Genomic DNA, 57671 nt, shown 5'->3' with positions numbered 1-57671 from the left:
TTGTTGGCCGACTGCAAGGCGCATAAATTTCACCTCTTCGTCAGTTAATCCACTCTGACTAAACTCATTCAGCTCATTTATAAACTCTTGAATCGATGGAACCGTCGCATTAGCCCTCACCTGTGCGCTAAATACCACCGCGCCAGTTTCTCGAGTACTGGCGAAGTAACCGCTTGCACCATAAGTGTAGGCTTTGTCTTCACGTAGGTTCTGGTTGATACGGCTATTGAAGTTACCGGCTAAGTTAAAGTTAGCCAGCTGACTCAAATACAGCTCACCCGTCGCATCAAACGGTAGGCCTTTACGCACCAAGCGAACAATGCTTTGTGGCGCTCCCGGTTTATCGACTAAATACAGGTGCTGACCAGGAAGCTCTTTGACGATCTGTGGGCGCGTTAATGGTGCAGCATCGCCTTGCCATTCTTCAAAGAATTGTAGCTGTTTTCCAACCTCTTTCTTCGAGATGTCTCCCACAACAACAATATTGGCACCTTCAGGTGTATAATGTTGATCGTAGAATTTTTTCACATCGTCTAGCGTGAGTTTCGATAGGGATTCCTTAGTACCGTCGCTAGCTCGGGCAAAAACAGTGTCGCCAAATAACACTTCACGGGTTGCTTGAGAGGCCATCCAGCTTGGCTGTTGGTGCTGATACACAACACCTTCTAGCATCTGCTTCTTAACGCGCTCAAAGTCTTGCTCATCGAACTTAGGCTCAAATAGAACCTCTTGTACAATCGCTAAGGTTTGAGGCAGATTTTTCTCTAGCGTAGAAATTGAAATGTCAGTGGTGTAGCTACCCGCACTGATACTCACACTACTACCCAACTTATCTAGCGTAGCTTGTAGCTCTTCAACCGTTCGTTTTGTCGAGCCCTCTTCCATCATCGAAGCGGTTAGGTTCGCTAGGCCTTCTTGCCCTTTGCGAACATAACGCTCACCAGCTGGAAGTTGAATCTGTAGCTGTACTGTCGGCGTTTCACTGGTCACGGTACCAATCAAATCGGTGCCATTTGCAAAGTGCATGCGGTACAAATCAGGCATCGTTGCTTCAACACCAAAGTTAACTTCTGGCATCACGCTGCGATCAAAGGTGTTCGGTGCTTTTCTGAAATCCAGTTGGTCTTCCGTCACCTTGCTGTATTCAGGCAAAGTACGTGGAGGCGTAACAAAAGTCGCCTCACGAACCGCTAAATCGAGCTTCTTCTTAGGAACTACACTCAAGGTAACCTTGTGCTTACCTTCGATGAATTCTTGGTAGGCTTTACTTACGCTTTCGGGAGTCACCGCGCGGATTTGATCCAACTGTGATTCAATGCGGTCAGGCTGACCATAGAAGGTTTGGTTAGACGCAAGTTGTGACACCTTGCCTTTCACACTTTGCAGAGCAAAAACGGCATCCGCTTCAGCCATACCGGTGATCTGGTCTAAACGTTCTTGCTCAACGCCCTCTTTCGAGAATTGCTCTAAGGTATCCATCAGCTCTTTATTAAGAACCGTCAGATCGCCTTTTTCACCTGAGTTACCCATCGCATACACGTACATGGTACAAGCAAGCTCAGCACAATCGTGGAAAGACCCTGCGCTGACTGCCTTCTGCGTTTTTACGAGGTTTTGATACAGGTAGCTGTTGGTACCTGAACCCAATACATTAGAGAGTGCATTCAGCGAAGCTTGTGTCTCTTCACCGCGATAGGTTGTTGGCCAACCCACCAGCACCATAGGCTGACGAATATTGTCTTCTAAGGTGATGTACTTATCTTCTGTTAGCACAGCAGGTTGCTTCTCTGCTGCCTTGACTTCAGGGCCTTGAGGGATTGGGCCAAAGTACTTATTCACCCAGTCTAGCGTGTCATCCACGTCGATATCACCACCAATGGTTAGCACAGCATTGTTTGGGCCGTACCAACGCAGGAAGAACGCCTTAAGGTCGTTTACATCAACACGGTCTAAATCTTCCACGTAACCAATTGGTTGCCATGAATATGGGTGGCCTTCAGGGTAAAGAGCTTCACCCATGCGTTCCCACATCAAGCCATAAGGGCGATTTTCATAACTTTGAGCACGTTCGTTTTTAACTGTGCCTCTTTGAACTTCGAATTTCTTCTGAGAAACCGCATCCAACAAGAAGCCCATTCGGTCTGACTCTAACCACAACATTTTCTCAAGTTGGTTAGATGGAACGGTTTCAAAGTAGTTAGTACGATCACGGTTAGTGGTGCCGTTTAAGGAACCACCTGCTTCGGTAATGATCTTAAAGTGTTGTTGATCGCCAACGTTCTCTGAGCCTTGGAACATCATGTGTTCGAAGAAGTGAGCAAAACCCGACTTACCAATCTGCTCACGTGCTGAACCTACGTGGTAAGTCACATCTACATGCACAAGTGGATCAGAATCATCCGGAGAAAGAATAACAGTTAAACCATTATCTAATTGATACTTGGTGTAAGGAATCACCACTTTGTCTTTAGAAGGCTTGACTTCTTCAACTAGAGTGACGCCTTCTGGCAATGAGGAAAAGAAGGATGTAGAGCTAGGTACATTGTAAGAACAGCCTGCGATGGCGATAAGAGAAAATGTACCAAGTAAAACCTTTTTCATAGGTTCTCCTTAGAAAAAACCGAAGTAGATAGCAGCAAGTAAGCTGTAGCGAGCGGCTTTGCCAATCGCTATCAAAATAACGCTAGGGATAAATTTCATTCTTAGCCAGCCCGCCGCGAGACACAAAGGATCACCAATAATAGGTAACCAACTAAATAACAGTGTCCAGTAGCCATAACGGCTCAGCCAAGCCATAGCCTTATGACCATGCTTTTCTGATTGAGTTCGATTAGGCAACCACAAACCAATCCAATAGTTAGTCAGACCGCCTAAGGTATTACCAAGAGTCGCCAACAGAATAATCGATGATGTTGAAAACTGATCTAAGCTCAAAGCAGCAACAAGGCTAGCTTCTGAACCACCGGGTAGTAACGTGGCACTCAAGAAGCCACTGATGAAGAGCACCCACAGCGCCGAGTCCGAGAACCACAGCGCTATATTTTCAAAAAGGGAGTTAAAGAATTCTAGCACTGCATATCAACTTTCTTGCATTTTAAGTAGTACCTTGCCTCTGGTGTGCCCAGTCTCAACCTGTAGGTGTGCCGACTGTGCCTCGACTAACGGATAGATACCTTGAATTTCTGTTTTCAGCAATCCGACACTTACCATGTAAAGCATGGTGTCCATTTGCTCTGGGTTTGGTTCAACCAACATGCCAGATGCAGTAAAGCCTAATAGCGTTGCTTTTTCGCAAATAAGTTCTGCAGATAGCGTTGGTACTGTCACGACTCGCGCGCCATCTTTCAGACACTTCAACGCATCAAGAGCAGTATCACCACCGACCAAATCAATCAGCACATCAACATCAGAAACCCGTTCTGAAGCTGGGGCAAACTGATAGTTAATCGCATGAGCGCCTAGCGTTGCAAGGTAATCAAGGTTCGCTTCACTGCAGGTTGTATAAACCTCAGCTTTTGCAGCCACGGCAATTTGAACCGCAAGGTGACCAACGCCGCCCGCGCCCGCTAAAATAAGCACGCGATCGCCCTCTTTCACTTCGGCTTTATTGAGTGCTTGGGCTGCTGTTTGGCTAGCAAGGGGTAATGCGGCTGCCGCTTCTAGGGTGACAGAATCAGGAACCATGCTGAGCGCTGCTTCTGGAACACAAACATATTGGCTGTAACCGCCACCTTGCAGTGGAAAACCAATAAATCCTGCCACGTTATCACCAACAGTAAAACGTTCAGCCTGATCGCCTAGCGTGACAATTTGACCCGAAATATCGTATCCCGGCACCCAAGGAAGGTTATCTTTGTTCTGTGCTGCTGCCCAACCAAGGCCTGCACGGGTTTTGACATCAATCGGATTAATGCCCGAAAAGGAAACTTTAACCACCACTTCTCCAGCCTTAGGCTCAGGAATCACACTGGTTTGAATACTAAGGTTTTCGACGCCGCCGAATTGAGTAATCGCAATCTGTTTATTTTCCATTTCCACATTTCCTTGATTGATAAAAGCCCTAGTGAGCAAGCACCCTAATTAATAAAAAGAAAGGGATGCGAAAGCATCCCTTTGACTATAAACCATTTAATAAGGCTAAGTTAACCGCTCATTCGTAAATTGACGACCAATTAACGTAACGATACATGACCTAAGTAACCCATTAACCGACTAGTGCTAATAGAATACCCGCCGCAACCGCACTACCAAGTACACCGGCTACGTTCGGGCCCATCGCATGCATCAACAAGAAGTTCTGAGGGTTAGCCTCAAGACCAACCTTGTTCACAACACGAGCTGCCATTGGAACCGCTGATACGCCAGCTGCACCAATCAATGGGTTGATATCCTCTTTCGAGAAGCGGTTTAGAACTTTCGCCATCAATACACCACCCGCAGTACCAATACTGAACGCAACTGCACCTAAGCCAAGAATACCCAATGTCTCTAAGTTCAAGAAAGTATCTGCTTGAAGCTTAGAGCCGACACCGAGGCCAAGGAAGATAGTTACAACGTTAATCAGTTCGTTTTGCGCTGTTTTCGATAAGCGATCAACCACACCCGCTTCACGCATCAAGTTGCCCAAGCAGAACATACCTACTAGAGGTGTTGCTGAAGGTAGGAACAAAATCGTCATCAGTAGTACCGCAAGCGGGAAAAGAATCTTCTCGGCTTTGCTAACGTGGCGAAGTTGAGCCATCTTAATTTTGCGCTCTTCAGGAGAGGTTAACGCTTTCATAATTGGTGGCTGAATGATAGGAACCAAAGCCATGTAGCTATATGCCGCTACAGCAATCGCGCCTAAAAGATCCGGAGATAGCTTACTCGCCAAGAAGATCGCGGTTGGGCCATCAGCACCACCAATGATCGCAATGGAAGAAGCGTCGGCCATCGAGAATTCCATTCCTGGAACATAGTTCAGCAAGATCGCGCCAAATAGAGTCGCGAAGATACCAAACTGAGCCGCAGCCCCTAGCCACAACGTTTTAGGGTTTGCAATCAACGCACCGAAGTCCGTCATCGCACCAACACCCATAAAGATCAGCAGTGGGAAAATACCCGTTTCAATACCAATGTAGTAAACGTAGTAAAGCAAACCACCAGGATCAGTAAACCCAGCATTTGGAATGTTTGCTAATACCGCACCAAAACCAATCGGTAATAGAAGTAACGGTTCAAATCCTTTACGAATTGCCAAAAACAACAGTAAGCAACCAACCAGCATCATACAGATCTGGCCGAACTCAAAGTTCGCAATCCCTGTTTCAGACCATAAGGTCATCAATCCTTCCATGGTACTCCCTTACGCTAAACTTAGTAGTGGAGCGCCTACAGTAACTGCATCGCCTTCTTTCACATTCAATTCTTGAACGATACCACCACGAGCAGCACGAACTTCCGTTTCCATCTTCATCGCTTCTAGGATTAGCAGAACATCGCCTTCAGCAACTTCAGCACCCGCCTGAACGTTCACTTTGAAGATGTTACCCGCCAATGGAGCCGGAACCGCTTCCGCGTCAGAAGCTGCTACAGGTGCAGCCTGAGCCGCTTGAGCAGGTTTTGCTGATGGCGCAACAGATGTTAGTTCACCTTGTGGGCCAACCTCGACATCGTAAACTTGACCATCAACCTTCACACTGTAGCTTTCAATACCACCAGAAGCTTGTACAGGAGCTGCTGCAACTGGAGCCGCAGCTTCTAGCGTTGGTGCAGGCTCAAATGCTTCAGGATTACGGCGGTTCTTAAGGAACTTAAGGCCAACTTGTGGGAAGAGTGCGTAAGTTAATACATCATCAACCGTATCTTCAGCTAGAGAGATACCTTCCGCTTTCGCTTTCTCTAACAGATCCGTCGTTAACGTATCCATTTCAGATTTTAGCAGGTCAGCAGGACGACAAGTGATCGGCTCTGCACCATCCAGAACTTTCGCTTGCAGATCAGCATCCACTTCAGCAGGAGCTTGACCGTATTCACCTTTCAATAAACCAGCCGTCTCTTTAGTGATGCTCTTGTAACGCTCACCTGTTAAAACGTTAATAACCGCTTGAGTGCCGACAATTTGAGAAGTTGGTGTTACTAAAGGAATATAACCAAGCTCTTTGCGTACGCGTGGGATCTCTTCTAACACTTCATCCATGCGATCGGCCGCGCCTTGTTCTTTAAGCTGGCCCTCCATGTTGGTTAACATGCCGCCAGGAACTTGAGCAATCAAGATGCGAGAATCGACACCTTTTAGCTGACCTTCCCATTTCGCATACTTTTTACGTACATCACGGAAGTAAGAAGCAATTGGCTCAATCTGGTCAAGCTTAAGGTTCGTGTCGCGCTCTGTACCCTCTAACATCGCAACAACCGTTTCGGTTGGCGTGTGGCCGTAAGTACAGCTCATTGAAGAAATAGCGGTGTCTAGAATATCAATACCCGCTTCAACGGCTTTAACCGCTGTTGCAGTCGATAGACCGGTTGTTGCGTGGCTATGCAGCGCTAGAGGGACGTCACACGATGCTTTGATACGTGTAATCAGCTCTTCCGCTTCATACGGCTTTAATAAACCTGACATATCTTTGATACATAGTGAGTGACAACCTAGGTCTTCAAGACGCTTAGCTAAATCAACCCAAGTATCTGAGTTGTGAACCGGACTGGTTGTGTAAGACAACGTACCTTGAGCGTGACCACCAACATCAATTGTCGCTTTCACTGCTTTTTCAAAGTTACGTACGTCATTCATCGCATCAAAAATACGGAATACGTCCATGCCGTTTTTATGGGCACGTTCAACAAATTTTTCTACTACATCATCCGCGTAGTGGCGGTAGCCCAATAGGTTTTGACCACGCAGTAGCATCTGCATCGGTGTGTTTGGCATAGCTTTCTTAAGCTCACGCAAACGCTCCCAAGGATCCTCGCCAAGAAAACGGATACACGAATCAAACGTCGCGCCACCCCAAGTCTCAAGTGACCAGTAACCGACTTTATCCAGTTCTGCCGCAATTGGCAGCATATCTTCGATACGCATACGAGTAGCAAATAGTGACTGGTGCGCGTCACGAAGTACCACATCTGTGATAGCTAGTGGTTTAGACATGCTCATAAACTCCTTTTTAATCCTTTAAATGCTACTTAGCAGTAGACGCACGGTATTGATGAACCGCGGCCGAAATTGCTGCCACTACCTGTGGACTAACAGCTGAAGGGTTTGATTGTGATTTTTGAATTTTTTTAGGTGCTGCGATCGGCTCTGGTACTTCTTCTGGTACCAGTTTTGACATCAACCGAACGAGGTAAACTAGAATAGTTAGGAAAATAAAGACAACGGACATCCCCGTTATCATTAGAGTCGCCGCATCTCCTAGCAGGCTTCCAATATTTGTCATGTTGCTTCCTTTCTTCGTCATCCTGACATATGTACAGGATTTCAGCGAATAGTGATCCCGACCCTTGGATTATCTCGATTGGTAAAAGTTTGTCAATTTTGTTTAAGGTTCTGTTATGGATAACGCACATATAAGGTTAATTATTCGCCTATCAGATCACATAAATCTGTCAAATGCGTCATTTTTAGATATTTAAACTGTGACTTAAACAGGGCTTTTCTAGGATTTGATATGAGAAAGGTGGAATAACAAGTAAGCAATAAAGAACTACTTTAAATACAACAAGTTAAATAACCAATAAATTTAACATTGTCGCAACAATTTTATAGCAGACATAAAAAAAGCCTCGTATAAACGAGGCTTCTTCTAATAATGTGGCGCGCTCTGGAGGATTCGAACCTCCGACCGCCTGGTTCGTAGCCAGGTACTCTATCCAGCTGAGCTAAGAGCGCGCGGTTTTAATATCAATTCATTGTGACTAACAACATATCAATATAAGGATTTCATTCTCGTAAGAAAGAAGCCTATAAATAGTGGCGCGTCCTGGAGGATTCGAACCTCCGACCGCCTGGTTCGTAGCCAGGTACTCTATCCAGCTGAGCTAAGGACGCACGGTTTCGATATCAGTATTTCCAATATCAGGAGTTCACAAGGAAACCCTAAAGAGTGGCGCGTCCTGGAGGATTCGAACCTCCGACCGCCTGGTTCGTAGCCAGGTACTCTATCCAGCTGAGCTAAGGACGCGCAGTTTTCGATATCGGTATTCCCAATATCAGAGGCTCACAAAGGAAACCCTAAAGAGTGGCGCGCTCTGGAGGATTCGAACCTCCGACCGCCTGGTTCGTAGCCAGGTACTCTATCCAGCTGAGCTAAGAGCGCACGGTTTTCGATATCAGTATTCCCAATATCAGGAGTTCACAAGGAAACCCTAAAGAGTGGCGCGTCCTGGAGGATTCGAACCTCCGACCGCCTGGTTCGTAGCCAGGTACTCTATCCAGCTGAGCTAAGGACGCACGGTTTTGATATTAATTCTCGACGAACGATTTATCAATATCAGGATTCACATTCTTATCAGAACTAAACCCGAAATAGTGGCGCGCTCTGGAGGATTCGAACCTCCGACCGCCTGGTTCGTAGCCAGGTACTCTATCCAGCTGAGCTAAGAGCGCACGGTTTTAGTATCAACTTAAAGCCAATACAAGGATTGTTATTCTCGTAAGAAATAAACCCTTAAATAGTGGCGCGTCCTGGAGGATTCGAACCTCCGACCGCCTGGTTCGTAGCCAGGTACTCTATCCAGCTGAGCTAAGGACGCACGGTGTTCATTCATTAAGAATGAAGTTGTGAAATATATCACATTCTTCTTGCTACGAAGAAAAAAAAAGGCCATCGGCCTGTAATGAATGGCGGTGAGGGAGGGATTCGAACCCTCGATGCAGCTACAAACCACATACTCCCTTAGCAGGGGAGCGCCTTCGGCCACTCGGCCACCTCACCTAATTCATTATTCTCGCATCACTTACAAGTAAGAGAAGAGAGAATGGCGCGTCCTGGAGGATTCGAACCTCCGACCGCCTGGTTCGTAGCCAGGTACTCTATCCAGCTGAGCTAAGGACGCACATTTACATTGCCTAAATTGCTAATTTTAGACTCGCAAGAAATGGCGGTGAGGGAGGGATTCGAACCCTCGATGCAGCTACAAACCACATACTCCCTTAGCAGGGGAGCGCCTTCGGCCTCTCGGCCACCTCACCGTCTTGCGGAGGCACATATTACGTTTTACCGAAAATATGTCAAACACTTTATTGAAAAAAATTGGACAAAAACACTCAACCGTTTGCTATTTAATCAAAGCGCTTGCAAATTGAACTTATAACATTCAAATCGCGCTTTTTCCCTTAAAAATTAAGGTGAAAGATTGGCAATAATAAACAGCCGAAAACAATTATCTAATTTCTCCAGCAGCAAGTGCTACCGCTGATGGCACAATACTACGGGATACGTATTTGCGCCATAGGGGAAGCGAACAAATCTTAAGTTTTGCCAAACAAAATACATAGCAACAGTTCTGTTCAACCTTATCTGTACCTCACAACATCACGAAGCATTCACTTCACCACTTTGAGACCGTTCCACTATCCAGCAAGCCCATGTCCTAATGAGTACTTCTACCCCCCAAGATCAAAAAAGGCTAGCAACAATGCTAGCCTCTTCTCTACGCAAAAGTATTAGTAGTTGCCAGATGCAACGTTACCATTACCTTTTTCAGCTTGAATGCGCATGTAGATCTCTTCACGGTGAACAGATACTTCTTTAGGTGCGTTAACACCGATACGTACTTGGTTACCTTTAACGCCTAGTACAGTAACTGTTACTTCATCACCAATCATCAGTGTTTCGCCAACGCGGCGAGTCAAAATTAGCATTCTTTGCTCCTTGAGTAATCTCTAAATTTATCTAGCTACGAGAGCATTATCCAACAAAAGTTATATTTTCGTAAACTATCGATTGAGTTTATTTAACCAAAATGCACTTCTTTTTTAGGATAACCCTGTGTTTCACGCGCTACGATGTATGCATTGTGTAATATGTTAGCAGCCATATCGACTTGCGTTGGTGATATCACCAAAGTTAAAGACTGCTGCTGCAATAAGTGATGCTGTACATCAATTTCGCCTTCAGACAACAATCCATGTGAACTGACCACAATTTCTTGTGTTCGGCTTCCTACCACAGTTAACAAACTAACCTGTTCACTATTACGGATTTTCTCGGCAAAAACTAGTTTTAATTTGGCACTTATGTCTTGTTTAATAATGAGTGCTGCTCGTTCTGTTTCCTCGATCACACTACAGACTTCGATCCCTAACAATTGGCAATGTGAAATGAAAGACGGTAAATCCTCATTCAAACACTCAATACGCACCATATCTCTTTGGATGGCGATGCCAGCAATGTCATTCAAACATTGGTTACCTGCGATCAATGTGCCCTCGCCTTGCTCAAAGCTTGAAAGCACTCGTAATGGCACGTTGTGCTGCCACGCATACTGAACACACGGGAGATGCAGCACCTTAGCGCCTCGGCGAGCCATCTCTTCCATAGAAGGAAAATCTAAAGTATCTAATTTTTGAGATTGCTTCACGACTCTAGGATCACAAGAGTAAACACCATCTACATCAGTGTAGATCTGGCACTCTTTCGCCTGCAAGGCACCTGCAAGAGCCACCGCTGTGGTATCTGAACCACCACGACCTAATGTTGTGATATCGCCTTTCGCGTTGAACCCTTGAAAGCCAGCAACAATCACAATCTGGTTATCATCTAGCAGAGCTTGAATAGGGGCAGTATCAATACGCTCAATCGCTGCATTATTATGATTCGAATCAGTATGTATCTTGGCTTGATAGCCAGTCATCGATGTCGCTTCATAACCTAACTTGTGCAACGTCATTGCTAACAAGGCCATGGAAACTTGTTCGCCAGCCGTTAACAACACATCCAGTTCTCTAGCGTTTGGTACACTATCGATTTGTGTGGCTAAGTTAACTAACCGATTTGTTTCACCTGACATAGCAGAAACGACAACCACGATCTGGTTCCCTTCATTTTTCGCTTCAATGATTTTTTCTGCTACATGATGGATTCGTTCAATTGAACCCACCGACGTTCCACCAAATTTCTGCACGATAAGAGGCATTTTCACCCGTCCTCACCTTCCCAAGACCAATGTCTATATATGACAAAAAAACACATACTCCGCGTCAGGGCGAAGCAATAAAAAATTAACCAAGAAGTCTAACGCCACCATTAGACTTCTTGGTTAATCTCAATCAAACCTTATTTAAACACGCTTCCAACAGGCAAAATAAAAGATGCCCAATCAACTGATTGGGCATCTTTGTATCAATTACTTAAGCTTAAAGACGCTCTTCTAGCCAAGTACGTACAGATTTAAGCGCTTCTGGTAGTGCTTCAACGTCTGTACCACCCGCTTGAGCCATATCTGGACGACCGCCGCCTTTACCGCCAACTTGCTCAGCAACCATCTTAACAAGATCGCCCGCTTTTACTTTGCCGATTAGGTCTTTGGTTACACCAGCAATCAAGCCAACTTTACCGTCTGCTACGTTCGCAATCAGGATGATACCGCTACCCACTTGGTTTTTAGCATTATCAACCATAGTACGTAGGTTCTTGTTATCTGCACCTTCAATTGCAGCAACCAAAACTTTAGTACCAGAGATGTCTTCTACTTTGCCCATGATGTTTGCGCTTTCTGCTGCAGCCATCTTTTCTTTAAGCAGTTGGATTTCTTTCTCTAGCGATTTCGCTTTCTTAGCTGATTCAGCCAGTTTCTCTTCGTAAGCGTTCGCTTGAGCTTCTACAGCATCTAGCGCAGCTTCGCCTGTTACCGCTTCGATACGACGAATACCGGCAGCGATACCACCTTCAGAAGTGATCTTGAATAGACCGATATCACCCGTGTTGCTTGCGTGGATACCACCACAAAGTTCAGTAGAGAAATCGCCCATAGATAGAACGCGAACTTCATCATCGTACTTCTCGCCAAACAGTGCCATTGCACCTTTTTGTTTCGCTGACTCGATGTCCATGATGTTGGTTTCAATCACGTGATTCTGACGAACTTGTGCGTTAACCAAGCGCTCTACTTCTTTAAGCTGTTCCGGTGTTACCGCTTCAAGGTTAGAGAAGTCAAAACGTAGGTTGTCTGGCTTAACTAAAGAACCTTTCTGAGCAACGTGCTCACCTAGAACTTCGCGCAGTGCAGAGTGAAGTAAGTGTGTTGCAGAGTGGTTTAGTGAGATAGCAGCACGACGCTCAGCGTCAACCGTTGCTTCTACTTTATCGCCCTTAGCGAATACACCTTCAACTAACTCACCGTGGTGCGCAAATGCGTTACCTAGCTTCTGAGTATCTTGTACTTTGAATAGACCAGATGCTGTTTTTAGCGTACCCGCATCACCACATTGACCACCTGACTCAGCGTAGAATGGCGTCTCTTCAAGGATGATGATTGCTTTGTCGCCCGCCGACAGTGAAGATACTTCTTCGCCGTCAACAAATAGCGCAGAGATTTCACCAGCGCCTTCAGTACCTGTGTAACCACAGAACTCAGTGTTGGTATCTACTTTGATCGTCGCGTTGTAATCAGTGCCGAATTGGCCAGCTTCACGTGCACGCTTACGCTGTGCTTCCATCGCCTTCTCAAAGCCTTCTTCATCGATAGTAAAGTCGCGTTCACGAGCTACATCGTTAGTCAGGTCAGCTGGGAAGCCGTATGTGTCGTAAAGTTTGAAAACTGTTTCGCCGTCAAGCTCTTTGCCTTCAAGTGCATCTAGTGCGTCATTAAGAATAACCATGCCGCGCTCTAGAGTACGACCGAAGTTCTCTTCTTCAATGCGAAGTACTTTTTCAACAAGCTCTTGCTGTTTCTTAAGTTCATCTGCCGCAGAGCCCATCACTTCAGCCAGTACACCCACAAGTTTGTGGAAGAACACGCCTTGTGCGCCAAGCTTGTTACCGTGACGAACTGCACGACGAATAATACGACGTAGAACGTAGCCACGACCTTCGTTTGAAGGCATAACGCCGTCAGCGATTAGGAATGAACAAGAACGGATGTGGTCAGCAATAACGCGTAGCGATTGGTTAGATAGATCGTCATGACCCACAACTTCCGCTGTCGCTTTGATTAGCTTTTGGAATACATCAATTTCGTAGTTAGAGTGAACGCCCTGCATGATTGCAGAAATACGCTCAATACCCATACCAGTATCTACAGCAGGCTTAGGTAGCGGTTCCATTGTGCCGTCAGCGTGACGGTTGAACTGCATGAATACGTTGTTCCAGATCTCGATGAAACGGTCACCATCTTCTTCAGGTGTACCAGGACGGCCGCCCCAGATGTGCTCACCGTGATCGTAGAAGATTTCAGTACATGGACCACAAGGACCTGTGTCACCCATCGTCCAGAAGTTATCAGACTCGAACTGTTTACCGCCTTCTTTATCGCCAATGCGAACGATACGGTCAGCAGGAACACCTACTTTTTTGTTCCAGATATCGAATGCTTCATCATCTGTCTCGTATACTGTTACCAGCAGACGGTCTTTTGGCAGTTGCAGAGTCCCAGTCAGGAATTCCCAAGCAAAACCAATCGCTTCTTCTTTGAAGTAGTCGCCAAAGCTGAAGTTGCCTAGCATTTCGAAGAACGTGTGGTGACGAGCCGTGAAACCTACGTTTTCAAGGTCATTGTGTTTACCACCCGCACGTACACAACGCTGAGCCGTAGTTGCTCGAGTGTAGGCACGCTTTTCAGCGCCTAAGAAGCAATCTTTGAATTGGTTCATACCTGCGTTAGTAAATAGCAGGGTTGGATCGTTATGTGGAACTAACGATGAACTGTCTACGATTTGGTGTTCTTTGCTCTCAAAGAACTTAAGGAACGCGTTGCGAACCTCATCAGTGCTCATGTACATGCAGCTCTTCCTGAAAATAGTCGAGTTAGAATTTTGCCGTATTGTAGATCATGGTTAAGGCTTCGACTAGTTTTCTTGTAGAAAAGACACCCTTGGGCAGGATTTTAGTGGGAATTCGATAAAATGAAGAATATTCCACTATATCTAGCTGTGGAAAAGCAGAACTAAATTGACGACCTAGTACCGAAGAAACTCAGTCAACGAAAGAGAGTTGACCAAATACATGCTCAACGGAACTGCTCCAATAAAAAAGCCCCGCATAAAATATGCGAGGCTTTTAGTTCTTTCAAAGCGGATGCTTCTTTCAAACATCTACTCTATAAAACGTTAGCTTATAGCTCTTCGTTTTCTTCTTTCTCTACGTCTTTTTCTTCAAGAACAGCTGGAGTCAGTAATAACTCACGAAGTTTAGTGTCGATCTCAAGAGCAACTTCTGGGTTTTCACGTAGGTATTTACCAGCGTTAGCTTTACCTTGACCGATCTTGTCGCCCTTGTAGCTGTACCAAGCGCCCGCTTTTTCTACCAGCTTGTTCTTAACACCTAAATCGATAAGCTCACCTTCACGGTTGAAGCCTTTGCCGTATAGGATTTGAGTTTCAGCTTGTTTAAACGGTGCCGCAATCTTGTTCTTAACAACCTTGATACGCGTTTCGTTACCAACAACCTCATCACCATCTTTGATCGCACCAGTACGGCGGATATCAAGACGAACAGATGCGTAGAACTTAAGAGCGTTACCACCCGTTGTTGTTTCTGGATTACCAAACATCACACCAATCTTCATACGGATTTGGTTGATGAAGATAGCCATACAGTTAGACTGCTTTAGGTTACCAGTTAGCTTACGCATCGCTTGAGAAAGCATACGAGCCTGAAGACCCATGTGGCTATCGCCCATTTCGCCTTCGATTTCTGCTTTTGGTGTTAGTGCTGCTACTGAGTCAATAACAAGTACATCGATTGCACCTGAACGAGCCAGTGCATCACAGATTTCTAGCGCTTGCTCACCAGTATCTGGTTGAGAAACAAGAAGCGCATCGATATCAACACCAAGCTTTTGAGCGTAGATAGGGTCTAGTGCGTGTTCCGCATCAACGAAAGCACACGTCTTGCCCACTTTCTGTGCTGCAGCAATAAGCTCAAGCGTTAACGTTGTTTTACCTGATGATTCTGGACCGTAAACTTCTACGATACGTCCCATCGGTAGGCCACCAGCACCTAGTGCAATATCTAGAGATAGAGAACCTGTAGAAATAGTTTCTACGTCCATTGTGCGGTTATCACCAAGACGCATGATAGAACCTTTACCAAATTGCTTTTCAATCTGACCAAGGGCTGCGGCTAACGCTTTTTGTTTATTCTCGTCCATCTCTATCTCCACATAATCGGTTGTCTCAACAAGCGATCTAGAATCTATTTCTAACCCACATAGGGGTGACTAATTGGCTTTCATTATACTGTTGATTCATACAGTGTCTATACCTGTATGAAAATAATTTGTACAAATGTTACTTACCTTCCATTGATAGGTAATCATAAATAACTTGCAGGGCATGGTGCGTGGCTTGTTGGCGTACTTGTGATCTGTCGCCTGTAAATACATGCGTTTCTACTTTATCCCAGCCATTTAGCGCTTTCCACGCGAAGCATACTGTACCAACAGGCTTATCTTCGGTCGCGCCACCTGGCCCGGCAATGCCACTGATCGATACAGAGATGGTTCCATTTGAGTGTTGCAATGCCCCGCTCGCCATTTCTATGACGACAGGCTCACTCACAGCGCCAAACTCAATCAAGGTTTTAAGCTGCACACCTATCATCTCTTGTTTGGCTTCATTGCTATAAGTAACAAAAGCGCGATCAAACCACCCCGAACTGCCCGCAATATCGGTGACTGCACTCGCGACACCTCCGCCAGTGCAAGATTCAGCCGTCACTAACACTTGTTTGTGTTTAGCGAGTAAATGTCCAAGCTGTTCACTAAGGTCTTGAGTCATCTGCATCATCAGCTTCCCTTTATTTACTGTCATATCATTTGGATTTGCATCTTTTCGCATCAGCCGCTTTTCGCACGAAACGCTTTCACGTATCCTAAGCCGCAATAGAAATAAACGAAAGAAGTTAACTGTGAAAGCCGATCAAAAACATACTCCCATGATGCAGCAGTACCTAAAACTGAAAGCAGAAAACCCAGAAATTCTGCTGTTCTACCGCATGGGCGATTTCTACGAGCTTTTCTACGATGACGCTAAAAAAGCTTCTCAACTCCTCGACATTTCACTGACTAAGCGTGGTTCATCAAATGGTGAACCGATTCCAATGGCGGGTGTTCCATACCATGCCGTTGAAGGATACTTAGCAAAGTTAGTGCAACTTGGTGAATCCGTAGCAATTTGTGAACAGATTGGTAATCCAGCACTTTCAAAAGGCCCTGTTGAGCGTGCGGTCGTGCGTATCGTGACACCGGGTACCGTAACCGACGAAGCCCTGCTTTCTGAGCGAGTCGACAACTTAATCGCCGCGATTTACCACCACAACGGCAAGTTTGGTTACGCGACACTTGATATTACCTCCGGTCGATTCCAACTTTGCGAGCCAGAAACCGAAGAATCGATGACTGCTGAGCTTCAGAGAACCTCTCCGCGTGAACTGCTGTTCCCTGAAGATTTCGAGCCAGTAAATTTAATGGCAAGCCGTAATGGTAACCGCCGTCGTCCAGTCTGGGAATTTGAATTAGATACTGCTAAGCAGCAATTGAATAAACAGTTTGGCACTCGCGATCTGGTTGGCTTTGGTGTAGAAGGCGCGAAACTTGGCTTGTGTGCGGCTGGTTGTTTGATCCAATACGTAAAAGACACTCAACGTACTGCTCTTCCACATATCCGTTCTTTAACGATGGATAAACAAGATCACTCAGTGATCCTTGATGCAGCGACTCGCCGCAATCTAGAAATCACTCAAAACCTTGCCGGTGGCACAGACAACACTCTTGCTGAAGTGCTTGATCACACCGCAACCGCGATGGGTAGTCGTATGCTTAAGCGTTGGTTACATCAACCAATGCGCAATATCTCTGCACTTGATCTACGCCTAGATGCGATTGGTGAAATGAAAGATTTGGCTCTCTTTACAGAGCTACAGCCGACCTTGAAACAGATTGGTGATATCGAGCGTATTCTTGCTCGTCTTGCACTTCGTTCTGCTCGTCCTCGTGATATGGCGCGACTTCGCCAAGCAATGGAGTATTTACCAGAGCTTGCTGAAACGCTAACGCAACTTAAGCACCCGTACCTAACTCAGCTTGCTCAATATGCCTCTCCTGTCGATGAGGTTTCTGAACTGCTTGAACGTGCAATCAAAGAGAACCCACCGGTGGTTATCCGTGACGGTGGTGTGATTGCCGAAGGCTATAATGCCGAGTTAGACGAATGGCGCGACCTTGCAGCAGGCGCAACCGAATTCCTTGATAAGCTTGAGCAAGAAGAGCGCGAGCGTCATGGCATCGACACGCTTAAAGTTGGCTACAACAACGTACACGGTTTCTTCATCCAAGTGAGCCGAGGGCAGAGTCACCTTGTACCGCCACACTATGTTCGACGCCAAACGCTGAAGAACGCTGAGCGCTATATCATTCCTGAACTGAAAGAACATGAAGACAAAGTGCTTAACTCTAAGTCGAAAGCACTCGCTATCGAGAAACAGCTGTGGGAAGAGTTATTTGACTTACTACTGCCGTATCTAGAGCGCCTACAAAATATCGCCTCTTCAGTATCTCAGCTTGATGTTCTACAGAACTTGGCTGAACGTGCAGATACGCTTGATTACTGCCGTCCAACCATGACTGAATCAGCCGGTGTGCAGATCCAAGCAGGTCGTCACCCTGTTGTTGAACAAGTGATGGAGGAACCTTTCATTGCTAACCCTATCGACCTTAACGACCAGCGTAAAATGCTGATCATCACAGGTCCAAACATGGGTGGTAAATCGACCTACATGCGCCAGACAGCACTCATCGCATTGATGGCTCACATCGGTTGTTATGTTCCTGCAGAAAGCGCGACCATAGGCTCTATCGATCGTATCTTTACTCGTATTGGCGCATCGGATGATCTCGCTTCTGGTCGTTCAACCTTCATGGTTGAGATGACAGAAACCGCCAATATCCTGCACAACGCGACACCAAATAGCCTTGTGTTAATGGACGAAATTGGTCGTGGCACCAGTACTTACGATGGTCTGTCACTAGCTTGGGCAAGTGCAGAATGGCTAGCCAATCAAATCAACGCGATGACACTGTTTGCAACGCATTACTTTGAGCTAACCGAGTTACCAAACCAACTTCCAACTCTAGCAAACGTACACCTAGATGCGGTTGAGCACGGCGACAGCATTGCCTTTATGCACGCGGTTCAAGAAGGTGCAGCAAGTAAATCTTACGGCCTAGCGGTTGCAGGGTTGGCTGGTGTACCAAAAGCCGTGATCAAGAACGCTCGCGCGAAGCTAACACAGCTCGAAGCATTGAGTATTGAGTCTCCGACATCTAAGCCAAGTGGCGTTGATATCGCAAACCAACTGAGCCTGATCCCAGAGCCAAGTGAAGTGGAGCAAGCATTGGCGAATGTTGATCCTGATGATCTAACCCCTCGCCAAGCATTAGAAGAGCTTTACCGCTTGAAGAAGCTGCTTTAGTTTCTTACCAAGTAGCTTGTTATTGCCGTTTGTGATTTTGATTAGACGGCATGAAATACCATAGCCACAAACAAAAAAAACGCTGACTTTAAGTCAGCGTTTTTATTTGTCTTCGATTTAGAGAAGCATCATCCGTTCAATTAGTCGTTTTCAACGTTGAACAGGTTTTCCATGTTCAGACCTTGCTTAATCAGAATCTCACGTAAACGGCGAAGACCTTCTACTTGGATTTGACGAACTCGCTCACGAGTCAGGCTGATTTCACGGCCAACTTCTTCTAGCGTGGACGGTTCATAACCTAATAGTCCAAATCGACGTGCAAGCACCTCTTTCTGCTTTGGATTCAGTTCATCAAGCCAGAATATCAGTGAGTTCTTGATATCGCTATCCTGAGTTGAAACCTCAGGATCTGAATTGTTGATGTCTGGAATAATATCCAACAGAGCTTTCTCACCGTCACCACCAATTGGCGTATCTACAGAGCTCACTCGTTCGTTTAGACGAAGCATCTTGCTCACATCAGCAACCGGCTTATCTAGCTTAGAAGCAATTTCTTCTGCCGTTGGTTCGTGGTCAAGCTTTTGTGATAGTTCTCTTGCTGTGCGTAGGTAGATGTTCAGCTCTTTCACAACATGGATTGGCAAACGGATCGTGCGAGTCTGATTCATCAACGCACGTTCAATGGTTTGACGAATCCACCATGTTGCGTAAGTTGAAAAGCGGAAGCCACGCTCTGGGTCAAACTTCTCTACGGCGCGAATCAAACCTAGGTTGCCTTCTTCGATTAGATCGAGAAGTGCAAGGCCGCGGTTGCTATAACGACGAGAAATTTTTACCACTAAACGCAGGTTGCTTTCGATCATGCGTTTACGTGCTGCTTCATCACCGCGTAGAGCTCGACGTGCGTAAAGCACTTCTTCTTCAGCGGTTAGTAGTGGTGAGAAACCAATTTCGCCTAAGTAGAGTTGTGTGGCATCTAAACTTTTAGACGTAACTTCAACTTCTTCTTTCGCCTCGGTTTTCTTAGTGACTGTTCGTTTTGCTTTTCCAAGAGCTTCCGGTTCCGTGGTTGCTTGGTTAAGATCGAACTCTTCTTTGGTTACTGCATTGCTTATACTCATAACGCCTCCCCCTGGCGAAATTAGCATGACATTACAACTTCATATGTCGCTAAATGACTATGTCACTCCATACAATACGTAATTTTCGCATATTGTATTTAAGGTAAATATCGTTTTGGATTAACGGATTTACCTTGGTAACGAATCTCAAAGTGCAGCCTAACACTGCTGGCTCCAGAGCTTCCCATTGTTGCAATCTTCTGCCCTGATTTCACACTTTGCCCTTCAGATACTAATAGTCGGTCGTTATGCGCGTATGCACTTAAGTAATTATCATTGTGCTTCACAATCACTAGATTGCCGTAGCCTCGTAATGCATTACCCGAATAAACAACCGTTCCCCCTGCAGTAGATACTATTGGCTGACCTCGCTGTCCTGCTATGTCTATGCCTTTATTTCCTTGTTCGCCTACAGAGAAATTCTTGATTACTCTCCCTTTAGTTGGCCATAACCATTTGGATACTTTATCACTTGTTGGTTTGGTGGACGGTGTAACATTCTGTTTACCTTTAGAACCAACATACTCCTTTGATTTGGATTGTTCAACCTTCTTTGGTGGATCTTTTTTCACCACTTTGGTGGTAGTTTGAGCTGGCGCAGGTTTAGAGCTTTTGCTCTTTTGTGGGGTGGTTTTAGGTTTACTTGCCGCAGATGACGTTGTGGATGCCGCAACAGGCGCAGCAACTGCTGCAACCGCGACGGTTGATTTACCATACGCTGGCGCGTTGTAGCTCGGACGCCACAACTTAAGCTTCTGCCCCGGGTGGATAGTATAAGGAGCCGATAGTTTGTTGTAACTGATAAGGTCTTTAACATCTTTATTGGTTACATATGCGATGAAATAAAGCGTATCGCCTTTTTTCACTTCATAGTAACTGCCACGATAACTACCACGATCAATCGATGAGTAGTTCTTGTTTAGGCTTGAAACCGGCGCAGGCGAATTCGCTGCACACCCAATAAGGGCACAGCTAAGCAGTAAAGTACTTCCTTTAAACAACTTCGAACGCATCGACTCTCTATCCACCTACACCATTAGTCTTTTATTAAGCTAGCTCACCAGGAACAAGAGGTACAAATCTCACCATCTCGATAACACTCGATAAAAACTCATCACCGTGGCGAACAATTTTCAATAGTTGCTGTTCGTCATCTCCGACTGGAATCAGTAAACGACCACCATCTCTCAGTTGCTGCAGAAGTGCTTGAGGAATCGACTCAGCAGCTGCGGTGACAATAATCGCATCAAAAGGCGCTTTTGAAGACCAGCCTTGCCAGCCATCACCATGCTTGGTTGAAATATTGTAGAAATCGAGCTGCTTCAACCTACGCTTAGCATCCCATTGTAGCGACTTTATTCTTTCAACCGAGTAAACATGGTCAACAAGTTGAGCCAATACAGCGGTTTGGTAACCTGAACCCGTTCCGATCTCCAAAACACGACTACCTTGCTGTAATTCAAGTAGCTCCGTCATTTTAGCAACAATGTATGGCTGTGAGATGGTCTGCCCCTGCCCGATCGGTAACGCATTATTATCATAAGCTTGGTGATACATAGCCTGAGACAAAAAACTCTCTCTCGGCAGTTGGTAGATCGCATCAAGAACCTTTTGATCTTGGATACCATTTTCAATCAGAAAAGTAATTAAGCGTTCTGCTTGTGGGTTACTCACTTACTTCTCCTCTAACCATGTAGACATTGCACCCAACGACTCATGCGCCGTCAGATCAACTTGTAACGGTGTTACCGACACAAAGCCATGCTCGATAGCGTAAAAATCGGTACCTTCGCCCGCATCTTGCTCTTTGCCCGGAGGGCCTAGCCAATAGATATCATGACCACGCGGATCTTTTTGTTTAATCATATCTTCAGCGTGATGACGAGCACCAAGACGCGTCACCTGAGTACCAGACAGTTGTTCTAAGGCTAAATCAGGAACGTTCACGTTCAACAAGCGATTGGTCGGGATTGGGTTTGCTAAATGTTGTTCGACAATACGACGAGCAATCGCTGCCGCTGTCTTAAAATGTTTTTTCCCCACCAGAGAAAACGCTACCGATTGAACGCCTAGAAAATGCCCTTCCATTGCTGCAGCCACCGTGCCTGAATAAAGCACGTCATCGCCAAGGTTAGCACCGTGATTAATGCCCGTTAATACCAGATCAGGCATGTCATTTTTTAGCAGTTCGTTTAACGCAAAATGCACACAATCGGTCGGTGTTCCTTGTACCGAGTAGATATTTTCAGCAATCTCTTGAACACGTAGAGGCTGTTCTAAAGTTAATGAATTTGACGCACCCGAGCGATTACGATCAGGGGCAACCATGATAACTTCAGCAAGATCACGTAGCTCATTTGCAAGCTCATGAATACCTTGAGCGTGCACACCATCATCGTTGCTGAGTAAAATCTTCATCTTGTATCCTTTCTTTTGTTCCAATGCTAAGCCAAGCCACTTAAATTCCAATTCAAGTGACCCAGGCTCCAAGCTGAATCGTTACTGTTCGTAGGTTCTCTCTACGTGTACTTCTTCAACCAACTCACGAACGATAGCAGTTGCGAAACAACCTGCGTCTAGCGAGAACTTAAGAGTGACGTTATCTTCGTTCACTTCCCAAGATAAATCGGTTGGTTTTAACGATGCTTCACGACGGTCATGGCGCATGCGGTTACCGCGAATCAGGGCCATTAGGTCAGGTTCAGAATCAAGATGTTTTTGCTCTAACGCTTGAGACTCATCAGTCGTTGGTAAGGCGTTATCACCAGCCAACGCAACAGTCATTAATGCAGAGCCATTCACGATGTCTTGGCTTATCTCTTCGATATTGTCAGCCGTTACCGTTAGTTGAGCGCCGTCTTTCATGACAATATCGCCAACCAATGCCGATGCAAACGCATCTTGCTCAATACGGTCTGACAGGATCAAGTTATAAATCCATGAGCGAGCCGCAGAAAGGTACAAGCTGCGCTTATTTTGGTTACGAGTACGAACGTTATCACGGCCCCAACGACGAGCTTCAGATAAGTTATTACCTTCATTACCAAAACGCTGAGCACCGAAGTAATTCGGCACGCCGACTTGAGCGACTTTTTCCAAACGCTTTACGACATCATCACAGTCTGTTACTTCAGACAAAGTTAACTCGAATTGGTTGCCAACTAAATCACCCGGACGTAACTTTTTGTTGTGTCGTGCTGTCGCCAAGATCTCAATGCTTGGGTACTGTGCTAAGAAAGCTGAAAAGTCAGGCTCACCTTTAGGTAGGTGCACACTCAACCACTGCTGAGTAACGGCGTGACGGTCTTTTAAACCAGCCCAGCTCACGTCTTTCGACTTAACACCGCAAGCTTTAGCCAGCTCGTTTGCTACGAAACTCGTGTTTTCACCAGTTTTACGAATACGAACCATTAGGTGCTCGCCTTCACCAGTAAACTCAAAACCCAAGTCTTCATTAACGACAAAGTGTTCGGCTTTTGCTTTTAGTTTTGCTTTCGCAGTTGGTTTACCGTTTAGATAAGCCAATGAAGATAAAATATCTGACATGCTGTTCTTTTCGTGTTGGTGCTTACGCACTTTTAGTAATTAGGACCACCGCTTCACATGCGATGCCCTCTTTGCGACCTGTAAAGCCTAAACGCTCAGTGGTCGTCGCTTTTACATTCACATTGCTAATGCTGGTTTCTAGGTCTTGAGCAATAGCTTGGCACATAGAGTCTATATGTGGCGCCATTTTTGGAGATTGCGCCATGATAGTAATATCGGCATTGCCAATCACGTAACCTTGTTCTTTTACTCGACGATACACATCTTTCAGTAGCTCGCGGCTATCCGCGCCTTTCCATTCATCATCAGTGTCAGGGAAATGACGACCAATATCACCCGCAGCAATCGCACCTAATAGAGCGTCACACAACGCATGAAGGGCAACATCACCGTCTGAATGTGCAATAAGACCTTGCTCGTAAGGGATGCTAACCCCACCAATAATTACCGGGCCTTCACCACCAAACTTATGTACATCAAAGCCATGGCCAATACGAATCATCATTATTCCTTATTCTGACTTAAATAAAACTCAGCAAGCGCTAAATCTTCAGGCTGAGTAATCTTAAAATTATCTGAACGCCCTGCCACTAAAGCAGGTGATAAACCTTTCCATTCAAAGGCTGAGGCTTCATCAGTAATTGAAACGCCTTGTTGCAGCGCCTCACTTAATGCATTCCACAGAGGCTTTGCTCTGAACATTTGTGGCGTAAGTGCGTGCCATAAATCGGCTCGCTCAACGGTATGCTCGATCTGCCCTTGAGCACCTCGCTTCATCGTGTCACGAACTGGAGCCGCTAAAATAGCGCCTACATCATGGCTCATCGCGCCTGAAATTAGCTTGTCGATATCGCTCAGTTGAACACAAGGCCTTGCAGCATCATGGACCATCACCCAATCACCAAGTTGTTGTTCAGCAATGTAATCTAAAGCAGAGAGCACGGAGTCTGCTCTTTCGCTTCCACCAGAGACTCTGATCACTTGTGGGTTCTGGTTAAGGGCTAGCTCTGGGTAGTATGGGTCAGCATCACTGATAGCAACGACAATTTGAGCGACTTGCGGGTGAGACAGTAATTTCTCAACGGTGTGCTCTAAAATCGTTTTGCCATGAATCTTGAGGTATTGCTTAGGGCGATCTGCCTTCATTCGGCTACCAACGCCCGCTGCCGGTACAACGGCAATCACGCTTTGAAGTTGAGTCGACATTAATGGGATTCCTCACCAATGATGCGATAAAACGTTTCGCCTTCTTTGACCATTCCAAGTTCATGACGTGCACGCTCTTCTATCGCGTCTAAGCCTTGGCGTAGATCGTCGATTTCAGCAAACATCTCGGCGTTGCGAACATGCAGTTTTTCGTTTACTTGTTGTTGAACTTGGATTTCGTTGTTCACACCGTAGTAATCAGAGATACCATTTTTACCGAGCCACAGTGTGTGTTGTAGCCAGCCAAACACTATGAGCAGTACTAAAGCAAAAATTCGCATAACACCTTTCGCCGGTTGAAAAAGAAGGAACTAGAATAAGGCACATATATACCATAATGAGCTTATTGGTGCGAGATATGTGGTGTCATGGAATTAATTAGTCGGGGAATTATTGTCGTTAGGAACCTGTGATGAGATTCCCTACTCCCTCCTTCGTCAGTCTAGGGAATGACGAACTTTATATGTAACAGGAGGAGCTTTAGAACCTAGAGGTTCTTTACTCCACCTTTCTGCAGACAAAAAAATGCCCCGCATAAGCGAGGCATTCAAAAGCATTAGTGCATAATTCTAACTAGTTGGTGCTGTAGCAAGGCAACAAAGAAGATTCAGCTATGGAGCATAGTTTCCTATGTGACTTAGTGAATCTTCTGCAGTTAACGTAGCTACAGTGCCAAATAGGACGAATTATTGACCTTTAACTTCTTTAAGACCGTTGAAAGGAGCTTTAGAACCTAGAGCTTCTTCGATACGGATAAGTTGGTTGTACTTAGCAACACGGTCTGAACGGCTCATAGAACCAGTTTTGATTTGACCTGCAGCTGTACCTACCGCTAGATCAGCGATAGTTGCATCTTCAGTTTCGCCAGAACGGTGAGAGATTACAGCTGTGTAACCTGCGTCTTTAGCCATCTTGATTGCAGCTAGAGTCTCTGTTAGAGAGCCGATTTGGTTGAACTTGATAAGGATAGAGTTAGCTACGCCTTTCTCGATACCTTCAGCAAGAATCTTAGTGTTTGTAACGAATAGATCGTCACCAACGATTTGAAGTTTGTTGCCTAGAAGTTCAGTTTGGTGCTTGAAGCCATCCCAATCTGACTCGTCAAGACCGTCTTCAATAGAAACGATTGGGAAGTTGTTCGCTAGCTCAGCTAGGTAGTGGTTGAACTCTTCAGAAGTGAAAGTTTTACCTTCGCCCTTCATGTTGTAGATGCCAGCTTCTTTGTCAAAGAACTCAGATGCTGCACAGTCCATAGCAAGAGTAACGTCTTTACCTAGTTCGTAACCAGCAGCTGCAACAGCTTCTGCGATAACTTCTAGAGCTTCAGCGTTAGACTTAAGGTTAGGAGCGAAACCACCTTCATCACCAACTGCAGTGCTGTAGCCTTTAGACTTAAGAACTTTAGCTAGGTTGTGGAATACTTCAGCGCCGATACGTAGACCTTCTTTAAGAGTTTTAGCGCCAACTGGTTGGATCATGAACTCTTGGATGTCAACGTTGTTATCTGCGTGCTCACCACCGTTGATGATGTTCATCATTGGTAGAGGCATAGAGAACTGACCAGCAGTACCGTTTAGCTCAGCAATGTGCTCGTATAGAGGCATGCCTTTCGCAGCAGCAGCAGCTTTTGCGTTAGCTAGAGATACAGCTAGGATAGCGTTCGCGCCGAACTTAGACTTGTTATCAGTACCGTCTAGGTCAAGCATGATTTGGTCAACGTCAGCTTGTGCTTTAGCGTCAGTACCAACTAGAGCTTCAGCGATTGGGCCGTTTACAGCTTCAATAGCTTTAAGAACACCTTTACCTAGGAAACGTGATTTGTCGCCGTCACGTAGCTCAAGAGCTTCGCGAGAACCAGTAGATGCGCCAGATGGAGCAGCAGCCATACCTACGAAACCGCCTTCTAGGTGTACTTCAGCTTCTACAGTTGGGTTACCACGTGAATCGATGATTTCACGACCTAGAACTTTAACGATCTTAGACATTGAATGTTTCCTTCTCGTTGAATATATAAATGTCAAATTTAAAGGTAGCAGCACAACTTACGCAGCTACCTGTATTCCTTTTTACTTTTCTAACTCGCCGCGCTGGAACTCACCAGCCGCTTTAACGAAACCTGCAAACAATGGGTGACCATCGCGAGGTGTTGAAGTGAACTCTGGGTGGAATTGAGCAGCAACGAACCATGGGTGGTTCGGGTTCTCAATAACTTCAACCAGTTTCTTGTCCGCAGATAGACCCGATACTTTTAGGCCCGCTTTTTCGATTTGTGGACGAAGATTGTTGTTCACTTCGTAACGGTGACGGTGACGTTCATGGATCGTCGCGCTACCGTATAATTCGTATGCTTTCGTCCCTTTCGCTAGGTGACAAAGCTGTGAACCAAGACGCATTGTGCCGCCTAGGTCAGATGATTCTGTACGCTCTTCAACTTTACCTTCGCCATCAGTCCATTCAGTGATAAGACCAACAACTGGGTACTTAGTTTCAGTACAGAATTCAGAAGAGTGTGCCCCTTCCATTTTCGCAACGTTACGAGCGTACTCGATAAGTGCTACTTGCATACCTAGACAGATACCTAAGTACGGTACTTTGTTTTCACGAGCGTATTGAGCAGCAAGAATCTTACCTTCAACACCACGATCACCAAAGCCACCAGGAACTAGGATTGCATCTAGGCCTTCTAAAACTTCTACGCCACGAGACTCAACGTCTTGTGAATCTACGTATTTAATATTAACGCTTAGGCGATTTTTCAAGCCCGCGTGTTTTAGCGCTTCATTTACTGATTTGTATGCGTCTGGTAGTTCAATGTACTTACCAACCATACCAATCGTCACTTCACCCGTTGGGTTAGCTTCTTCGTAAATTACTTGTTCCCATTCAGACAGATCTGCCTCTGGAGCTGTGATGCCGAAACGCTTACATACAAGTTCATCAGTGCCTTGAGCTTTAATAAGCTGAGGGATCTTGTAGATAGAGTCAACATCGCGCATAGAAATAACTGCATTTTCTTGCACATTACAGAACAGAGCGATTTTCTTACGCTCGTTCGAAGGAATGTTGCGGTCTGAACGACAAACTAGAATGTCTGGCTGAATACCAATAGACAGTAGCTCTTTTACAGAGTGTTGCGTTGGCTTAGTTTTCACTTCGCCCGCAGCTGCTAGGTATGGCACTAGAGTAAGGTGCATGAACATTGCGCGTTCACGGCCCAGTTCTACTGCTAACTGACGAATCGCTTCCATGAATGGTAGAGATTCGATATCACCAACCGTACCACCAACTTCAACGATCGCGATATCATGGCCAGCTGCGCCAGAAATAACACGCTCTTTGATAGAGTTAGTGATGTGTGGGATAACCTGAATTGTTGCACCTAGGTAATCACCGCGACGCTCTTTAGCGAGTACGTCTGAGTAAACACGACCTGCAGTGAAGTTGTTACGCTTAGTCATCTTGGTGCGAATGAATCGCTCATAGTGACCAAGGTCAAGGTCAGTTTCAGCGCCATCTTCCGTAACGAACACTTCACCGTGCTGAGTCGGGCTCATAGTGCCTGGATCAACGTTGATGTAAGGGTCAAGCTTCATCATAGTCACTTTAAGACCACGAGCTTCTAAAATAGCCGCAAGAGATGCTGCAGCAATACCTTTACCTAGAGAGGATACAACCCCGCCAGTAACAAAAATGTAATTTGTCGTCATGTTTAACCTGAAATTGGTTGAATGAGGGAAATGGACTACTTCTGGACGGGATGAAAATATACCAGAAGCCCCTTATCGCCACAACGTGAAATCTATCACACTGCTATTTTTTATTTTTTGCTTCAAATCAATTCATGATAAAAGCTTTGGTTATCTTTTCTCCGCCACTTTGACTTCATCCCACATGGAATCAAGCTGTTGTAGTGAAAAGTCGGTCAAAATTTTATCTTGCTGACGAACTTTTTGTTCCACTCCTTTAAAGCGACGTGAGAATTTCAGATTGGCTTTATTGAGAGCCGACTCTGGATTTTTACCCAAATGTCGCACCAAATTAACCGTTGCAAACAGCAAATCACCCAACTCTTCTTCAACCAAATCTTCATTTGGCGTCACTTGAAGTGCTTCTTCCAGCACCTCATCGACTTCCTCTAAAACCTTATTCGCCACTGGGCCAATGGAGTCCCAATCAAAGCCATATTTTGCTACCTGCTTTTGAATCTTTGTAGCACGAGAAAGTGCAGGTAGAGAGTTTGGTATTGAGTCTAGAATACTTTCTTGAGTTTTGCCTGCTTGTGCTTTTTCTTTGGCTTTTTCAGCTTCCCAGTTGGCATTAATTTCTTCATCGCTCGCAAACTCGGTATCAGAGAACACATGCGGATGGCGACGCGTTAGCTTCTCGTTAATGCCTTCGACCACATCAGAAAACTCGAAAAGCCCCTTTTCTTTTGCCAATTGGCTGTAGAAAATCACCTGAAACAACAGATCGCCCAACTCTTCTTGTAGGTTTTGCCAATCTTTATTGTGAATTGCATCCACCACTTCGTACGTCTCTTCGATAGTATGCGGGACAATTGTTTCAAAATTTTGTTTTAAATCCCAAGGACAGCCACCTTCTGGATCGCGCAGCTTAGTCATAATCTGTTCAAGTTGTTCAATCGGGTGATTCATCGCTTTCTTCCTATTCACTGTCTTTGATTTTTTAAATTTATAACGTCTTCTAAAACTAAAAAAGGTGAGCAGCCAAAACCACTCACCTTTGTTGATACTGTCTAATTATCTAAATTACGCATCTTTCACTAAGCAGTTGTTACTTTAACAAGGCAACAAGCTTTCGCGATTCCTGAGCATAGCTCGCCTATGTGATGGAACAAGAAAGCGCAGTTAACGCAGTAAAAGTGACTAATGCAACATGAAAGTTAGCCTAGGCGTTTAACCGACATGACATCTTTGATTTGCTCTACTCGGCTTGTCACTCGACTCAGAATCTCAATATTGGTCACTTCCAAATCGAAATCCATTACTGATAGCTGACGTTTGTAGTCGATACGGCTCTTCATTGTGGTCACACTGATCTTCTCATTCGAGAACAGTGAGGTGATATCTTTTAACAAACCATTACGCTCTAGAGCCTCAACACGCAACGTTAGGATGTATGAACCGACAAAACCATTGCCCCAAACGGTATCAATGATACGTTCTGGCGCATGCACGCTTAACTCACCTAGTTGTTCACAGTCAGCACGGTGAACCGAGATACCGCGCCCTTGAGTGATGTAACCTTTAATCACATCACCAGGGATTGGCTGACAGCAACGTGCCAGGTGCGTCATTAGGTTATCAACACCTTCTACAACTACTGCGTCTTTCTTAGGTCGACTTTGTTGCGCAGGCTTATTTTCCGACTCAAGCAGTTTCTCTAGCGCTTTCTTGTCTTCCTCTTCCGCCGTAGGTTTGTTCACCAACGCATTGATGTGATTAACCACTTGGTTGATACGCAAGTCGCCACTACCGATACCCGCATAAAGCTCGTCCGGTGTGTTAACGTTAAAGCGTCTTAGCGCGTATTGGTCGGCATCTTTTAGGGTTGCACCTACTTTCGCTAATTCAACCTCAAGGATGTCACGCCCCGCTTCGAGGTTCTTCTCACGGCTTTGTGCTCGGAACCAAGCATTGATTTTTGCACGAGCACGACCAGAGTGAACGAATCCTGTGGTTGGGTTCAACCAATCACGTGATGGGTTCGGTTCTTTCTGAGTGATGATTTCAACCTGATCACCCATCGATAGCTTGTGAGTAAATGGTACGATACGCCCTGCTACTTTGGCACCAATACAGCGGTGTCCAACCATAGAGTGGATGTGGTATGCGAAGTCCAGTGGAGTTGCACCCATCGGTAAATCGACCACGTCACCGCGCGGTGTAAAGGCGTATACGCGATCATCGAATACTTGGCTACGCACTTCATCCAGCATCTCGCCAGAGTCTGACATCTCTTCTTGCCAATCGATAAGTTTACGCAACCAAGTGATTTTCTCGTCGTAGCCACTGCGTCCGCTTGAAGCACCTTCTTTGTACTTCCAGTGCGCCGCTACACCCAGCTCCGAATCTTCATGCATCTGCTTGGTACGAATTTGAATCTCAATGGTCTTGCCTTCAGGGCCGAGAACCACGGTGTGAATCGACTGGTAACCATTGGGCTTAGGATTTGCCACATAGTCATCAAATTCACTTGGTAGGTGTTTGTATTTAGTGTGAACCACACCTAGGGCTGCATAGCAGTCTTGAAGCTGGTCTGCGATGATACGCACTGCTCGTACGTCAAAAAGCTCATCGAAGTCCAAGCTTTTCTTCTGCATCTTACGCCAGATACTGTAGATGTGTTTTGGTCGACCGCTGACTTCAGCATTAATGCTTGAACGGTTCATTTCCGCCGTTAAGTCGTCAACGAAATCGGTGATGTATTGTTCGCGAACGATACGACGCTCAGATAGCTGTTTCGCAATTTGCTTGTAGGTATCTGGCTGTTGGTAGCGGAATGCGTAATCTTCAATTTCCCACTTAAGCTGACCAATACCTAAACGGTTAGCAAGCGGAGCGTAGATGTTAGAACACTCTTTTGCTGCCGCACGGCGCACAGCATCAGGCGCTTTTTTTACTTCAATAAGGTTACAGATTCGCTCAGCAAGCTTAATGACTACGCAACGGAAATCATCCACCATCGCCAATAGCATGCGACGAACGTTATCAACTTGACCCGAGGCAGCGCTGCCTTCAAGAGTCACGTTTAATTGGCCTAAGGCAGCCATCTCTTCAACGCCATCAATCAACTTTACGGTTTCTTTACCATAGCTTTCTTCAAACGCTTCGCGCTCAAAAACGCCGCTTGAGACGACGGGGAAAAGTTGTGCAGCAATTAAAGTGGCACGGTCCATAGACAACGTAACCAAGATTTCGATCATCTCGCGGCCACGCCAAAGCAAGAGCGACGCTTGCTCGTGATCTTTTAATAGCTCTTCACAGTGACGATAAACTTTGATCAGTTTATTCGAGGTTTTTGCGTCTTGATTTAGTGACGCAATCCAACTTTCTAGCTCAAACTGTTCGCTTGGGTTTAAATGTGCGCTTCGTACCGCAACCATCATGCCTTCCTAGTTATTATGTTTTATACCCAATTCAATATGACTAACTGATTCCAAGTTAGTTCGACCATATTGATATCAGCGCAGGTTTCCCCGCGCCTTTGTGATTCATTTTTAAGCCTTATTTAAGGGCCTCTAAGCCTTGATAAAGAGAGCCATCGATTCTAGATGACTGGTGTGTGGGAACATGTCCAACATACCCAGCTTGGCTAATTGATAGCCTTGTTTTTCTAAGCTCTCAGAATCTCTAGCTAGAGTAGCAGGATTACACGAAACATAAACCACACGCTTCGCTCCTAACGCTGAAATTTGATCAACGATCCCACTCGCTCCCGCACGTGCAGGGTCAAGCAATACTTTATCGAATTTCTCTTTTGCCCATGGCTGTGAAGACAAATCTTCTTCAAGGTTAGCTTGGTAAAATTCCGTATTGCTTAACTGATTTAACGCCGCATTAGATGTGGCTTGCTGAACCATTTCATCAACGCCTTCCACACCGACCACAAACGCTGACTGTTGTGCGATAGGCAAACTGAAATTACCTAGACCACAAAACAGGTCTAGCACTCGCTCATTTGCTTGAGGCTCTAGCCACTCAATCGCTTGAGCCACCATCTGCTGGTTCACTTTCTGGTTTACTTGGATAAAGTGGTTTGGCTCGAACGGTAAAGTCACGCCAGTTTCGCTATAGGTTGGCGCATCACCAACCAAACGAACCAATTTATCGGTTTCAGGCATCGAGTACAGCGTGGCGTCTTCTTCTTTCGCTAACGCAATCAGCGCTTGCTCATCTTTTTCAACCAAAGGCTTGAGGTGACGCAACACCATAACCGGACCAGTATCGCCCAACACCAATTCAACGTGTCCTAAAGACGTAAGGTTGCTGAAAGTGTTGAGTAAATTTTTCAGTTTTGGCAGTAATACATTAAGGCGAGGATCAAGCACGGCACAGTCGGTGATGTTTTCAATCTGCTTACTCTGCTTCTTACGGAAACCGAACTGAAGCTTCTGTGTTTTCTTATCAACAAATAGGCTAATGCGCGCGCGACGACGATAACCGGTTTCATCACCAACAATTGGTTGTGCAACTTCAGTATTAGTCGTTTGGTATTGGCTCATCAGGTGCGTCAGAGATTGCGATTTATGCTCAACCTGAGATGAGTAACCAAGGTGTTGAAGGTGACAGCCACCACACTGATTAAAGTGCTTACAAAACGGCTTTAATCGCTGCTCGCTCGGCTTCAATAACTTGATGAGCTTAGCTCTCGAAAACTTACTTTTGCTCTCAGTAAGTTGAATAACCACTTGCTCACCGGGCAATACTCCATCAATGAAAACCGGTTTATTCTTTTGATAAGCGATGCCAGCGCCATTGTGATCCATTCGTTCAACCAAAACCGATTGATGCTTGGTCTCGAGTTGAGTTTTCTTTTTTGGTTGGAAAAAACGTGCCATTGCTTGTGCCTAATGTATCTTTTAATAAGTAATTGGTATCCAGGACTCACTATTATGTCTTGGAATCATTGTCGAACGTCACGGCTTTGATTAAGCTTACCGTTCACTTAACCGCCATTGTGTGCGTTATTTTCCCATATCCAGACCTCGATGTAATTAAAGAACATGACCAGATATGGCTTAAGAGCCCGTGTAATTACCTTAACTCTAGCTCCAACCCTAATTATTGGGTTGCTATTGAGTGCATTTTTCTCATTTAACCGCTATCAAGACCTTGAAGGCCAAGTGGTTAACACTGGCACTAGCATCATTGAGCCACTTGCGATTGCGAGTGAGTCAGGCATGAAGCTCGAAAGTCGAGAGTCTGTTCGTCAGCTAATTAGCTATGCACATCGAAAGAATTCTAAGCTGGTGCGCAGTATCGCGGTGTTTGATGAACGCCATGAGTTGTTTGTAACCTCAAACTTCCATCCCGATTTTGAAAGCCTCACCTATCCCAAAGATAAACCGATTCCTCATTTAAGCTCATCGAATCTGCTCGATAACACGCTGATCCTGCGGACGCCTATTATCGCTGAAGGCCAATACATCAACTCAGCCAACGGTCAGTCTCAAGCCAACCAAGCGATTGGCTATATTGCTATTGAGTTAGACCTATCTTCACTTCGATTGCAGCAATATCAAGAAGTGTTCTCTGCCTTCTTAGTATTGATTCTCGGGCTTGGTTTATCGGGCGTGTTTGCGTTCCGCTTAATGCACGATGTAACCCAACCGATCACACACATGAAAAATATGGTCGACCGAATTCGTCGTGGTCACTTAGATGTGCGTATCGAAGGTAAAATGCATGGTGAGCTAGATTCACTGAAAAACGGTATCAATGCGATGGCGGTATCGTTGTCAGAATATCACGTCGAGATGCAGCACAGTATTGACCAAGCCACATCAGACTTGCGAGAAACGTTAGAGCAGTTAGAGATTCAAAACGTCGAGTTAGACATCGCGAAGAAACGAGCCCAAGAAGCGGCTCGTGTTAAATCTGAATTCTTAGCGAATATGTCTCACGAGCTGAGAACCCCGCTCAACGGTGTGATTGGCTTTACTCGTCAAATGCTCAAGACTCATCTATCGAACAGTCAAACCGATTACCTGCAAACCATTGAACGCTCGGCAAACAACCTGCTTAGCATCATCAACGATATCCTGGATTTCTCGAAACTCGAAGCGGGTAAACTGGCTCTAGAAAACATTCCATTTGAGTTCCAAGCTAGCCTTGAAGAGGTGGTAAACCTTCAAGCAACCAACGCTCATGAGAAAGGCCTAGAGCTAACGCTTAAGATCGATCCAAAAGTGCCGCCGGGCGTGGTAGGCGATCCACTTCGTATTCAACAGATTTTGACTAACCTAGTCGGCAACTCAATCAAGTTTACCGAGCGCGGCAACATTGATATCAGCGTAGAGCTTCGTTCACAAAGCGAAGACAACATCGAGCTGCAATTCATGGTTCGAGATACCGGCATTGGTATTTCTGAGCGCCAGCAAGCTCAGCTGTTCCAAGCCTTCAGCCAAGCCGATGCAAGTATCTCTCGTCGTTATGGTGGTACAGGCTTAGGTCTGGTTATCACCCAAAAACTGGTCAGCCAAATGGGCGGAGAGATCAGCCTAACCAGTCGTCTTCACCAAGGCTCAACCTTCTGGTTCACCTTGCGACTATCAACGACTGATATGCCAATGACCGAGCTGATTGAGACGCAGTGTCTGCAAGACAAACAGCTACTGCTCATCGAGCCAAACATGCAAGCAGCTTCGATTACTCAGCAAATCCTAACCCAAGAAGGCTTAGTGGTAACGTATCGCTCGGTGATGCCAGACGAGACGACCTCGTATGACTACGTACTGTTGAACCTTGCCGCCAACCAAGAGTATCAATTTGATACCGTGAGTGGTTGGGCGATCGGTGCGAAAAAGATTGCTCAAAACGTGATTATTGGTACACCAAGTACCGAACTCGCATTGGGTGAGCAACTAATGAAAGAGGTCGATGTTCAGTGCATCACTAAGCCTCTTTCTCGTAAGAAACTGCTGCAAACTCTGGTATCGAATCAAGCACCAACCTTGATTGCACCAGCGATTGAAACGCACTCAGAAGAGAAACTTCCGCTTACGGTATTGGCAGTCGACGACAACCCAGCAAACCTTAAGCTAATCACCGCACTGCTCAAAGAGCGTGTAGAAACCGTCATCAGTTGTACTAGTGGTCAGCAGGCAATCGACAAAGCAACAGAGACACCATTTGATATCATCTTCATGGATATTCAAATGCCACAAATGGACGGTGTGACCGCTTGCCAGAACATCAAAAAACTGGCGAACAATGCGAACACACCTGTGATTGCTGTGACCGCGCACGCAATGATTGGCGAACGTGACCGACTGCTTGAAGCGGGTATGGATGACTACCTGACTAAGCCTATTGAGGAGCATGTTTTACAACAGGTTCTGATTCATTGGAGTCCAACCTCTGAGGTTGAGCACATCGAAAAAATAGATCCAGACCACCCAGCTGTCTCTGCTGAAGTCGATAACAGTCCAGTATCAGAAACTGAAGCCAGCGTGCATAAAAACATCATCATTGATTGGCAAGCTGCGCTGAAGCAAGCCGCCAATAAAGAAGACCTCGCACGTGATATGCTGCAAATGCTTGTAGACTTTATCCCAGAGGTTTATGAGGCCGCCGACAAAGCGATAGAAGACAGTGATTACCCCGTTGAAGAGCTGATACACATCATCCACAAGATGCATGGCAGCAGCTCGTACAGCGGCGTACCAAGGCTAAAATCAGTCTGTGCGACGATAGAGAAAGAGCTGCGTTCAGGTACATCTGTTGAAGACATTGAACCGGAGCTTTTCGAGCTTCAGGATGAATTAGATAAAGTTCAAGCAACCGCGATTCATTATTTAAAATCGGCTAAGACATAACGAGCACTCGTTACTCACCAATACTCGTTAGACGGTTTACCCACCAATAAAAAAGCAGAGCTCATGAGCTCTGCTTTTTCTGTCTAGAACCAAGAGCACTAGATATAATACCAATCACAGTAAGTAAGTGTTCAGAAATAGCGCAGGAAAAAAGCTTGAGAACAAGGCGTAATTTTTTGATAAGTAGTTATTCTACAATAAAAAATTATAACGCAGTTATCGAGCGTTTTAACAAGCTAGGGTGACCAGTTATTTACTACGATTGGTATAAAGTAGCGATAATCTGTTTAGGATTCGAGTAACACCGTTGCCACTGCGTAGTGACGCTCATCCGAGATGGTCAGATGAATCGATGTTGTGCCATTTGCCTCTGCGATTTCACGCGCTTTGTTATGCAGGCTCAGAACAGGCTTGCCATGCTCGTCGTTTGAAATCTCAAAGTCGTGGAAGGTGACACCCAGCGCGATACCTGTGCCTAACGCCTTAGATGCCGCTTCTTTTGCCGCAAAACGTTTAGCAAGGTAACGCCCTTTTTGCTTCAGTTGCTGGAATACTTCAAATTCAGAATCAGTCAAAATACGCTGAGCAAAAGCGTCACCACTTCGTGACAATGCCTTTTCCACACGTTCAATTTCTGCGATGTCTGTACCTAATCCAACAACAGCCATGTCTACCCTACTACCAAACTTCTATCTATTAATTATACTGATTAGTCGCTTACGACTTAACGCTTACTGTTTAGAAAATTAAGCGTTGTTGCGTGCTGTTTCCATCACGGCTTTCATGTCAGCCACGGCTTTGTTCAAACCATCAAACACTGCACGTCCCATGATCGAGTGACCAATGTTCAGCTCGTAGATCTCTGGAAGTGCCGCGATCGGTGCTACGTTGTGGTAAGTCAAACCATGACCAGCATTGACTGTGATGCCAAGATCATCTGCGTAGCTTGCGCCTGCAGCAATCTTTTTCAGCTCGTCTTGTTGGTCTTCTTCTGTTTTAGCATCAGCATAGTGACCAGTGTGCAGTTCAATGAACGGTGCGCCACACGCTTTTGCTGCGTCGATTTGCTCACGGTCAGCATCGATAAACAGAGATACCTTAATGCCAGCAGCAGACAGTTTTTGCGTCGCTGCTTTGATCTTTTCAAGTTGACCAACCACGTCCAAACCACCTTCAGTGGTTAGCTCTTCACGCTTCTCTGGAACCAGACAAACAAACTCAGGCTTAGTATCTAGGGCAATTTGAACCATCTCGTCCGTTACTGCCATCTCTAAATTCATACGAGTTTGGATAGTTTCAGCCAGAATACGCACATCGCGGTCAACGATATGACGACGGTCTTCACGTAGGTGAATAGTGATGCCATCAGCACCGGCACGCTCAGCAATTTCAGCAGCGTGTACTGGATCTGGGTATTTAGTACCACGTGCATTACGCAGTGTTGCAATATGGTCGATATTAACGCCTAAAAGGATTGAGCTCATTTTCCAATACTCCGTGCTCTAGAGAGGGCTATTGTTGGCATAAATAGCTCTCTACTTTTTAATGGTTTGCCGCCAAGATACGGCTTTAAGGCTATGCGTGTAAAGCGTTTTGCCGCTTTTAACTGCTCTTTAGTGATAAACCTACGTTCACTGATTGCGATAAGTTCATCGCCCATAAAAGTTAGGTTGTCTCGACGTACCGATGCGATGAAACCTTTCTGCTCTCGATAGCGATAAGTCATGCTCGGATCGATCGCTTCGCCAGTTCCCGCGCAGTGTAAAAAGTCAACGCCATAACCCATAGCGGATAATAGAGCCAACTCAAAACGACGAAGTGCTGGCTCAGGATTTTCATTATGCGCCAGCTCTGTTAAAGCATGAAGATAGTCGTGAAAAAGTGCAGGCATCGGTACTTCCGCCATCAATACACGGCCTATTAGCTCGTTCACATACATGGCTGAATACAGATTGATACCGGCGAGAGGAAGCCCCAAGCTAATAGGTTCAGCTTGGCGTAAGGTTTTCATCGAACCATTACCAGACCACTTAAGCAGTAGCGGCGTAAAAGGTTGTAATGCACCTTTCAAATTGGAACGCTTGCTGCGAGCGCCTTTAGACATCAACGTCACCCGACCGAACTCTTCACTGAAGACATCCAAGATCAGGCTCGACTCACTGTATGGTCGACGGTGCAACACAAAGCATCGCTGTAACCCTTCGCTCAATCACTTACCCTTATTACAGATACAAAAAGAGAGAGTTCGCACTCTCTCTTGGATTTATCTTCAGTTCAACTTTCTTAATCTCAGAAAGTGACGTTCAATATATTATAGATCGTCGATGTAGCCTAACGAGCGAAGTGCACGCTCATCATCAGCCCAACCAGATTTAACCTTGACCCAAGTCTCTAGGTAAACCTTACGGCCGAACAGCTCTTCCATATCTATACGCGCTTCACGACCAATTGTTTTGATCTTCTCGCCCGCTTTACCAATCACCATTTTCTTCTGACCTGTACGCTCAACAAGAATCAGTGCATTGATGTGGAAGCCATCATTATCTGGGTTGTAATCGAAACGTTCAATTTCAACCGTTACCGAGTAAGGTAGCTCATCACCCGTAAAGCGCATCAGCTTTTCACGGATAATTTCAGAGGCCATAAAACGTTGCGAGCGATCTGTCACGTATTCTTCCGGGAAGTGGTGTGTCGCTTTAGGTAAATGTTCACGTACGTGCTTACGCAGTACATCAATGTTTTTACCTTGCTTCGCTGAGATTGGCACAACGTCAATGAAGTCCATCTTCTTAGAGACTTCCATCATGTGCTGCATCACGTTAGTACGGTCTTGAACGTTATCTACTTTGTTGATGCAAAGTACAACTGGGAAGTCAGTCTTCTTCAGTTTGTTCAGAACCATCTCATCGTCGTCAGTCCAGTGAGTACCATCAACAAGGAAGAATACTAGATTCACATCACTCAGTGAGCTGTTCGCCGCACGGTTCATCAAGCGGTTAATTGCACGCTTTTCTTCAATATGAAGTCCAGGAGTATCAACAAAGATCGCTTGGTAATCACCCTCAGTTTCAACGCCCATAATACGGTGACGTGTCGTCTGTGGTTTACGTGATGTAATAGAAATCTTCTGACCCAGTATATGGTTCAGAAGCGTCGACTTACCTACGTTTGGGCGACCGACAATAGCGATGAAGCCACAGTGTTGGTTTTCCGGTAGGCCTGTTTTTTTGCTATCAGATGAAAAGAATGCATCGATATCGAAATCTTGGTTGTTATCAGACATTGCTTAGTTGCTCTAATGCTGTTTCAGCAGCCGCTTGTTCTGCCTTGCGGCGGCTAGTGCCTTTACCGATAACAGGTTTATCCACACCTGCCACTTCACACTCAACCGTAAACTCTTGGTTGTGTGCTTCACCTTTAATATTAGTCACTGTGTAGACAGGTAGAGGATTTCTTCGACCTTGTAAAAACTCTTGAAGGCGAGTTTTCGGATCTTTTTGAGATACTCCAGGCTGAATAGCATCTAGGCGAGATTGGTACCAGCTTAAAATAATGCCGCGAACCGTCTCGGTATCACTATCTAAATAGACAGCGCCAATGATCGCTTCAACCGCATCCGCTAGAATAGAATCACGACGGAAACCGCCACTCTTCAACTCACCTGGACCTAATTTTAAGTAATCTCCTAGTTCGAATTCACGACCTAGTTCTGCCAATGTATGACCACGTACTAATGTTGCGCGCATGCGGCTCATATCACCTTCGTTTACCTTAGGGAAACGGTGGTATAGATCATCAGCGATAACAAAACTTAAAATTGAATCGCCCAGAAACTCAAGACGTTCGTTATGTTTACCTGCGGCGCTACGGTGAGTTAGCGCCAAGTGGATAAGATCGGCATCATTGAACTGATAGCCAATCTTTCTCTCTAGTTTATCAATTGGAGAATTCATGCTCTCTCGATGTGTTAATTGATCGATTAATGAATCCCACCGATGCGATTAAAACGCACACCAGTAGGAATCCACGTTGGAAGTACACTGTCTGAACCACGTTCGAATTCGAAACTGATCCAAATAGCAACGGCCTTACCAACAAGGTTTGCTTCAGGGACAAAGCCCCAGTAACGGCTATCGGCACTGTTATCACGGTTATCACCCATCACAAAGTACTGGCCTTCTGGAACGACCCATTCGTTAATACCATTGCGAGGCTGATATGCTTGCACACGATCACGGCGTAATGGGTTAACTAAAATCTGGTGCTCTACGTCTCCAAGCTGTTCGTTCAGCTGAATCAGAGGCACACCATCTTGAATAAATTGGCTTTCTTCAACATTACTTAGTTTCACTGGTTCACAGCTACTTGTACCCTTCGCCTGAATACAGATCTCTTTACGACTGCTGTAGCGAATCGTGTCACCAGGCATACCAACAACACGCTTAATGTAGTCGATGTTTGGCTGAGGTGGGTACTTAAATACGATTGAATCGCCACGTTCTGGCTTGCCTGTTTCTACCAACTGAGTGCGCCATACTGGGTCTTTTAGACCATACGCGTACTTCTCTACTAAGATGAAATCACCAACCAAAAGGGTTGGCATCATCGAACCAGAAGGGATTTGAAACGGTTCATAGATGAATGAACGCAAGATCAAAACAAATGCAATTACCGGGAAAATGGACACACTGTTCTCAACCCACCAAGGCTGAGCCGTAACTTTTGCGCTGGTTTCAGCGTCTAGGCCATTCGATTGTGCTTCAACGTCAGCAAGCTTTTGCTGGCGCTTCTTCGCCCACACAAACTTTTCCAACGCCCATACAATGCCGGTCACTAGAGTTACGATCACTAAGATAAGCGAAAATGTATTAGCCATTGATATCCCTTAAATTTCATTTCTTTAAAAATAACGAAAGTGAAAGAATAGCGAGCTACTCTTCCACTTTCAATTATTCGTTTACCGCTGGATAAAGTTAATCTTTTCCAACGTGAAGGATTGCAAGGAAAGCTTCTTGAGGCAGCTCAACGTTACCGATCTGCTTCATACGCTTCTTACCTTCTTTTTGTTTCTTAAGAAGTTTCTTCTTACGACTGATATCACCACCGTAACATTTTGCGATTACGTTCTTACGCAGTTGTTTCACTGTAGAACGAGCAATGATGTGGTTACCAATCGCTGCTTGAATCGCGATATCGAACATCTGACGAGGGATGAATTCTTTCATCTTCTCTACCAATAGACGACCACGAGACTGCGAAATATCTTTATGCGTAATGATTGCAAGTGCATCAACGGTTTCGCCATTCAGCAATACGTCTACACGTACCATGTTTGATGGTTCGTAGCGTTGGAAGTTGTAATCCAATGATGCATAACCGCGAGACGTTGACTTCAGACGGTCAAAGAAGTCTAGAACCACTTCAGCCATAGGAAGGTCATATGTCACTGCAACTTGTTTGCCGTGGTAAACCATGTCTACTTGTACGCCACGCTTCTCAACACACAGTGTGATTACGTTACCTAGGTAATCCGAAGGTACCAGAATATTACAGCGTGCAATTGGTTCACGAATTTCGTCTAGGTCATTAACCGCTGGCAGTTTAGCCGGGCTATCAACGTAAAGAACCGTTTTATCAGTTTTTACAACTTCATACACTACTGTTGGAGCAGTTGTGATTAGATCTAGGTCGTATTCACGCTCTAGACGCTCTTGGATGATCTCCATGTGAAGCATTCCTAAGAAGCCACAACGGAAACCAAAACCAAGTGCTGCTGAACTTTCTGGTTCAAAGAACAGTGATGCATCGTTCAGGCTTAGTTTGCCTAACGCGTCACGGAAGTTTTCATAGTCATCAGATGATACTGGGAATAGACCTGCGTATACCTGAGGCTTCACTTTTTGGAAACCAGGTAGACGTTCAGTGCTGCCGCCTTTCGCAAGCGTCAACGTATCACCAACTGGTGCACCTAGGATGTCTTTAATACCACAAACAACCCAGCCTACTTCGCCAGTATTTAGTTCAGTAGTGTCGATTTGCTTCGGTGTGAAGATACCTAGACGGTCAACACCCCAAACTTGGTCTGTCGACATTACTTTAATCTTGTCGTTCTTCTTCAGTGTACCGTTCTTGATACGAACCAAAGAAACTACGCCAAGGTAGTTATCAAACCAAGAGTCAATGATCAGAGCTTGAAGAGGCGCTTCAGGATCACCTTCCGGTGGCGGAATAGCCGTCACGATATTTTCTAGTACATCATCAACGCCCAAACCTGTTTTCGCAGAACAGCGAGTCGCTTCCATCGCATCGATACCAACGATTTCCTCGATCTCTTCAGCAACACGTTCTGGTTCAGCTGCAGGTAAGTCAATCTTGTTCAAGATTGGCACTACTTCCAGTTCCATTTCGATTGCTGTGTAACAGTTTGCTAGAGTTTGTGCTTCAACACCTTGGCCAGCATCCACTACAAGTAGCGCTCCTTCACAAGCCGCTAGAGAACGAGATACTTCGTAAGAGAAGTCTACGTGTCCAGGAGTGTCGATAAAGTTAAGTTGGTAAGTTTCACCATCTTTAGCTTTGTAATCTAAAGTCACACTCTGCGCTTTAATTGTAATACCACGCTCGCGTTCTATATCCATAGAATCGAGGACTTGAGCTGCCATCTCACGTTCACTTAATCCTCCACAAACTTGGATTAAGCGGTCAGAAAGGGTCGACTTACCGTGGTCGATGTGGGCGATAATCGAAAAATTACGAATGTGCTTCATAGGCTTGGTGTGACTAAACTCTTTGAATAGGGATAATAAGAAAGCCGCAACGCGTCCAATCTACAGTCAGCATTGGTGGCGGCATTTCAATCAAGTTGGCAGATTCTACCCAATTTAAGGGCAATAAGCATCATAAATTAGACGAGAGACTCACCTAGGATTCGAATCAAGACGACTTCTTGCTTGGATTTGTCTTCCATAGGTTTGGCTAACCGCTTAGCTAAAGCAATACCACCAGCAGTAAACAGCGCAGCACTTAAGATAACAATACCCTCGCCCCCATGGAGTAAGGGTTGTAGCAAGAGTTGTCCAAAACCCGCGCCAATCATCAACATGAAAAGTGGGATGAGATAAACGATGGCTGCCGACTGAAGAAGGCTTTTTTCTGGAAAGCCAATTTCTACGATTTGTCCTGCTTTAACTAAGCTTTTGGTTTTAAGCTGCCAAAACAAAGATTTATTGCCAACAGCCTTGGTCACAATACCCGTTCCACAGCTTTTTTGAGAAGAACAGCTACTACAACTGGTTTGTTGTTCGCAGCTCAATTGAACAAAATATTGCTTACCTTTTTGTTCAACCGAGCTAACGGTTGCCAGCGCGGTCATCATTGCGCTGGTACCGATTTATTAAACGTAACTGATTGAGCAATACGTTTAGCGGTTGCTGGCGGAATGTCACCAACGACAGAGATTTCTTTATCGCCAATCACTAGGCTGTGCAAGGTTCTACGTCCTTGACGTACTAGCTGTCCTTTCAATGAGTGTTCGTCTTTCTCGGCGATATAAACCGAAAAGCTAAACAACCCATCACTGAAAAGCTGGCTTTCAACCATTTTATCGGTCGCTGCCATTTGATAGCGGCTAAGCTCTTTTGACTTAAACCCTTCAGGAATCCAAGACGCTTGCCAGTTAGTTTCACTCACTAAGCCTTCCGGTAATGATAAGACTTTCGGCAATTGAGCTTGGTTTAAGCCCCCCATTGCTTCGGCAATCTTATCGTTCACCACGTAAGAGATCGTACGGTACTGTTCAAGCACTTCACCATCACGATCCAAAAGGTCGGCACGCAAAGGAAGGCTCGTTTTTTCGTCTACCCAAACCACGTAAGAATAACGAAGGCCATCTTTCGGTACGACGCGCAGAACTTGAGTGGTGCTACCCGCTTCACGAGAGCGTCCAACTTTCACAAAGTCGTAGTACTGATTCAGGGATTCGATATCTCGATTAATCATCGGGATAACAGGGGCAACCATACTGCCAGACTGAATCGTAAATGGTTCAGTACCTGGTTCGATGTAGCTCACTTCATTGCCACGTCGAATGACTTCACGAACTGGGCCGCTTAGGTAAACAAGGTGTGCAAGTTGTTGGTCGTCGTTAACTGCATGGCGATAAACAAGAGGTTCAATACTGCTCTTCTTTATCAAAATGTAGGAAAGTTCGTAATTTAGCTGCTGACTGGCCTCGTTCATTTGATGTAACAAGGCCTTTGCAGTGGTTTCCTCTGCAAAGGCTGTTGGAGACATCAAGCTGAACAGTGTCAGTGCACTGACCAGGATTTTCTTCATTCAATGTCCGATTCTAGATGTGCATCTTGCATTGGCGATGCATCACTGTTTAATCTTAGCTGCAGCTCATAATCTTCTAGCATTGCATGAACGCGTTTACGCTGCTCTTGCAAGTTAGCTTCAGATGCTGGCTTCTCAACAGAGTCACGCGTTAAGCTTACTGGTTCCGCAGAACCCGCAAATGGGATAGTCTGGAGTACAGGCAATTGCTCTGGCGCTGCAGGATCGCTGCCACCATATTGTTGAACGCCCAATACAACTGCTAATGAAACACACGCTGCCACGGCAACTTGTCCAAACTGTTGTAACCACGCTGGAAGCTGACGCTTCGCTTGTTGCGGCTTCGGCTGCTCTTCAATTGGAGCAACAGTAGGTTCAACATTCACTTGGTGCAGGTTCGACATTGAACCATGCGCAGGCTCGTTCTCAAGCGCTGCTGCTACACTGTTAGCAATGTTCCACTCTGGAGTTTCTGGCGCATCCCCACGCATAACATCACCAATTAAATGGTAACTCTGCCAGGTATCCATGCTTTCTTGATCAGATTCGAGATCTACAATGAGAGCTTTATCGATCGTTTCACCATCCATGAGTGCCGAAAGCTTTTCTTTATCAGCCATTATTTTCACCATAATTATTACAAGTTCTAGCGTTGTAAAAGAGGTTTAATTTTCTTTTCCACCGCTTCACGAGCTCGGAAAATACGCGAACGTACGGTTCCTACAGGGCAATCCATTACTTCTGCAATCTCTTCGTAGCTCAAACCTTCGAGCTCACGCAACGTCATTGCAGTTTTTAAATCTTCTGGTAGCGCTTCAATCGCTCCAAAAACGACTTGTTTCAATTCTTTTGACAGCGTTAAGTTCTCAGGGTTCGATATTTCTTTTAACGCGCTGCCTGTTTCGTAATATTCTGCATCTTCTGCATCTACATCTGTTGCTGGCGGCCTACGGCTCTGGGCAACGATATGGTTTTTAGCGGTGTTCACGGCAATTCGGTACAACCATGTATAGAAGGCACTCTCGCCACGAAAGTTAGGTATCGCGCGGTAAGCTTTAATAAAAGCTTCTTGTGCTACATCAGGTACATCACCGGAATTATTCACGTATCGAGAGATAAGATTACAAACTTTGTTTTGATACTTAACCACTAGTAAGTTAAATGCCTGCTTATCTCCACTCTGAACTCGCTCAATCAACACTTGATCGGTTAGTTGCTCGTTCATTCGAGCGGGTACTCCTATTGTTATAACCCTCACCTTCACAGATATGGGTACTAATTATGCGAAATGTAGTATTGACACCACCGTCTACAAGAGCACTATTGTGACTAAGCCAAATACCGAAAGTTCCAACTTTCTTAAAATTATTTGCCATTATTGTTTCACAATGTGATGTAATAAAAATAGCTATCCCTATCAATTTGGGGAAACTTGAGCAAAAGCAATGGTATTGAGCAATTAAATATTTCTAGATAGCTGTCTATATATTGATTTTGCATAGCGTTTAAGGATGACTCTGGAGAGATTATAACAGTCTTACCCAAACTCCTAAAACAAGACAAAGTCAATTGAGAGTGGACAACTCGACTATAGCCCGGGATTTAATAAGTTTTATGAACGCAAACCGTGAACATCAGTGTGATGTATTAGTGGTAGGAAGTGGTGCGGCAGGCTTGTCATTAGCCTTACGCGTAGCAGAACATGCAAAAGTAATTGTATTAAGCAAAGGACCACGCAGCGAAGGATCGACGTATTACGCACAAGGTGGTATCGCCGCGGTATTCGATGAGTCGGACAGTATTGAGTCTCATGTAGAAGATACTCAAATAGCTGGGGCTGGGTTATGCGAAGAAGATACAGTTCAATTCATTGCTGAAAATGCTAAAGAGTGTGTGCAATGGCTGATTGATGGTGGTGTTCCATTTGATAAAGATGAGAACAGCACAGACGGCCAACCGAAATATCACCTCACTCGTGAGGGGGGCCACAGTCACCGCAGAATTCTGCACGCTGCCGATGCAACTGGCATGGCGATGCAAACTTCACTACAAGATAACGTCAACAACCATCCAAATATCGAGATCTTCGAGCGCCACAACGCGCTGGATTTGATCACTGAAGATAAGATTGGTGGTTCGAAAGACAAGGTTATCGGAGCCTACATTTGGAACCGTAACCAAGAACACGTTGAAACCGTGCGCGCTAAGTTTGTTGTATTAGCAACAGGCGGCGCTTCAAAGGTTTACCAATATACCTCTAATCCAGATGTCTCTTCAGGTGATGGTATTGCTATCGCTTGGCGTGCGGGTTGTCGTGTGGCAAACCTTGAGTTCAACCAGTTCCACCCGACTTGCCTGTTCCACCCAGAAGCACGTAACTTCCTACTAACGGAAGCACTGCGTGGTGAAGGTGCTTACTTACGTCGTCCAGATGGTTCTCGCTTTATGAAGGACTTCGATGAGCGCGGTGAACTGGCTCCACGTGACGTGGTTGCTCGCGCGATTGACTTCGAAATGAAGCGCTTGGGTGCTGACTGCATGTATGTTGATATCAGCCACAAGCCTGAAGAATTCATCACGGCGCATTTCCCAATGATCCACACTCGTTTGATGGACTTGGGTATCGATATGACCAAAGAGCCGATCCCTATCGTACCGGCAGCCCACTACACCTGTGGTGGTGTCATGGTGAATAAACAGGGTCAAACAGACCTAACTAACTTGTACGCGATTGGCGAAGTGAGCTATACCGGCTTGCACGGTGCAAACCGTATGGCTTCTAACTCATTGCTTGAGTGTGTGGTTTACGCATGGGCGGCAGCAAAAGATATCGTTGAAAACATCGATCAATCTCAACTGTGTGCAGAGCTTCCTGCATGGGATGAAAGCCAAGTCACCAACAGTGATGAAGAAGTTATCATTCAACACAACTGGCACGAGCTACGCCTGTTCATGTGGGATTACATGGGCATTGTTAGAACAGATAAACGACTAGAACGTGCATTGCGTCGTATTCAGATGTTGCAACAAGAAACTCATGAGTACTACAGCTACTTTAAGGTTTCGAATAACCTGTTAGAACTGCGTAACTTGCTACAGGTCGCTGAGCTAATGGTTCGCTGTGCGATGCAACGTAAAGAGAGTCGCGGCCTTCACTACACATTGGATTATCCTGAGCTTGCTGAAGACAGTGGCCCAACGATTCTGACGCCAGAGAAACGCCAATCATAATAATTGGTTAAATGTGATCAGCTGATTAGTCGTCAGCAAAAAGTAATCAAACAAAGGGGAGCCAAGTGCTCCCTTTCCTTTTTTCTAACACTTTCTTTTATCTAAGACTTTTTCTCATCGAATGCTACTGCTTGTCTAGCGTGCTCGTTGTAAGTGCGCCAGAAAGTGACGATATTCATGCTCGCAACAACTGTCCCGCCAAAGCAATACCGAGTGCCCGCACTCAAACTGCAATTTAACGAAGAACTGCGCCCAGATTTTATCAACGGACTTTAGTCGGTAAGTTCGCTCATTGAGTCGAATATCACCATCCTCTTTGTAATCAAAACGCCCATAGGCACTGTTTAGCATCATATGGTTATTTCTGAACAAGCGAATCGTTAAAGCTAAGCAATAAAGGTTGACGGCAAGTGGGATAGAAGATAGAACGATGAAAAACAAAAGGCACCCAAGAATAGTGCCTTTTGCAAATAATGCGGAATACGAAGGGTTAAGCTGAAGCTTAACGAACCTTGCTGAGGTTGTGTGCGACAATTTTATCAACCATTGATGCATGGCCTAGGTTTTCACTGCGTCCGTGTCCCATCACCCAAGTAAACAAATCTGGGTCATCACACTCTAGTAGAGAAACAAACTCGCGCTGTTCCTGCTCTTGCAATGAATCAAAACACTCTTCGAAAAATGGCATGATGACTACATCAAGTTCTAACATGCCGCGACGGCAACCCCATTTAATTCGTGCTTTCTGCTCTGCAGTGTACATTGGCTATCCTCACCTATAATTTTTCTTTCTCGGAGTGTAACAAGTCATACGCTCTGCAACTACTATGTGAGTCACAGTCCCTATCTAAGCTCACAAAAAAACCTAGGCTGACAAAGAAACAGAACAGGATTAACATAGAGCCAAATAAAATTCTTAGGAAAGATAAAATGGATTGGAAAAACACATTTCAGCCACACGCTCATACGCAAAATGACTCGCTTCCAGAGCTGATGATGACACACGTGTCAGATTGGAGCGCTATTACCATGGTAGGCGATGACAAAAAATCGTACCTGCAAGGTCAAGTAACGTGCGACGTCGTGACTCTTCCTAATGATGAATCCACATTAGGCGCGCACTGTGATGCAAAAGGGAAGGTATGGAGTATCTTCCGTCTGTTCCATCACAACGACGGCTACGCACTCATGCAGCCTAAATCTGCGATTGAAGTAGAACTGGTCGAAATCAAGAAATACGCCGTGTTCTCAAAAGTCGATATTGAGCAAACAACAGATGTTGTTATCGGTGTGATGGGCGCATCTGCAGATCAGTATATTGATTCAATTTCAGAAACCCAAGGTAATGTGCGTGCTATCTCTGGCGGTACAGCCGTTCTAGTATCAGACAACCGCTGGGTTCTACTTGTTACAGAAGAAGCCGCTGAAGCCTTGGTAACCAACAGTGCTGCTGAGAAAGTCTCAGAAGCGCTTTGGCAGTACCATGAAATTATGGATGCTCAGCCTAACCTAACCAAAGCCGAGCAAAATGAGCACATCCCTCAAGCGCTTAACCTGCAAGCGATTGGTGGTATCAGCTTTTCAAAAGGCTGCTACACAGGTCAAGAAACGGTTGCTCGTGCCAAGTACCGCGGCATGAACAAGCGTGAGATGCGAATTGTTTCTGGTCCGACAGCAGAAACATTGTCTCTAGAGAACCCTATTGAACTAGAGCGTAGCGTGGGTGAAAACTGGCGTGGTGCTGGTCGACTGATCAACGTCTATCAATTTGCTGATAATCAAGCGATTGGCCTAATGGTGCTACCGAACAACCTGGATGATGATGTTCAGCTTCGATTGGCTGCGCAACCTGCTCAAACATGGAATATCCTGCCACTGCCTTACAGCCTTGACGACGAGTAATCACGTGGAAACACTGATTACCCAATGGCTAGATCAACAGCAGGTGAACTATCGCCTGCTGATGCAAAGCAAACCCACCACCAGCATTGAAGAAACCGCACAAGAGCGAGGCATCGCCCCCTCTCAAATGGTGAAGTGCATCCTGCTCAAGGATATGGGAAACCAGTATGCGTTGGCCTGTACAGCTGGCGATCGCTCTGTCGACCCCAAAAAAGTTCGTTCGGTACTGAATTGTCGTCGAATGACCTGCGTGTCGCTCGCTGATGTTGAAGCGATAACCGGCTTTAAAGTAGGTTGTGTCGGCCCTTTGGCTCTAAAAAGACACATGCCGATCATTTTTGATCCTTCGATCAAAAACAACTCAATCGTGACCATTAGCTCGGGTGATCGCATGGCAGGCGTTGCTCTGGATCTCAATGATCTTATGGCGCTATGTGCGCCGACCGTCGCTGACATCAGTCGATGATCGTTTCGATCGCATCATACCTCGCAAACTTCATTTAAATGTTTCATTGAGTACATTTTTAGTGTGAACGTCGTCATAAGAAGAACACACCATCAAATAAATAGTTACTCAAAATAAAAGCATAAGTAGTCACAAAGTTAAATTTGCGTTATTGTGAATTTACTGACTAGCTGTTAAGCAAATCAGTACAAGTGAATCCACTGAGTAACATCAGTATCCACTTTTGTGTAATGCATCTGTGACTATTCGCCCGTTTTAGACGGGCTTTTTTTTGTCCAAAATTTACAATTTGATTACACAAACAAAAAAATCCCGCCTATTCTTATACTTGTAACATTACCACTGCTTAATACCGGACAGGAAAGTTCACAGCAGTTAACCACTCAGTATTATTTTGGGGAGGAGCTCACGTAAAAATAGATATTTACTGTAGAAAGTGCTTAGAACAGCACAAATATCTAATTAACGTCATCTCTACTGCACATTACTCCATGCTTATCACAATTATTATCTCGGAGTTTTTCTATAATATGCAGGCTAGGTAAATATAAGGATAATTAAGAATGAGACTGTTTAAGCGCTATACACCGAGTATGATTGCTAAACATGTAAGTCGACTTTTCAAAGGACGAATCTACATTTACGGCGTAGGAAAATTTGAGTTTGATAACGGTAAGCTAGTGCTACCAGACCGAGCAGAAAAACGTCACTTTCAAACAGTGAAGGAAATAAATAGTGAAATCATGAAACTGCGCTGCGCGTACGCATGATCTGATTATCTACAGAATTAAAAACAAAAAGGGTTGGCATCGTGCCAACCCTTTTTTCGTTCCAAGTTTCGTATCAATGATGATTCGGTAAATCACCAGAACACGATGTCACTATCTATGCGTTACTGGTCGCTTAGCTAAGTCAGGAAGATTGCCTGACAAACCCAGTGCTCGCTTCATGATTTCATCTTTCGCACCCGGTAATTGACCCGCGAGCTTCATACCAATACTACGAATCAGCTTCTTAGCAGGATTATCGCCTTCAAACAGATCTTTAAAGCCCTGCATTGAAGCAATCATTTTCGCCGCCTCTGCTTTTCTCCAGCGCTCATAGCCGCGTAGATTACGTTTGGTGCCAATGTCTTCACCAGCAGCCCACAGCTTTAACAGCTCTTGCGCTAAGCTCGCTGCATCTAATAGGCCAAGGTTTACGCCCTGTCCTGCTAATGGGTGAATGGTATGCGCTGCATCACCAACCAAAGCCACACGCTCTACCGCGAAGTCACGGGCATAACGCATGCGCAGTGGGAAAGCAAAACGGTCACCAACCACTTCACATAATCCGAGCTTTGAGTCGAACTCTGCCGTTAGCTGTTTATTGAAATCAACATCCGACATAGATACCAGCTTCTCGGCACGGTTGGGTTCCGTAGACCAAACAATCGAACTCATGTTGCTTGGTTGCATAGGTAAAAATGCCAACGGGCCTTGAGGTGTGAATATTTGACGAGCAACGTTGTGGTGCGGCTCTGTGGTTTTGATGTTCGCGACAATCGCACTGTGGCCGTAATCCCAATGTGTTAATGGAATATCTTGTTGTTTACGAACCCAAGAATTTGCACCATCCGCACCTACGACTAGCTTAGCTGTCAGTGCTTGGCCATTATCCAATGTTAACCATGCTTCACTTTCGCCAATCGCCATCGTTTTACACGTCGCTGGCATGTATAGGCTAACATTGTCTTGCTTCTTAACTTGATCAAGCAGTGCTAGTTGAATTACACGGTTTTCAACGATATGACCAAGGTTAGGCTGAGCCAAACGTGTCGAGTCAAACTCAATACGAGCGAAACTGTCCTGCTCCCAAACTTCCATCGCTTGATACGGTGCTGCTCGTCTTTGTTCAATGCCTTGCCACGCACCTAGGTTCCGAAGAATCACTTCACTAGAACGACTCAACGCAGACACGCGCACATCAGGCAGCTCCCTCAGCCCTTCGCTAGGCGCTCTGCCTTCAATGACAGCAATTCTTAGGTCACTGTCTTTCAGGGCAGCAGCAAGCGCTAGGCCAACCATGCCACCGCCAACAATCGCGATATCAACACTTTGCATCATTATTTATTACCTTATCTTTCTACTAGGCCAAGCGTATGACGCAAAAGTGGACCTTTAAGTGGTGGAAGGTTATCTATTACGGCTAACCCAAGATTACGCCCAATGCGAGCGGTCATAAAATCGTTTGAGAACAGATGAACTAGGCTTGAAGTCAGCGTGATCGTTGCGTCTCTGTCTTGTTCTCTGCGCTTTCTAAAGTTAACAAGACCATTGTAACGACCTACATCATCCAACTGACGACACAACTCTTCTGCCAAGGAAGCCACATCTCGGATACCTAGGTTAAAGCCTTGCCCAGCAATTGGATGAAGCGTTTGAGCAGCATTCCCAACAATGGCAAATCGGTGAGAGATATTTTGCTGTCGGTGACGAAGAATCAGTGGGTAGCTTGCACGCTTACCGACTTTCTCTAGTCGGCCAAGTCGCCAGCCAAAATCGTTCTGCAGCTGCTCAAGAAAGTCATTGTCGTTTAACGTCATCACTTTTTGCGCTTGTTCCGGTGGCAAACACCAAACCAGTGATAAACGGTTGTCACTCATCGGTAATAGAGCAACTGGCCCATGATGAGTAAAACGCTCAAACGCTCTACCATGATGAGGTTCGCTCGCCACGATATTGGCAATCACAGCGACCTGTTCAAAGTCATGCTCACTCAATGAGATATTGAGTTGTTGGCAGCAGGTTGAGATTGCACCGTCAGCAGCAACCAATAACTTCGTTGTTACTGTTTGCCCACTTGTCAGTTCAATCGTCGTCAACGCTTCTTCACGTTCAACTTTACGTACAGACTCAGGGCAAAGCATGGTAATTGCAGCTTCTGATTCTAGCTTCTGCTGATAGATTCGTCCCACATCCGCTAACTCGACCACATAGCCAAGCGCATCAACAGCAAGCTCTTCACTGTAGATGTCGGTCATTCCGGCGTGCCCGCGATCCGAGACATGAATATCTTTAATCGGGGTCGCTACCGGAGCGATAGATTGCCACAACTGCAGAGAATCCAAGATCTGCACCGTGCCATAAGACAAAGCAATCGAACGAGAATCAAACCCAGGGTGAGCTTGATGATCAACCTGATAAGGCTCCACTACCGCAATCGACAATGAACCTTGACTTAGGTGATTCAAAGCAAGAGCTAAAGTAGCTCCTGCCATTGCACCACCAGCAATTACAACATCATACTGAGCCATCATAACCTCAAACCGGAAAGCGATTAGTGAATGGTTGGAGCCGCATCTTCAGATGTGCGTGCACCGAATTCAGCATGAATCGTTAGTGCACACGCTTTTACGTGCTCAATAACGTGTTCTAGAAGCTGCGCTTGTTCTTCCATATCATCATCTTCGTCAATGCCTAGCTTTGCCATCTCTTCGAGATCAGCCAATGCTTCTTTGGTGCTATCAGACGCTTTGTTCAATTGAGCGCCAACCAAACCTAAACCAGAGATGAAATGGTTAATCCAATCAGACACACCGTCAGCCAAGTCAAACAGGCTTGCACTTGCGTCTTCATCAGGCAGCAACATAGACAATTCCATGCCTGAACCTGTGATTTCACTGGTCGTTACTTTCAGTGTTGCTTCCGCTAGCGTTAATGCGCGATCGGGCCAACCCATGCCTTCATTGGTGTAATCGAAAATCAGTGGTTGCCAGCTCTTATCTGCAAGGTTTAAGCCTCCGCTTAACATACCCGTTAATAAACCGTGCATCTCAGCAGGGGTTACGGCTAGACTTGCCGATTGAAGTTCAGTCGCAACCGTTAGGTAGTCAGGTAAAGTAGTTTCGCTCATCAGATAGCTCGCTCAGTTATTCTTTATATCGATAGTATAATCGTACCACTTCACCCCAATTCTGGTAAGCATCGATCCCCAGCAATTGAAGGATGACTGACTACCAATTGTTCAATTTGCTGAATTACTGTGTGCTCAAGCTCTCATTTACAAACAGTCACTCTGAAAAGCTTGAATCTTAATAGCGGTTTACCTATAGTTTCTCCCTCAGAGGAGATTGCTTCCTCATCGGTACTTGCACTTTTTCTTTCTCAAAAAATGGCGAAGGGCAACAGCCTTAAAATAGCGCGTTAAAGAGTTCATCCATCATGAGTAATCAAGCGGTAGACGTTGAAATATTAGGAAAACTGACTCGAGTGAATTGTCCACCAGGGCAAGAAGAGTCATTGATTGCAGCGGCGGCCGATCTTGATAATCGATTGAAAGAGATGGCTGAACGTACTAAGGTAACCAATGAAGTGAAGCTGCTGACTATCGCAGCTCTGAATATTTGCTACGAATTACAAACCAAGAAGTTTGAAGCAAATGATGAACAAAACGCACTGACCGAGCGAATGGAACAGCTCACGACATCACTTTCAGATGTCCTCAGTAAAGTTAAGCACGGACAGCAATAGCGTACACAAAATTTACCCTGGAGTGTTTGTCAGAGGATTCACGTCCCCGAGCCGATAAGCAATCCCTAAGGGTTAGTACTTGAGTGCTATTGAGCATGCTCGGTCCGCCGAGAAGCCTACGGTAATCATTGCTGATCCGCCTTGAACTCGCTGGTTCAAGGGCCATCTATTCTCAACGGCACTTTGGGGTATCCCTTCTTATGAAGACGCTCACACGCAGCGAATTTCGCAAACAGATCCGTATCAAACGCAATGCCTTATCTGGCGACCAACAAACTCAATCCGGTATAGACTTAGTTAATCAGTGTTCTCAACTCAATGAGATTCAGTCTGCTCAGCATATTGCCCTCTATATATCTATCGATGGCGAACTCGATACCCAACCTTTAATCGAGTGGTTATGGGCGCAAGGTAAGCAAACTTATTTACCAGTATTACACCCCTTCTCTGCCGGGCATTTGCTGTTCCTACACTACTCGCCAACCACACCGACCGTTTTAAATAAGTACGGTATTGTCGAACCTCAGCTGAATCAGATGCTGGTTAAACCATGTCAGCAACTCGACCTCATTCTTACGCCCCTTGTCGGCTTTGACTCTCACGGTCATCGTTTAGGTATGGGCGGCGGATATTACGATCGCACCTTAGCGAAGTGGTTCGAGACAGGACAAGGCGCAACTCCTATTGGTTTGGCTCATGATTGCCAACATGTTGATACCCTACCGATTGAAGAGTGGGACATTCCGTTACCTAAAATCGTGACTCCAAGTAAAACTTGGCAATGGGAAAACAACCATTAAAGCGCTATAATCGCGCCGCAAACGTTAACCTTGATATACAAACGTTAACTTAATACACGAACGACTAATTCAAAGCGCAAGATCTTATTCAGGAGAATGGCATGACTCAAGATGAAATGAAAAAAGCAGCTGGTTGGGCAGCACTTAAATATGTTGAAGAAGGCAGCATTGTAGGTGTTGGTACTGGCTCTACAGTAAATCACTTCATCGACGCACTAGGCACAATGAAAGACAAAATCAAAGGTGCAGTTTCAAGCTCTGTTGCTTCAACGCAACGCCTAGAAGAGTTAGAGATCAAAGTGTATGAGTGTAACGATGTCGCTAAGCTAGACATCTATGTTGATGGCGCAGACGAGATCAACCCAACTCGCGACATGATCAAGGGCGGCGGTGCAGCTCTAACTCGTGAAAAAATCGTAGCGGCTATCTCTGATAAATTTGTCTGTATTGTTGATGGCACGAAAGCTGTTGATGTACTGGGTAAATTCCCTCTACCTGTAGAAGTTATCCCAATGGCACGTTCATACGTGGCACGTGAGCTAGTTAAGCTTGGTGGTGACCCAGTTTACCGCGAAGGTTGTACAACCGATAACGGCAACATGATCCTAGACGTTTACGGCATGGCGATCGAAAACCCAAAACAACTAGAAGACATCATCAATGGTATTGCTGGTGTGGTAACGGTTGGTCTGTTCGCTCACCGTGGTGCTGATGTGGTTATCACAGGTACACCTGAAGGTGCAAAAATCGAAGAATAAATAATAGAAGATTGAGTTTTTCTGTTACTTCATTACATACGGTGCCCTAGGGCGCCGTTTTTTTTGCTTTATCGTTGTAAAATTATGTCTTATTCCGTAATTTTCTTACCCAAATCATTTTTTTTTTGTTACTTTATTGTTCAGAAGACGCACAGGGAAAACGTTTGTCTCCTAACAAAGTGGTGAATTTGTTCCCCTTTCAGCCATTTTGTAGCACGTGCGCCGCATTTGCCCAACCTTTCCATTTTAAGGACGAGAACAATGGCCAAAGTTTCACTGGAAAAAGAAAAAATCAAAATTCTACTTCTAGAAGGTCTTCACCCTTCTTCAGTAGAAGTACTTCAAGCCGCTGGTTACACAAATATTGAGTACCATAAAGGCTCACTACCTGAAGATGAACTTCTTGAAGCAGTTAAAGATGCTCACTTCATCGGTATTCGTTCTCGCACAAACCTTTCCCAAGAAGTGATTGATGCTGCTGAAAAGTTGGTTGCGATCGGTTGTTTCTGTATCGGTACTAACCAAGTAAACCTTAAAGCGGCCGCAAAACGTGGTGTACCTGTCTTCAACGCACCATTCTCAAATACACGTAGTGTTGCAGAGCTAGTTCTTGGTCAGGTTCTATTGCTACTACGTGGCATCCCAGAAAAGAACGCTCTTGCGCACCGTGGTATCTGGAAAAAGAGTGCAGACAACTCTTACGAAGCTCGTGGTAAGCGTTTAGGTATTATCGGTTACGGTCACATTGGTACTCAGCTGGGTATTATTGCGGAAAACCTAGGTATGCGTGTTTACTTCTACGATATTGAAAACAAGCTTTCACTGGGTAACGCAACGCAAGTTCACACCATGACGGAACTGTTGAACAAGTGTGACGTGATCTCTTTGCACGTTCCTGAAACCAACGAAACCAAGAACATGATGGGTAAAGAAGAGTTTGAGCGCATGAAGCCTGGTTCTATCTTTATCAATGCAGCTCGTGGCACGGTAGTTGATATCCCAGCTCTTTGTGGTGCTCTAGATTCTGGTCACCTTTCAGGTGCAGCTATCGATGTTTTCCCAACAGAACCAAAAACCAATGCAGACCCATTTGAGTCTCCATTGATGCAATTCGACAATGTGATTCTTACTCCTCACGTAGGTGGTTCTACTCAAGAAGCACAAGAGAACATCGGTGTTGAAGTAGCGGGTAAGCTAGCGAAGTACTCTGATAATGGCTCTACGCTATCAAGTGTTAACTTCCCAGAGGTATCACTACCACTGCACACGGGCACATCTCGTCTATTACACATTCACGAGAACCGTCCGGGTATCCTAACTCAGATCAACACCATCTTCGCAGAAGAAGGCATCAACATCGCGGGTCAGTACCTACAGACTGCGGCAGATATGGGTTATGTAGTTATCGATGTAGAAGCGGATCGTTCAGAAGAAGCACTGCTTAAACTGAAAGAGATCGAAGGCACAATCCGTGCTCGTCTACTTCACTAATCATCGAGCTCAATATTAGAAACGCAAAAAGGCTCTCATAGTGAGAGCCTTTTTAGTATTTGGCCTATGGTAGGTGATTAGATCATCATGATCCAAAACCTTTTATAGCGTTTTAATTATACCAATTCCGTTAA

The 57671-nt window shown here is 45.4% G+C and carries 50 protein-coding genes, 10 tRNA genes and 1 other RNA gene (1 of these 61 running past the window's edge); 11 read left to right on the top strand and 50 right to left on the bottom strand.

Going from position 1 to position 57671, the window contains the following annotated elements; all coding sequences use genetic code 11:
* From BCT34_RS08240 to pncC, 21 genes are all read right to left on the bottom strand, one after another.
* Positions 1-2601: the 5' portion of a pitrilysin family protein gene (locus BCT34_RS08240; protein WP_076655273.1), read on the bottom strand. 258 nt of this gene lie to the left of the window's left edge; only the first 2601 of its 2859 coding nucleotides appear in the window; the start codon lies at positions 2599-2601; its stop codon lies beyond the left edge, outside the window.
* Positions 2602-2610: 9 nt separating this feature from the next.
* Entirely contained in the window at positions 2611-3072 is a 462-nt protein-coding gene (locus BCT34_RS08235; RefSeq protein WP_004735497.1) for a YqaA family protein, read from the bottom strand.
* A gap of 6 nt (positions 3073-3078) precedes the next feature.
* A complete protein-coding gene (locus BCT34_RS08230; RefSeq protein ID WP_076655275.1) occupies positions 3079-4032 on the bottom strand; it encodes an NADP-dependent oxidoreductase in 954 nt (317 codons plus the stop codon).
* Between the two features lie 172 nt (positions 4033-4204).
* Complete coding sequence (locus BCT34_RS08225; protein WP_019825842.1) at positions 4205-5335, bottom strand: sodium ion-translocating decarboxylase subunit beta; 1131 nt, start codon at positions 5333-5335, stop codon at positions 4205-4207.
* A gap of 9 nt (positions 5336-5344) precedes the next feature.
* Positions 5345-7129 carry a sodium-extruding oxaloacetate decarboxylase subunit alpha gene (gene oadA, locus BCT34_RS08220; RefSeq protein ID WP_076655278.1) on the bottom strand — a complete coding sequence of 595 codons (1785 nt, stop codon included), beginning with the start codon at positions 7127-7129 and terminating at the stop codon, positions 5345-5347.
* A 31-nt stretch (positions 7130-7160) separates the two neighbouring features.
* Complete coding sequence (locus BCT34_RS08215; protein WP_004741884.1) at positions 7161-7418, bottom strand: oxaloacetate decarboxylase subunit gamma; 258 nt, start codon at positions 7416-7418, stop codon at positions 7161-7163.
* A gap of 375 nt (positions 7419-7793) precedes the next feature.
* Positions 7794-7870 (bottom strand) — tRNA-Arg (locus BCT34_RS08210).
* A gap of 82 nt (positions 7871-7952) precedes the next feature.
* Positions 7953-8029, bottom strand: a tRNA-Arg gene (locus BCT34_RS08205).
* A gap of 56 nt (positions 8030-8085) precedes the next feature.
* Positions 8086-8162: transfer RNA gene (locus BCT34_RS08200), tRNA-Arg, on the bottom strand.
* Between the two features lie 58 nt (positions 8163-8220).
* A tRNA-Arg gene (locus tag BCT34_RS08195) sits at positions 8221-8297 on the bottom strand.
* Positions 8298-8354: 57 nt separating this feature from the next.
* Positions 8355-8431: transfer RNA gene (locus tag BCT34_RS08190), tRNA-Arg, on the bottom strand.
* 79 nt (positions 8432-8510) lie between these two features.
* A tRNA-Arg gene (locus BCT34_RS08185) sits at positions 8511-8587 on the bottom strand.
* 69 nt (positions 8588-8656) lie between these two features.
* Positions 8657-8733: transfer RNA gene (locus tag BCT34_RS08180), tRNA-Arg, on the bottom strand.
* Between the two features lie 89 nt (positions 8734-8822).
* Positions 8823-8915 (bottom strand) — tRNA-Ser (locus BCT34_RS08175).
* A 44-nt stretch (positions 8916-8959) separates the two neighbouring features.
* Positions 8960-9036, bottom strand: a tRNA-Arg gene (locus tag BCT34_RS08170).
* A 43-nt stretch (positions 9037-9079) separates the two neighbouring features.
* Positions 9080-9172, bottom strand: a tRNA-Ser gene (locus BCT34_RS08165).
* 474 nt (positions 9173-9646) lie between these two features.
* The gene (gene csrA, locus BCT34_RS08160) at positions 9647-9844 is read right to left on the bottom strand and encodes a carbon storage regulator CsrA (RefSeq protein WP_004415691.1); all 198 of its coding nucleotides are present in this window, start codon (positions 9842-9844) and stop codon (positions 9647-9649) included.
* A 92-nt stretch (positions 9845-9936) separates the two neighbouring features.
* Positions 9937-11118, bottom strand: coding sequence for an aspartate kinase (locus tag BCT34_RS08155; RefSeq protein ID WP_083702796.1), 1182 nt, complete (start codon positions 11116-11118; stop codon positions 9937-9939).
* A 220-nt stretch (positions 11119-11338) separates the two neighbouring features.
* Positions 11339-13921 carry an alanine--tRNA ligase gene (gene alaS / locus BCT34_RS08150; RefSeq protein ID WP_076653080.1) on the bottom strand — a complete coding sequence of 861 codons (2583 nt, stop codon included), beginning with the start codon at positions 13919-13921 and terminating at the stop codon, positions 11339-11341.
* 332 nt (positions 13922-14253) lie between these two features.
* Positions 14254-15291: a recombinase RecA gene (recA, locus tag BCT34_RS08145; protein WP_076653077.1), complete on the bottom strand. Its 1038-nt coding sequence runs from the start codon at positions 15289-15291 to the stop codon at positions 14254-14256.
* 139 nt (positions 15292-15430) lie between these two features.
* Positions 15431-15925: a nicotinamide-nucleotide amidase gene (gene pncC / locus BCT34_RS08140; protein WP_061018846.1), complete on the bottom strand. Its 495-nt coding sequence runs from the start codon at positions 15923-15925 to the stop codon at positions 15431-15433.
* A gap of 124 nt (positions 15926-16049) precedes the next feature.
* On the opposite strand from pncC, the gene mutS reads away from it, so the two are divergent.
* Positions 16050-18611 carry a DNA mismatch repair protein MutS gene (gene mutS, locus BCT34_RS08135; protein ID WP_102300463.1) on the top strand — a complete coding sequence of 854 codons (2562 nt, stop codon included), beginning with the start codon at positions 16050-16052 and terminating at the stop codon, positions 18609-18611.
* Positions 18612-18751: 140 nt separating this feature from the next.
* On the opposite strand, the gene rpoS is transcribed toward mutS, so the two are convergent.
* The 13 genes from rpoS to rlmD form a co-directional block, all read right to left on the bottom strand.
* On the bottom strand, positions 18752-19732 hold the full coding sequence (gene rpoS / locus BCT34_RS08130; protein WP_076655929.1) for an RNA polymerase sigma factor RpoS: 981 nt from the start codon (positions 19730-19732) through the stop codon (positions 18752-18754).
* Between the two features lie 98 nt (positions 19733-19830).
* Complete coding sequence (gene nlpD, locus BCT34_RS08125) at positions 19831-20745, bottom strand: murein hydrolase activator NlpD (RefSeq protein ID WP_076655926.1); 915 nt, start codon at positions 20743-20745, stop codon at positions 19831-19833.
* A 34-nt stretch (positions 20746-20779) separates the two neighbouring features.
* On the bottom strand, positions 20780-21406 hold the full coding sequence (locus BCT34_RS08120; protein WP_076655923.1) for a protein-L-isoaspartate(D-aspartate) O-methyltransferase: 627 nt from the start codon (positions 21404-21406) through the stop codon (positions 20780-20782).
* On the bottom strand, positions 21407-22150 hold the full coding sequence (gene surE / locus BCT34_RS08115) for a 5'/3'-nucleotidase SurE (RefSeq protein ID WP_076655970.1): 744 nt from the start codon (positions 22148-22150) through the stop codon (positions 21407-21409).
* An 81-nt stretch (positions 22151-22231) separates the two neighbouring features.
* On the bottom strand, positions 22232-23278 hold the full coding sequence (truD, locus tag BCT34_RS08110) for a tRNA pseudouridine(13) synthase TruD (RefSeq protein WP_076655920.1): 1047 nt from the start codon (positions 23276-23278) through the stop codon (positions 22232-22234).
* A gap of 22 nt (positions 23279-23300) precedes the next feature.
* Positions 23301-23780, bottom strand: a complete 480-nt coding sequence (gene ispF / locus BCT34_RS08105) for a 2-C-methyl-D-erythritol 2,4-cyclodiphosphate synthase (protein ID WP_076655917.1) — start codon at positions 23778-23780, stop codon at positions 23301-23303.
* A 2-nt stretch (positions 23781-23782) separates the two neighbouring features.
* On the bottom strand, positions 23783-24484 hold the full coding sequence (gene ispD / locus BCT34_RS08100) for a 2-C-methyl-D-erythritol 4-phosphate cytidylyltransferase (RefSeq protein WP_076655914.1): 702 nt from the start codon (positions 24482-24484) through the stop codon (positions 23783-23785).
* On the bottom strand, positions 24484-24765 hold the full coding sequence (gene ftsB / locus BCT34_RS08095) for a cell division protein FtsB (protein ID WP_017633218.1): 282 nt from the start codon (positions 24763-24765) through the stop codon (positions 24484-24486). Before ftsB ends, ispD begins: the two co-directional genes overlap by 1 nt.
* 405 nt (positions 24766-25170) lie before the next feature.
* Positions 25171-26469: a phosphopyruvate hydratase gene (gene eno / locus BCT34_RS08090; RefSeq protein WP_076655911.1), complete on the bottom strand. Its 1299-nt coding sequence runs from the start codon at positions 26467-26469 to the stop codon at positions 25171-25173.
* 81 nt (positions 26470-26550) lie between these two features.
* Positions 26551-28191 (bottom strand): CTP synthase, encoded by a 1641-nt coding sequence (locus BCT34_RS08085; protein ID WP_017629586.1) that lies wholly within the window; start codon positions 28189-28191, stop codon positions 26551-26553.
* A gap of 150 nt (positions 28192-28341) precedes the next feature.
* Positions 28342-29139, bottom strand: coding sequence for a nucleoside triphosphate pyrophosphohydrolase (mazG, locus tag BCT34_RS08080; protein WP_076655908.1), 798 nt, complete (start codon positions 29137-29139; stop codon positions 28342-28344).
* 248 nt (positions 29140-29387) lie between these two features.
* Entirely contained in the window at positions 29388-31610 is a 2223-nt protein-coding gene (relA, locus tag BCT34_RS08075; protein ID WP_076655905.1) for a GTP diphosphokinase, read from the bottom strand.
* A gap of 135 nt (positions 31611-31745) precedes the next feature.
* Positions 31746-33065, bottom strand: coding sequence for a 23S rRNA (uracil(1939)-C(5))-methyltransferase RlmD (gene rlmD, locus BCT34_RS08070; RefSeq protein ID WP_076655903.1), 1320 nt, complete (start codon positions 33063-33065; stop codon positions 31746-31748).
* A 165-nt stretch (positions 33066-33230) separates the two neighbouring features.
* On the opposite strand from rlmD, the gene barA reads away from it, so the two are divergent.
* Positions 33231-36044, top strand: a complete 2814-nt coding sequence (gene barA, locus BCT34_RS08060; RefSeq protein WP_076655896.1) for a two-component sensor histidine kinase BarA — start codon at positions 33231-33233, stop codon at positions 36042-36044.
* A gap of 287 nt (positions 36045-36331) precedes the next feature.
* Here the strand turns inward: barA and acpS are convergent, their stop codons facing one another.
* From acpS to rpoE, 11 genes are all read right to left on the bottom strand, one after another.
* On the bottom strand, positions 36332-36712 hold the full coding sequence (gene acpS / locus BCT34_RS08055; RefSeq protein WP_076655893.1) for a holo-ACP synthase: 381 nt from the start codon (positions 36710-36712) through the stop codon (positions 36332-36334).
* Between the two features lie 78 nt (positions 36713-36790).
* On the bottom strand, positions 36791-37528 hold the full coding sequence (pdxJ, locus tag BCT34_RS08050; RefSeq protein WP_076655891.1) for a pyridoxine 5'-phosphate synthase: 738 nt from the start codon (positions 37526-37528) through the stop codon (positions 36791-36793).
* Complete coding sequence (gene recO / locus BCT34_RS08045; RefSeq protein ID WP_048659398.1) at positions 37525-38253, bottom strand: DNA repair protein RecO; 729 nt, start codon at positions 38251-38253, stop codon at positions 37525-37527. The genes pdxJ and recO overlap by 4 nt, the downstream gene beginning before the upstream one ends.
* A gap of 102 nt (positions 38254-38355) precedes the next feature.
* The gene (gene era, locus BCT34_RS08040; protein ID WP_017059042.1) at positions 38356-39327 is read right to left on the bottom strand and encodes a GTPase Era; all 972 of its coding nucleotides are present in this window, start codon (positions 39325-39327) and stop codon (positions 38356-38358) included.
* Complete coding sequence (rnc, locus tag BCT34_RS08035; protein ID WP_017059043.1) at positions 39320-39997, bottom strand: ribonuclease III; 678 nt, start codon at positions 39995-39997, stop codon at positions 39320-39322. The genes era and rnc overlap by 8 nt, the downstream gene beginning before the upstream one ends.
* A 26-nt stretch (positions 39998-40023) precedes the next feature.
* Positions 40024-40920 (bottom strand): signal peptidase I, encoded by an 897-nt coding sequence (gene lepB, locus BCT34_RS08030; RefSeq protein WP_076655888.1) that lies wholly within the window; start codon positions 40918-40920, stop codon positions 40024-40026.
* Between the two features lie 97 nt (positions 40921-41017).
* Entirely contained in the window at positions 41018-42811 is a 1794-nt protein-coding gene (lepA, locus tag BCT34_RS08025; RefSeq protein WP_076655885.1) for a translation elongation factor 4, read from the bottom strand.
* A 137-nt stretch (positions 42812-42948) separates the two neighbouring features.
* The gene (locus BCT34_RS08020) at positions 42949-43419 is read right to left on the bottom strand and encodes a SoxR reducing system RseC family protein (protein WP_076655882.1); all 471 of its coding nucleotides are present in this window, start codon (positions 43417-43419) and stop codon (positions 42949-42951) included.
* Complete coding sequence (rseB, locus tag BCT34_RS08015) at positions 43416-44378, bottom strand: sigma-E factor regulatory protein RseB (RefSeq protein WP_076655879.1); 963 nt, start codon at positions 44376-44378, stop codon at positions 43416-43418. The genes BCT34_RS08020 and rseB overlap by 4 nt, the downstream gene beginning before the upstream one ends.
* Positions 44375-44998 carry a sigma-E factor negative regulatory protein gene (locus tag BCT34_RS08010; RefSeq protein WP_048605810.1) on the bottom strand — a complete coding sequence of 208 codons (624 nt, stop codon included), beginning with the start codon at positions 44996-44998 and terminating at the stop codon, positions 44375-44377. The genes rseB and BCT34_RS08010 overlap by 4 nt, the downstream gene beginning before the upstream one ends.
* A 26-nt stretch (positions 44999-45024) precedes the next feature.
* Positions 45025-45603 (bottom strand): RNA polymerase sigma factor RpoE, encoded by a 579-nt coding sequence (gene rpoE / locus BCT34_RS08005; RefSeq protein ID WP_008223963.1) that lies wholly within the window; start codon positions 45601-45603, stop codon positions 45025-45027.
* Positions 45604-45992: 389 nt separating this feature from the next.
* On the opposite strand from rpoE, the gene nadB reads away from it, so the two are divergent.
* A complete protein-coding gene (gene nadB, locus BCT34_RS08000; RefSeq protein WP_076655876.1) occupies positions 45993-47609 on the top strand; it encodes an L-aspartate oxidase in 1617 nt (538 codons plus the stop codon).
* Positions 47610-47744: 135 nt separating this feature from the next.
* On the opposite strand, the gene BCT34_RS24410 is transcribed toward nadB, so the two are convergent.
* On the bottom strand, positions 47745-48164 hold the full coding sequence (locus BCT34_RS24410; RefSeq protein WP_102300462.1) for a protein YgfX: 420 nt from the start codon (positions 48162-48164) through the stop codon (positions 47745-47747).
* A complete protein-coding gene (locus tag BCT34_RS07990) occupies positions 48112-48372 on the bottom strand; it encodes a succinate dehydrogenase assembly factor 2 (protein WP_004735374.1) in 261 nt (86 codons plus the stop codon). The genes BCT34_RS24410 and BCT34_RS07990 overlap by 53 nt, the downstream gene beginning before the upstream one ends.
* A 167-nt stretch (positions 48373-48539) precedes the next feature.
* Between BCT34_RS07990 and ygfZ the strand changes: the two genes are divergently transcribed.
* From ygfZ to BCT34_RS07975, 3 genes are all read left to right on the top strand, one after another.
* Positions 48540-49511, top strand: a complete 972-nt coding sequence (ygfZ, locus tag BCT34_RS07985) for a tRNA-modifying protein YgfZ (protein WP_076655870.1) — start codon at positions 48540-48542, stop codon at positions 49509-49511.
* Between the two features lie 4 nt (positions 49512-49515).
* On the top strand, positions 49516-49977 hold the full coding sequence (locus BCT34_RS07980; protein ID WP_076655867.1) for a YbaK/EbsC family protein: 462 nt from the start codon (positions 49516-49518) through the stop codon (positions 49975-49977).
* 563 nt (positions 49978-50540) lie between these two features.
* Positions 50541-50747 (top strand): DUF1107 domain-containing protein, encoded by a 207-nt coding sequence (locus BCT34_RS07975; protein ID WP_009847660.1) that lies wholly within the window; start codon positions 50541-50543, stop codon positions 50745-50747.
* Positions 50748-50858: 111 nt separating this feature from the next.
* Here the strand turns inward: BCT34_RS07975 and BCT34_RS07970 are convergent, their stop codons facing one another.
* Genes BCT34_RS07970 through BCT34_RS07960 form a run of 3 tightly spaced genes read right to left on the bottom strand, consistent with a single transcriptional unit; the run spans position 50859 to position 53871 of the window.
* Positions 50859-52082, bottom strand: a complete 1224-nt coding sequence (locus BCT34_RS07970; protein WP_102300461.1) for an FAD-dependent 2-octaprenylphenol hydroxylase — start codon at positions 52080-52082, stop codon at positions 50859-50861.
* Positions 52083-52093: 11 nt separating this feature from the next.
* Complete coding sequence (ubiH, locus tag BCT34_RS07965) at positions 52094-53272, bottom strand: 2-octaprenyl-6-methoxyphenyl hydroxylase (protein ID WP_076655861.1); 1179 nt, start codon at positions 53270-53272, stop codon at positions 52094-52096.
* A gap of 23 nt (positions 53273-53295) precedes the next feature.
* Positions 53296-53871, bottom strand: coding sequence for a YecA family protein (locus tag BCT34_RS07960; protein ID WP_076655858.1), 576 nt, complete (start codon positions 53869-53871; stop codon positions 53296-53298).
* A gap of 308 nt (positions 53872-54179) precedes the next feature.
* On the opposite strand from BCT34_RS07960, the gene zapA reads away from it, so the two are divergent.
* The 5 genes from zapA (at position 54180) to serA (ending at position 57537) form a co-directional block, all read left to right on the top strand.
* Positions 54180-54488: a cell division protein ZapA gene (zapA, locus tag BCT34_RS07955; RefSeq protein WP_004735366.1), complete on the top strand. Its 309-nt coding sequence runs from the start codon at positions 54180-54182 to the stop codon at positions 54486-54488.
* 11 nt (positions 54489-54499) lie between these two features.
* Positions 54500-54682: non-coding RNA, 6S RNA (gene ssrS / locus BCT34_RS07950), on the top strand.
* 6 nt (positions 54683-54688) lie between these two features.
* Positions 54689-55288: a 5-formyltetrahydrofolate cyclo-ligase gene (locus BCT34_RS07945; protein ID WP_076655855.1), complete on the top strand. Its 600-nt coding sequence runs from the start codon at positions 54689-54691 to the stop codon at positions 55286-55288.
* A 101-nt stretch (positions 55289-55389) separates the two neighbouring features.
* The gene (gene rpiA, locus BCT34_RS07940; protein WP_076655852.1) at positions 55390-56046 is read left to right on the top strand and encodes a ribose-5-phosphate isomerase RpiA; all 657 of its coding nucleotides are present in this window, start codon (positions 55390-55392) and stop codon (positions 56044-56046) included.
* Positions 56047-56307: 261 nt separating this feature from the next.
* Positions 56308-57537, top strand: a complete 1230-nt coding sequence (gene serA / locus BCT34_RS07935; protein ID WP_076655850.1) for a phosphoglycerate dehydrogenase — start codon at positions 56308-56310, stop codon at positions 57535-57537.
* Positions 57538-57671 lie beyond the last annotated feature (134 nt).

It is taken from the genome of Vibrio sp. 10N.261.45.E2 (assembly GCF_002875705.1).
Taxonomy (GTDB): Bacteria; Pseudomonadota; Gammaproteobacteria; order Enterobacterales; family Vibrionaceae; genus Vibrio.
The sequence above is the reverse complement of the archived record's forward strand: the minus strand, read 5'-3'. Positions and strand labels throughout refer to the sequence as shown.

Bases quoted from the DNA above. Each gene is read 5' to 3' on its own strand.
- BCT34_RS08230 (WP_076655275.1), bottom strand. From the start codon at position 4,032: ATGGAAAATAAACAGATTGCGATTACTCAATTCGGCGGCGTCGAAAAC.
- BCT34_RS08225 (WP_019825842.1), bottom strand. From the start codon at position 5,335: ATGGAAGGATTGATGACCTTATGGTCTGAAACAGGGATTGCGAACTTT.
- oadA (WP_076655278.1), bottom strand. From the start codon at position 7,129: ATGTCTAAACCACTAGCTATCACAGATGTGGTACTTCGTGACGCGCAC.
- BCT34_RS08215 (WP_004741884.1), bottom strand. From the start codon at position 7,418: ATGACAAATATTGGAAGCCTGCTAGGAGATGCGGCGACTCTAATGATA.
- csrA (WP_004415691.1), bottom strand. From the start codon at position 9,844: ATGCTAATTTTGACTCGCCGCGTTGGCGAAACACTGATGATTGGTGAT.
- BCT34_RS08155 (WP_083702796.1), bottom strand. From the start codon at position 11,118: ATGCCTCTTATCGTGCAGAAATTTGGTGGAACGTCGGTGGGTTCAATT.
- alaS (WP_076653080.1), bottom strand. From the start codon at position 13,921: ATGTACATGAGCACTGATGAGGTTCGCAACGCGTTCCTTAAGTTCTTT.
- recA (WP_076653077.1), bottom strand. From the start codon at position 15,291: ATGGACGAGAATAAACAAAAAGCGTTAGCCGCAGCCCTTGGTCAGATT.
- pncC (WP_061018846.1), bottom strand. From the start codon at position 15,925: ATGCAGATGACTCAAGACCTTAGTGAACAGCTTGGACATTTACTCGCT.
- rpoS (WP_076655929.1), bottom strand. From the start codon at position 19,732: ATGAGTATAAGCAATGCAGTAACCAAAGAAGAGTTCGATCTTAACCAA.
- nlpD (WP_076655926.1), bottom strand. From the start codon at position 20,745: ATGCGTTCGAAGTTGTTTAAAGGAAGTACTTTACTGCTTAGCTGTGCC.
- surE (WP_076655970.1), bottom strand. From the start codon at position 22,150: ATGAAGATTTTACTCAGCAACGATGATGGTGTGCACGCTCAAGGTATT.
- truD (WP_076655920.1), bottom strand. From the start codon at position 23,278: ATGTCAGATATTTTATCTTCATTGGCTTATCTAAACGGTAAACCAACT.
- ispF (WP_076655917.1), bottom strand. From the start codon at position 23,780: ATGATTCGTATTGGCCATGGCTTTGATGTACATAAGTTTGGTGGTGAA.
- ispD (WP_076655914.1), bottom strand. From the start codon at position 24,484: ATGTCGACTCAACTTCAAAGCGTGATTGCCGTTGTACCGGCAGCGGGC.
- ftsB (WP_017633218.1), bottom strand. From the start codon at position 24,765: ATGCGAATTTTTGCTTTAGTACTGCTCATAGTGTTTGGCTGGCTACAA.
- eno (WP_076655911.1), bottom strand. From the start codon at position 26,469: ATGTCTAAGATCGTTAAAGTTCTAGGTCGTGAAATCATCGATTCACGT.
- BCT34_RS08085 (WP_017629586.1), bottom strand. From the start codon at position 28,191: ATGACGACAAATTACATTTTTGTTACTGGCGGGGTTGTATCCTCTCTA.
- mazG (WP_076655908.1), bottom strand. From the start codon at position 29,139: ATGAATCACCCGATTGAACAACTTGAACAGATTATGACTAAGCTGCGC.
- relA (WP_076655905.1), bottom strand. From the start codon at position 31,610: ATGGTTGCGGTACGAAGCGCACATTTAAACCCAAGCGAACAGTTTGAG.
- rlmD (WP_076655903.1), bottom strand. From the start codon at position 33,065: ATGGCACGTTTTTTCCAACCAAAAAAGAAAACTCAACTCGAGACCAAG.
- barA (WP_076655896.1), top strand. From the start codon at position 33,231: ATGACCAGATATGGCTTAAGAGCCCGTGTAATTACCTTAACTCTAGCT.
- acpS (WP_076655893.1), bottom strand. From the start codon at position 36,712: ATGGCTGTTGTTGGATTAGGTACAGACATCGCAGAAATTGAACGTGTG.
- pdxJ (WP_076655891.1), bottom strand. From the start codon at position 37,528: ATGAGCTCAATCCTTTTAGGCGTTAATATCGACCATATTGCAACACTG.
- era (WP_017059042.1), bottom strand. From the start codon at position 39,327: ATGTCTGATAACAACCAAGATTTCGATATCGATGCATTCTTTTCATCT.
- rnc (WP_017059043.1), bottom strand. From the start codon at position 39,997: ATGAATTCTCCAATTGATAAACTAGAGAGAAAGATTGGCTATCAGTTC.
- lepB (WP_076655888.1), bottom strand. From the start codon at position 40,920: ATGGCTAATACATTTTCGCTTATCTTAGTGATCGTAACTCTAGTGACC.
- lepA (WP_076655885.1), bottom strand. From the start codon at position 42,811: ATGAAGCACATTCGTAATTTTTCGATTATCGCCCACATCGACCACGGT.
- BCT34_RS08020 (WP_076655882.1), bottom strand. From the start codon at position 43,419: ATGATGACCGCGCTGGCAACCGTTAGCTCGGTTGAACAAAAAGGTAAG.
- rseB (WP_076655879.1), bottom strand. From the start codon at position 44,378: ATGAAGAAAATCCTGGTCAGTGCACTGACACTGTTCAGCTTGATGTCT.
- BCT34_RS08010 (WP_048605810.1), bottom strand. From the start codon at position 44,998: ATGGCTGATAAAGAAAAGCTTTCGGCACTCATGGATGGTGAAACGATC.
- rpoE (WP_008223963.1), bottom strand. From the start codon at position 45,603: ATGAACGAGCAACTAACCGATCAAGTGTTGATTGAGCGAGTTCAGAGT.
- nadB (WP_076655876.1), top strand. From the start codon at position 45,993: ATGAACGCAAACCGTGAACATCAGTGTGATGTATTAGTGGTAGGAAGT.
- BCT34_RS24410 (WP_102300462.1), bottom strand. From the start codon at position 48,164: ATGCATCAATGGTTGATAAAATTGTCGCACACAACCTCAGCAAGGTTC.
- BCT34_RS07990 (WP_004735374.1), bottom strand. From the start codon at position 48,372: ATGTACACTGCAGAGCAGAAAGCACGAATTAAATGGGGTTGCCGTCGC.
- ygfZ (WP_076655870.1), top strand. From the start codon at position 48,540: ATGGATTGGAAAAACACATTTCAGCCACACGCTCATACGCAAAATGAC.
- BCT34_RS07975 (WP_009847660.1), top strand. From the start codon at position 50,541: ATGAGACTGTTTAAGCGCTATACACCGAGTATGATTGCTAAACATGTA.
- BCT34_RS07970 (WP_102300461.1), bottom strand. From the start codon at position 52,082: ATGATGCAAAGTGTTGATATCGCGATTGTTGGCGGTGGCATGGTTGGC.
- ubiH (WP_076655861.1), bottom strand. From the start codon at position 53,272: ATGGCTCAGTATGATGTTGTAATTGCTGGTGGTGCAATGGCAGGAGCT.
- BCT34_RS07960 (WP_076655858.1), bottom strand. From the start codon at position 53,871: ATGAGCGAAACTACTTTACCTGACTACCTAACGGTTGCGACTGAACTT.
- zapA (WP_004735366.1), top strand. From the start codon at position 54,180: ATGAGTAATCAAGCGGTAGACGTTGAAATATTAGGAAAACTGACTCGA.
- BCT34_RS07945 (WP_076655855.1), top strand. From the start codon at position 54,689: ATGAAGACGCTCACACGCAGCGAATTTCGCAAACAGATCCGTATCAAA.
- rpiA (WP_076655852.1), top strand. From the start codon at position 55,390: ATGACTCAAGATGAAATGAAAAAAGCAGCTGGTTGGGCAGCACTTAAA.
- serA (WP_076655850.1), top strand. From the start codon at position 56,308: ATGGCCAAAGTTTCACTGGAAAAAGAAAAAATCAAAATTCTACTTCTA.